Source organism: Gordonia sp. BP-119, from assembly GCF_016924115.1.
In the GTDB taxonomy this organism is placed as follows: domain Bacteria; phylum Actinomycetota; class Actinomycetes; order Mycobacteriales; family Mycobacteriaceae; genus Gordonia; species Gordonia hongkongensis.
The window spans coordinates 1-57,671 of the sequence record NZ_JAFFZF010000003.1 but is presented as its reverse complement, the minus strand read 5'-3'; the positions used below and the strand labels follow the sequence as shown (position 1 = coordinate 57,671).

Here is a 57,671-nt window from a genome sequence, read left to right as displayed (position 1 = left end):
GTTGCGGCACGGTGGACATTACGATCGACGCGATCCGTTCGGGTTCGGCGTCCCGTGTCGACGCGATGTGGCTCAACGACTCCCGCCTGATCCTCAACACCGCGAGCATCGGCGCGCACCCCGACTTCGTCCGGGTCCGCCGACGCCTGCAGCGGCGGATCAGCCGGCCGCTCGCGACCGCGGCGGCCGTATTGCACGTCCTCCGCAAAGATCCGCACGTCCGAATCGAGGTCGAGGGCCGTGTACTCGACGCGTCCCTGTTCCTCGTCGGCAACTCGATCTACCAGCCCACCGGATTCCTGCCGTCGCGACGCGTCCGGCTCGACGACGGCCTTCTCGACGTACGGATCCTCGAGACGAGCCATCGCTGGGCGACCCTGCGCCTCCTGGGTTCACTGGCGCTCGGTCGTCTCGAACGCTCTCACCTGTACCACGAGATGCAGGTCCCCGAGTTCCGCTTCACCGCGGTCGACGGCCCCGTCGCGGTGTCACACGACGGCGAGGTCGAGGAGTCGTTCTCGCAGGCCGACTTCCGCGTGGACTACCGCGTCCTGAAGGTCTTCCGGCCGGTCGGCCGGGAGCGTCCCTGACCGCTCACCGAGGGTCGCTCGGCGACGACACGAGAGCGCCCCACCGGAGATCCGGTGGGGCGCTCTCGTGGTGCGTGCGCGGCGCCGTGCGGCGTCGGCGTCAGTGCCTGTCGCTCAGTGCTTCTCGGGGCCGACGTGGTACTCGAAGACCAGTCCCGCCGCGGTGCCCATGATGACGACGGCCGCGAAGATCGCCAGCCAGAAGTTGCCGGTCGCGAAACCGACCGCGAACGTCGAGGCGCCGAGCGCGATCAGGATGGGCCACCAGGAGTGCGGGCTGAAGAAGCCCAGCTCCCCGGCGCCGTCCTCGACCTCGGCGTCCTCGTAGTCCTCGGGACGGATCTCGACGCGCCGGGCGACGAACCGGAAGAACGTGCCCGCGATGAGCGTCAGGCCGGCCGCGAAGAACAGGCCGACGACGCCGACCCACTCGATGCCCTTGCTGGTGAACGCGGTGAAGAGGGTGTATGCGACGCCCGTCAGAAAGAAGAAGGCGGTCAGCATCTCGAAGAGGCGTGCCTCGATCTTCATCGTCAGCTCACTTCCTTGGTGCAGTTGGCGAGGGTCGGGTTGTCGGGATCACCGGTGGCACCGACGGAGCCGTCGGTCGCGCGGCGGGTGTCGAACGGCACCGTGGTCACCGCTTCGGGTGCCTGGCAGATCGACGCGAGCGCTTCCGCATTGGTGGCGCTGGGGTTCGCCTCGCGGAACCGGATGTAGCTGTCGAAGTCCTCCGGCGAGACGGCGCGGACCTCGAAGTTCATCATCGAGTGGTACGTACCGCACATCTCGGCACAGCGGCCGACGAAGGCGCCGGTCCGGTCGATCGACTTGATCTGGAAGATCGGGTCGGTCGCGTTCTGCTCGGGGAACGGGAAGACGTCGCGCTTGTAGAGGAACTCCGGCACCCAGAACGAGTGGATGACGTCGGCCGAGGCGATGTTGAACTCGATGCGCTTGCCGGTCGGCAGCACCAGGACCGGGATCTCCGACGACGAGCCGACCGTCTCGATCCGGTCGAACTTCAGGTAGTCGCGGATGTCGTCGTCACGACCGCCGGCCGGACCGGGCAGCTCACCGTGCTCGCCGCCCTCGTCGCTGCCGGCGTGCTCGGTCTCGGCGCCGCTGCCGGTCTGGGCCTGGACCTCGAACGGGTTTCCGTTCTGCTCGAAGCCGTTGTAGGTGGTGCCGTCGGAGAACTCGACCTGGTTGTAGCCGAACTTCCAGTTCCACTGGAACGCGGTGACGTCGACGACGACCTTGGAGTCGTTGTTCTTGCCCTCGACGTTGTTCTGCACGATGACCGTGAAGTAGAAGAGCACGGCGATGATGACGAACGGGATCGCCGTGTAGGTGAGCTCCAGCGGCACGTTGTATGCCGTCTGGCGCGGGAACACGCCCTTCTTGGCGTCGTTCGCGCGGTGGAACGTGATCGTCCAGAAGATCAGCGCCCAGACCAGGACACCCATGACCAGCGCCGCGATGACCGACCAGGTCCACAGATCGACCATCTCTTTGCCGTCGGGCGTGACGCCCTCGGGCCAACCGAAACGCATCGCCTCACTGGCGCTGCAACCCGACATCAGCAGTGCGCCGAGGCCGAGAGCGGCGACGAATCCGAGTCGCTTCATCGTCCGCGACGCTGATGAGACACGCCTCGCTCGGGGCCGTCCACCGTGTGCCAATTTCACGCCTTCCTGCTCGCTCACCGGCGCCCTCGCGCCGAGGTGAGTGCATGCCACATGACCTGCACGGGGCAAGGTCTTGCCGTGGACACACAGCAATTCTTGCACCTAGTACTACGCAGCGTAGACCAACCCGCGGAAGCTGTCGGAATCGGGGCGCGATCGGCGTCGTGTCCCCCTCCCTCGGCCCCGCACCGGCGCCCACGGGTCGCGCGCGACAGTCGCGTTCGCTCGCACGGCCCACCGCGCCACATAGGAACTCCGCCCGCCGCTTCAGGCATACTCGGACGCGATCCGGCCCGGCGTCGGAATCGTGCGTGGACTGGCAACTGAACGGAGAGAACGAGACGTGTGTGGTCTGCTCGGCCTGCTGACATCCGACGGAACGGCCGCCGACGTCGTCGAACCGGTGGCGGTGGCCTCGCACTGCATGCGGCATCGTGGACCCGACGAGCCCGGCACGTGGCACGACGACGACATCGTGTTCGGGTTCAACCGCCTCTCGATCATCGACATCGAGCATTCGCATCAGCCGCTGCGCTGGGGCCCGCCCGAGAATCCCGACCGTTACGCGCTGGTGTTCAACGGCGAGATCTACAACTACCTGGAGATCCGCGCCGAGCTGGCGAAGGACGAGGGGGTGCTGTTCCGGACCGAGGGTGACAGCGAGGCGATCGTCGCAGCGTTCCACCACTGGGGCCCCGACGCGGTCAAACGGCTTCGCGGCATGTTCGCCTTCGCGATCTGGGACACCGAGAACCGCTCGCTCTTCCTCGCCCGCGACCCGTTCGGCATCAAGCCGCTGTTCGTCGCGTCGGGCCCCGGCGGGCTGATCTTCGGCAGCGAGAAGAAGAGCCTGCTCGAGCTGATCGAACGCGTCGGGCTGTCGACCGAGCTCGATCCCCGCGCGATCGAGCACTACACCGTGCTGCAGTACGTCCCGGAGCCCGAGACGATCCACGCGTCGATCCGGCGGCTCGAGTCGGGCTGCCACGCGACCGCCACGCCGGGCAGTCCCCTGTCGATCCGGCGGTACTTCACCCCGCAGTTCGGTGTTCGCCCGGTCACCGAGGCCACCCGGCAGAAGCGGTACGACGAGATCGCCGACGTCCTCGCCGATTCGGTCGCCAAGCACATGCGCGCCGACGTCACGGTCGGGTCGTTCCTGTCCGGCGGCATCGATTCGACGGCCATCGCGGCGCTCGCGATCCGGCACAACCCCGACCTCATCACCTTCACCACCGGCTTCGAGCGCGAGGGCTACTCGGAGGTCGACGTCGCCGCCGAGTCCGCGGAGGCGATCGGCGCTCGGCATGTCGTGAAGGTCGTCGGGCCGTCGGAGTTCATCGAGTCGATCCCGTCGATCGTCTGGTACCTCGACGATCCGGTCGCCGACCCGGCACTCGTCCCGCTGTACTTCGTGGCCGCCGAGGCGCGCAAGCACGTCAAGGTGGTCCTGTCCGGCGAGGGCGCCGACGAGTTGTTCGGCGGCTACACGATCTACAAGGAACCGCTGTCCCTCGCCGCGTTCGACCGGCTGCCCCGTGCGCTGCGTCGTGCGGCGGGCAAGGTGTCCGAGCGGATTCCGGAGGGGACCCGCGGCAAGAGCCTGCTGCACCGCGGGTCGCTCACGCTCGAGGAGCGCTACTACGGCAACGCCCGCAGCTTCGACGACGCGCGGCTCCGCGCGGTGCTGCGCGACTACCGTCCCGAATGGACCCACACCGACGTCACCGCACCGATCTACGCGATGAGCCAGGGCTGGGACCCGGTGGCCCGCATGCAACATCTGGACCTCTTCACCTGGCTGCGCGGGGACATCCTGGTCAAGGCCGACAAGATCACCATGGCCAACTCCCTCGAGCTGCGGGTGCCGTTCCTCGACCCGGAGGTCTTCGCGATCGCCGAAGGTCTCCCCCACGACGAGAAGATCGCGCACGGCACAACGAAATACGCGTTGCGCAAGGCGCTGGAGCAGATCGTCCCGGCGCACGTCCTGCATCGCAAGAAGCTCGGCTTCCCGGTCCCCATCCGCCACTGGCTGGCCGGCACCGAGATGTTCGACTGGGCGCACGACACGATCATGCATTCGCAGACCGATCACATCTTCGCCAAAGACGCGGTTGTCGCGATGCTCAACGAGCACCGAGAAGGCGTGGTGGACAACAGCCGTCGTCTCTGGACGGTCCTGATGTTCATGGTCTGGCACGGCATCTTCGTCGAGGGCACAATCGTCCCGGAGATCATCGACCACACCTACCCCGTGCGGGTCTGATTCCCCGACAACCGAAGCCGCCCACGAATCCGGGGCGGCTTCGGTGGCGACGGCGTCAGTGCGCGAGCTTGAGACCGATGACCCCGCCGACGATCATCACCAGGAACAGCGCCTTGAGCAGCGAAACCGGTTCCTCACCGGTGGCCATCGCATAGACGACGGTCAGCACCGCGCCGATACCGACCCACACCGCATAGGCGGTCCCGACCGGCAGATCGCGCATCGCATACGCCAGTCCGACCATGCTGGCGACCAGCGCGACCCCGAACACGGCCGTCGGACCCAGCTTGCTGAAACCCTCCGACTTGCCCAGCGCGGTTGCCCACACGGCTTCCAGGACACCGGACACGATCAGAACGATCCACGACATGACGCTCCCTCCGGGCCGTCTTGTCGCACACCGGGTACAGCACCCCTCGTCCGGGAGTCCTCGATCGGGACTCCGTTCCAACGTCTCACGCCGGGGCGGGGGTGGCAACGTCAGACGCGTCACCACCCCGGAGAACCGGACTCAGCCGGCGAACGCCGCCTTGATCTCCGCGGCCGCCTCGGCGCCGTAGGCGCCCTCGATCCGAGCCAGGGCCGAGTCCGGGTCCCAGGCCCAGTCCTGTGTCGAGACGGTCTCCAGCACGAGCACCGCGACCATCGAGCCGACCTGTGCGGCCCGCTCGAAGTCGAGCCCGCGCGCCAGCGCGGACAGGAACCCGGCGCGGAACCCGTCGCCGACACCGGTGGGGTCGACCTTCTCCGTCTCCGGCACGACGGGGACGTGGATGCGCGTGCCGTCGCGGTCGACGATCTCGACGCCGTCCTTGCCGAGCGTCGTGACGCGCACGCCGACCATCTCCGCGACCTGCGCCTCGGACAATCCGGCCTTCTGGCGCAGCAGTCCCCACTCGTACTCGTTGGTGAACAGGTAGGCGGCGCCGTCGATGAGCGTGCGGGTCTGCTCCCCGTCGAGGCGGGCCAGCTGCTGCGACGGGTCCGCCGCGAACGGGATACCGGCGGCCCGGCACTCTTCGGTGTGGCGGATCATCCCGGCCGGATCGTCGGCCCCGATGAGGACGAGGTCGGGCGTCCCGACCTCGGCGATGACCTCGGACAGCACGATCTCGCGGCTCTCGCTCATCGCGCCGGCGTAGAACGTGGCGAGCTGGGCCATCGTCTCGTCGGTGGTGCACATGAACCGGGCGGTGTGGTGGGTCTCCGAGACCCGCACGCCCCGGCAGTCGACCCCGTTGGCTTCGAGCCACTGGCGGTAGTCGTGGAAGTCGGACCCGACCGCGCCGACCAGAACGGGCGCACCGCCGAGCTGACCCATCGCGTAGCAGATGTTGCCGCCGACACCGCCGCGCCGCACGACGAGATCCTCCACGAGGAAGCTGAGGGAGATGTGTTCGAGGTGGTCTCCGAGCAGCTGCTCGGAGAACTTGCCCGGGAACTTCATCAGATGGTCGGTTGCGATGGACCCACACACAACGATTGCCACTGGAGATCTCGACCCTTCGATTGGTTGCCCGACGGATGTACCCAGCAGGTGGTCACCTCACCCGGACAGGTGATGACACAGACAGGTGTCCACGCTACTCACTCATCGGCAAACGACACCGGCCGCACCCCAAGTGGGATGCGGCCGGTACCGGAAAATTGCTGACGTGTACGGCGTCAGTTGAACGAATCGCCGCAGGCGCAACTGCCGGTGGCGTTCGGGTTGTCGATGGTGAAGCCCTGCTTCTCGATGGTGTCGACGAAGTCGATGGTGGCTCCCTGCACGTAGGGGGCGCTCATGCGGTCGACGGCGAGGGTGACGCCACCGAAATCGGTGGTGATGTCGCCGTCGAGAGTGCGGTCGTCGAAGAAGAGCTGGTATCGCAGGCCCGCGCAACCACCCGGCTGTACGGCGATACGCAGCGCGAGGTCGTCGCGGCCCTCCTGGTCGAGCAGCGCCTTGGCCTTCGACGCGGCTGCGTCGCTGAGGATGACGCCGGTGCTCGTGGCTGTGCCCGTTTCGTTCTGCACGGTCATGGATGCTCCTGTAAGTGGTGTGGTCCCGGTGCATCGTGGCCCGATGCCGTGGTTGGGGTGTGCCCTCACGGTCGTTCGGGATTCACCCGCTCGCCGGGAGGTCGACCGGTGTGCCCGTGCGTACAACCGTACTCCTCCCCGTGGTATTCCCGTCCAGTCGGACGGGCGTTTCCGGGAGGTCGGCACCCGATTCGGCGGCACGGCGCGACGCCGAGGTCAGCCCGGACCGTCCGCCGCCCGGAAGTCGGATGCGACCGACGTCGCGAGCGCGACGAGCTGGTTCTCCGCATCGTTCATCGCGACCTCGACCGATCCGGCGATGTCGACGATCGCATACGCGGCCGCGACACCGGCCGCTCGGATCTCGTCGGGGCCCAGTGCGACCTGCCCCGCGAGGACGATCGTCGGCGCACCCGCGCCCCGGGCGCCGATCGTCGAGGCCGCCTCGTGAAGTGCGGCGACCACCTTGCCCCGGAGCGTCTGGGCGTCGAACTTCCCCTCTCCGGTGACCACGACATCGGCCGCGGCCACCTCGGCCGCCAGCCCGGTCGCCTCCGTGACGACGGTGGCACCGGACACCCGGGTACCGCCGAGCGCGAGCAGCGCCGCACCCAGCCCGCCCGCGGCGCCGGCGCCGGGCTCATCGGCGACATCCCGGCCGGCGAGCGCACTCAACACCTGCGCCCGGTCGGCGAGGCGGGTCTCGAGCAGTTCGACCGTCTCCGGGTCGGCGCCCTTCTGCGGACCGAAGACCGCGGCCGCTCCCGACGGCCCGAGCAGCGGGTTCTCCACATCGGACGCCACCACCAGATCCACACCCCGGAGTCGCTCCCGGGCGCGGTCGCCGCCACCGAGGGCTTCCACGAGGCCGGCGCCGCCATCGGTCGTCGCACTGCCGCCGAGGCCGATCACGATCCGCTCGGCCCCGCGCGCCAGCGCCGCCGCGACGAGTTCGCCGACCCCGCGGGTATCGGCTGCCGTCGCCGTCCGCGGCGTCGGCGTCCCGCCCAGCTGGTGCAGACCGCACGCCTGGGCGCACTCGATGTATGCGGTCGACGACGCGTCGTCGAGAAGCCATCGCGCGATGACCCCCGCCCCGAGCGGACCGGACACCGGTTCGGCGATCACGGTCCCGAACCGCGAGGCGAGCACGTCGACGAAGCCGGGTCCGCCATCCGACTGCGGAGCCACGACAAGCTCGTCCCCATGCCGTGCCGCACGCCACCCTCGGGCGATCGCCCGCGCCGCGACCACTGCGGACATGGTGTCACCGAACGAATCCGGCGCGATCAGGATCCGCACCGGGATCCCGCCGTCGGCCCCGTGGGTGCTCCACCGCGCTGCGCGCCGTTCCCGGTCATGAGCACGGAGTGTAAGTGGCCGAACCCGACCCGGCAGCGCGACATCGACGCGGGACGGATCCGCGATACACCGCGCGAAGCCGCAGATGCCGAGTCCGCCGGGGTGACCACCCGAAAGCGACGACCACGCGTTTGTCTCGCAACATCGATCACCTAGGCTCTACAGCGTGAAGCTGCCATGGAAGAAGGACGACACCCAGGCGGATTCCGGCGACAGCTCGGTCTCCACCTACACCGCCGACGACGAGTCCGGCACCGACGTCGCGCCCTCCACCAAGGGCAGCAAGTACACCCCGGGCAAGGGTCGTCCGACGCCGTCTCGCCGACAGGCCGAGAACAAGCGACGCGGTCCCGTCGCACCGCCCCCGACGAACCGCGCCGAGGCGCGCGCCCGCAAGAAGGAACTGAAGTCCACGCTCTCCAAAGAGGAGAAGCGCGCACTCTCCGCCGAGCGCCGCGAGAAGCGGCTCCAGCAGCGCGAACGGATGATGGCCGGCGACGAGGCCTACCTGATGCCGCGCGACAAGGGCGCCTCGCGGCGCTACACCCGCGACATCGTCGACGCCCGACGCAACTTCGCCGGGCTGTTCATGCCGTTCGCGATCCTGCTGATCGTGTTGATGTTCCTGGTCCCGCAGGCAGCGGCGCTGACCAACCTGATCCTGGTCGCCTTCGTCGTGCTGATGGCGGCCGACGGTGTGATCCTGGGCCGCATGGTCAATCGGCGGGTCGCCGAACGTTTCCCCGAGTCCAGCGACGGCGGTTTCAAGCTGGGCTGGTACGCGTTCACGCGCGCGATGCAGCTGCGCAAGATGCGCGCCCCCAAGCCGATGGTCTCGCCGGGCGACGAAGTCTGATCGATGACCGATCGCGCAGCGCGCACCCTCGTCCTCGGCGGCGTGCGCTCGGGTAAGTCCGCGCACGGAGAGTCGTTGCTCGACGGCCACCGTCAGATCCGCTACCTGGCCACGGGCCCGCTGACGTCCTCCGACGGGGAGTGGATGGACCGGGTCCGGCTCCATCGCGAACGCCGCGACGACCGGTACACGACGATCGAGACGACCGATCTCGGCCAGGCCCTGCGCGCCGCGCCCGACATCCCGGCCCTCGTCGACGACCTGGGCAACTGGCTCACCGCGCAGATCGACGCCGTCCACGGTTGGACCTCGGGTTCGGAGATCGACCTCGACGGCCGGATCGACGACCTGTGCGATGCCCTGCGCGCGATGTCGGCCGACTTCGTGATCATCAGCCCGGAAGCCGGCCTCTCGCTCGTACCGCCCACCCCCGCCGGCCGGGTGTTCCAAGACCTGCTCGGGACCCTCAACGTCCGGGTCGCCGAGGTGTGCGAGCGTGTCGATCTCGTCGTCGCCGGCCGGGTCCTGCACCTCCCCGCCGGAGCTCCCGCCGACGAGTCCGGAATCCCGCATGCAACAGCCGGCGCGGACCCGGCCGGCAACGCGGACCCGGCGTCGGACGCCCCGGTTTCGGCCACCCCGGCATCGGACACCCCGACGACGACTCCGTCCGCCTCCGACGACCCGACCGCGACGCCGCCGAGCACAGCAGCGGCGGCCGCGGTGGCAACCACTTTCGGCGCAGCACCCGAACCTGTTGCGGGCGTGGGTGTCTCGGAACGGCCCCGGCCCGACCCCACGGACGCCGAGGTGTTCGCACCGATCGCGCCGCCGGACGAGGCGGTCGCGCAGGATGCGCGGAAACGGCAGGCGGTACTCACCAAGCCGCCGGGGTCGCTGGGCCGCGTCGAGGAGATCGGCGTCTGGATCGCCGCATGCCAGGGGCAGTGTCCGCCCGCGCCACTCATCTCCCCCACCGTCGTCGTCTTCGCCGGCGATCACGGTGTCGCACGCGGCGGCGTGTCGGCGTTCCCACCCGAGGTGACCGCGCAGATGGTCGCCAACATCGCCGCGGGGGGTGCCGCAGTGAACGTGATGGCGGGCCGTGTCGGCGCCGCGGTGAAGGTCGTCGACATGTCCGTCGACGCCGACACCCCGCCGGAACTGTCGCGGTACAAGGTCCGTCGCAGCAGCGAAGACCTCCGCACCACCGACACCATCAGCCTCGCCGAGGCACGTGAGGCGCTGGCCGCCGGACGCGCCATCGCCGACGACCTCGTCGACTCGGGCACCGACCTGCTCATCGCCGGCGAGATGGGCATCGGCAACACCACCCCGGCGACCGTCCTCATCGGCGCGCTGACCCGGCGCGAGCCGGTCGAGATCGTCGGCCGCGGCACCGGCGTCGACGACGCCGGATGGATGCGGAAGACGGCCGCGATCCGAGACGGAATGCGTCGCGCGCGCAAGGTCATCCACGACCCCCTCGCGCTGCTCGCCGCCGTCGGCGGCGCCGATCTCGCCGCCACCGTCGGCTTCCTCGCCCAAGCGGCGCTGCGTCGGACGCCGGTCATTCTCGACGGCGTGGTGATCACCGCCGCGGCGATGGTCGCCAACGAACTCGCACCGGGGGCGATGCGCTGGTGGATCGCCGGACACCGGTCGGTCGAACCCGCCCATCAGATCGCGCTGGACCACCTCGATCTCGTTCCGGTACTCGACCTCTCGATGCGCCTGGGCGAAGGCAGCGGTGCCGTCCTGGCACTGCCGATCGTGCAATCCGCCGCCGACCTGCTCGGCTCGATGGCCACCTTCGACGAGGCGGGGGTGTCCGACCGGGAGGCCGAACACGCCACCGTCCAGACGACCTGACGCCGAACCGATCCGAGATGATCTCGCCGATCCGGGCGCTGCGCACCGCGTTCAGCTGGCTCACGGTGGTACCCGTCGGTGGTCACGCAGGCGCTTCCGCACCCGACCGGGAGCTGGGAGCGGCGGTCATGGCGTCGGTCCCGGCGATCGGCGCCGCCCTGGGCGCGGCGTCGGCAGGACTGGCTTTCGGGCTCGCGCAGACCGACCTCCCGGCGGTCACGGCGGGCGTGCTGATCGTCGTGCTGCTCGGCGTCGCCACCCGGGGCATGCACCTCGACGGGCTCGCCGACACCGCGGACGGACTCGGGTGCTACGGGCCGCCCGATCGTGTCACCGAGGTCATGCGCAGCGGCACCGTCGGACCGTTCGGCGTCGCGACGCTTGTCCTCACACTCGCCGTGCAGTCGACCGGGTTCGCCGCGCTCGCGAACGGGTCTCGTTGGTACGACCTCGTTTTCGCGATCGCCCTCGGGCGGTTCGGCGCAGTCGTCGGCACCCGGCGGTCCCTGGAACCGGCCCACCACAACGGTTTCGGCGCCCTGGTCGCGGGGACCCAGCGCTCCTCGGTCGCCGCGTGGTTCGTGGTGGCCCTGCTCGCAACCGTGCCGCTCGGACTGTCCGCCAACGGATTCGACGGCGGCCACGTCGAGGTGGCCGCCGTCGTCCAGGGGTGTGCGATCGTGCTGGCCGTGACCGCCTTCGCGTGGTGGTTCACGAGGCACTGCGCTCGCCGGATGGGTGGGATGACCGGCGACGTGCTGGGCGCGACCATCGAACTCGGGGTCGCGATCGGTGTCGTCGGCCTCCTGCTCTGAGGCGTCGTGGCGCCGCTCAGCGGCGGTAGAGCTCCGTCATCCACCCGTGGGTGTCGGCGAAGGTGCCGCGCTGGATGCCGGTCAGGGTGTCACGCAACGCCTGCGTCACCTCACCGGTCTCACCGTTGTTGATGGTGTAGTCCTCGCCCTCACCCTTGACCCGGCCGACCGGGGTGATGACCGCGGCGGTGCCACAGGCGAACACCTCGGTGATGTCGCCCGACGCCACGCCCTTGCGCAGCTCCTCGGTGGTGATCTTGCGTTCCTCGACCTCGAAGCCGGCATCGGTGGCCAGCGTCAGCAACGACGAACGGGTGATGCCGGGCAGCAGTGAGCCCGACAACTCGGGGGTCACCAGCCGGGCGTCGGCGCCTGAGCCGAACACGAAGAACAGATTCATGCCGCCCATCTCCTCGATGAAGCGGCGTTCGATCGCGTCGAGCCACACGACCTGGTCGCACCCCTGCTCGGTGGCCTGCCGCTGGGCGAGGAACGCGGCGGCATAGTTGCCACCGCACTTGGCGAATCCGGTGCCGCCCGGTGCCGCGCGGACATACTCGGTGGACAGCCAGACACTCACCGGCTTGATCCCACCGGCGAAGTAGGCGCCCGCCGGCGAGGCGATGACCGAGTAGATGTAGCTGGAGGACGGGGCGTTGACGCCGAGGCTGGCCTGCGACGCGAACATGAACGGCCGGAGGTAGAGCGCCTCTTCGCCACCAGCGGCGGGCACCCACTCGTTGTCGGCCTCGAGCAGGGCCTTGAGCGAGGCGATGAAATCCTCGACCGGCAGCGCGGGCATCGCGAGCCGCTCCGCGCTGCGCTGGAGACGCGCGGCGTTCGCCTCGGGGCGGAACGCGGCGATCGAACCGTCCGGCTGCCGATAGGCCTTGAGCCCCTCGAACACCTCTTGGCCGTAGTGCAGAACCGTGGCCGCGGGGTCGAGGGCGATCGGACCGTACGGCTTCACCGTGGCGTTGTGCCAACCCACCCCTGCGTCGTAATCGATCATCACCATGTTGTCGGTGAAGTGGCGCCCGAATCCGGGGGCGGACAGGATCTCCGCGCGCCGGCCCTCAGACACCGGGTGCGGATGCTCGGTACGGTTGAACTCCAAGGTCATCACGCCATCGTACCGCCGGGCACAAAAGCATTTCCCGGCCCGGTCGGCTGACCCCCGGGGCTGCGTGGGACGTCGCGCGAGGGCCCGCAGGTCACACGTGCGACGGCACGAACGGCGGGATCACGACCTCGCACGCCAGGTCCCGCCCGCGGACGTCGACGACGACCTCGTCGCCTTTGCGCACCCCGGACGCCGTATCGAGCAGCGCCAGTGCGATGCCCTGTTTGAGGGTGGGCGAGAACGTCCCCGACGTACAGGTGCCGATCTGCTGGTCCTTCCCCGCCAGGCGGACCACGCACCCCGCACGCGGCACCCCGCGGCCGGTCGCCCGCAACCCGTACAGACGACGCGTCGGTCCGGCCTCCTTCTCGGCGAGTAGGGCGTCGCGTCCGAAGAACGACGGCTTGTCCCAGCCGACCGCCCAACTCGACCGCGCCTGCACCGGCGAGATGTCGGGCCCCAGCTCGTGGCCGTGCAGCGCATATCCCATCTCGGTGCGCAGGGTGTCCCGCGCGCCCAGGCCCGCAGGCAACCCGCCGGCCGCCGCGATCGCTTCCAGTAGGACGTCGAACACCGCACCCGCATCGTCCCACCGCGGCACGATCTCGTACCCGCGTTCACCGGTGTATCCGGTGCGGCACACGCGGACCGGTGCCACGCCGTCGGCGGTCGTCAGGTCGGCGTCGGCGAACGCCATGTACTCCATGTCGGCGGGCAGTCCGAGCCCGGCAAGGATCTCGGGCGACTTCGGCCCCTGCACCGCGAGCACGGCGAGGTCGCGGTGCTGGTCGGTGATCGAGATCCCTTCCGGCGCAACCGCTTGCAGCTGGTCGACCACGGACGCGGTGTTCGCCGCATTGGGCACCAGGAAGACCTCGTCCTCGCCGACGAGGTAGGCGATCAGGTCGTCGACGACACCACCGGAGTCGTTGCAGCACAACGTGTATTGCGCCTTGCCCGGCACGATCTTGCCGAGGTCGTTGGTGAGCGTCGAGTTGACGAAGGCGGCCGCACCTTCGCCGGACACCAGTGCCTTGCCGAGGTGGCTGACGTCGAAGATGCCCACGCTCTCCCGCACCGCGGCGTGCTCGGCGACCGTGCCGGAGTACGACACCGGCATGTTCCAGCCGCCGAACTCGGCGAAGGTGGCCCCCAGTGCGGCATGACGGTCGGCGATCGGCCCGGCGAGGAGTTCACTCATGCCGTCCACGCTATCGGGCGACCCCGCCGGCCGGGCACGGACGCGGCGTTCGTCTGCACGTCTTCCCGCTGGGACTCGGCGCCGCCGGAGCTGTGGCAGAGTTGACCGGGTGAGCAAGAACGACACCGTCGACCGCACGCGCGGCCCCGAACTCGAACTGTCCACCTCGATCGGCAAGGACGACTCCGCCCTGGTCATCGGCCTGATCAGCGCCTCGTCCCCCGACGACGCCGAGAATGCCGACCCCACAGCCGAACCGACCCTCGCCATCGGCGACGGCATCCTCGACGACGCCCAGGCCGCCGCCATCACCGCCGCTCTCACCGCCCTCGGCGCGACCGGGTCCCACGGCGAGGTCACCCGGACCGCGGCCCCGGAGTCGCTGCCCGTCGACATCGTCGTCGCCGTCGGCCTGGGCGATGCCGACAACCTCGACGACGCCGACCAGGTCCGGCAGGCCGCCGGCGTCGTCGCCCGTGAACTCGACGGTCACGAGTCGGTCGCCACCACGCTCTCGGCCGTCGACCTGGCTGCCGCCGCCGAGGGACTGTTCCTCGGCGCCTACCGGTTCGACGAGTTCCGTTCGGACAAGTCGAAGCCCAAGAAGACTCCGCCGCAACGCATCACGCTGCTGGTCGAATCGAAGTCCAAGGAGGCCAAGGCCGCTGTGGAGCGCGCGGTCGCCGTGGCCGACTCGGTGGCGATCGCCCGCGACTTCGTCAACACCCCGCCGAGCCACCTGTATCCCGAGGAGTTCGCCGCCCGCGCCCGCACCCTCGGCAGCAAGGCCGGGCTCAAGGTCGAGATCCTCGACGACAAGCAGCTGGAGGCGCAGGGTTACGGCGGGATCATCGGCGTCGGCAAGGGTTCGTCCCGGCTGCCGCGCCTCGTCCGGCTGACCCACACCGCGAAGAAGTCGCCGAAGAAGGTCGCGCTCGTCGGCAAGGGCATCACCTTCGACACCGGCGGTATCTCGATCAAACCCGCCGCCAACATGGACGCGATGACCTCGGACATGGGCGGCGCGGCCGCGGTCATCGCGGCGACGATCCTGGCCGCCCGACTCGATGTCGACGTGACGGTGATCGCCACCGTCCCCATGGCCGAGAACATGCCGTCGTCGACTGCGCAGCGCCCGGGCGACGTACTCACCCAGTACGGCGGCCGCACGGTCGAGGTCCTCAACACCGACGCCGAGGGACGGCTGATCCTCGCCGATGCCATCGTGCGGGCCTGCGAGGACGATCCCGACTATCTCATCGACACCGCGACCCTGACCGGCGCCCAGATGGTGGCACTCGGCACCCGGACACCGGGCGTCATGGGCACCGACGGGTTCCGCGACCGGGTCGCGGCCCGGTCGGCCGATGTAGGTGAGAACGCCTGGGCGATGCCGCTCCCGGCCGAGCTGCGCGCAGACCTGAAGTCCCGCGTCGCGGACCTGGCGAACGTGACCCCCCACCGCTGGGGCGGGATGCTCGCCGCGGGCATCTTCCTGAAGGAGTTCGTGCCCGAGGACGTGCAGTGGGCCCACATCGACATCGCCGGGCCCGCCTTCAACACCGGCGGCCCCTGGGGTTACACGACGAAGGGCGGTACGGGCGTCCCCGTCCGGACCATCGCGGCCGTGCTCGAGGACATCGCCGCGAACGGCTGAGAACACCTCCGGCGAGCCGCGGCCGAGACCGGTGCCGCGGCCGCCGGAGAATCGTTACCGACGAGTACGAGCCGAACCGAGTCGGCGGCTCACCGTACGGGTAGGGTTGGCCGCGGGGATGAGCGGCTGATCCGCCACTCATCTGCGCGGTCTTCCACCGCCTCCCGACCCCCGTGCCCACGGCGCACACACCACTGGGCATCACCTACAGACCACCACGTCGAGTTCAGGAGTTCACAACGATGGCCTTCTCCGTCCAGATGCCCGCCCTTGGTGAAAGTGTCACCGAGGGGACAGTCACCCGGTGGCTGAAGGAGGAGGGCGACACCGTCGAGGCCGACGAGCCGTTGCTCGAGGTGTCGACCGACAAGGTGGACACCGAGATCCCCGCCCCCACTTCGGGTGTGCTGACCAAGATCATCGCGCAGGAGGACGACGTCGTCGAGGTCGGCGGCGATCTCGCCCTGATCGGTGACGCCGACGAGGCCGGTTCCGACGACTCCGGTTCGGACGATTCCGATTCCGACGCCGCCGGCGGCGACGAGCCGACCGAGGCCGCCCCCGAACCCGAGCCCGAGCAGGCCGCCGAGGAGCCCTCCGTCGACGAGGACGCGCCCGCCGAGAAGCCCACCGCCGACACCGGCTCGGGCTCGGCCGAGGGCACCGACGTGCTCATGCCCGAACTCGGCGAGTCGGTCACCGAGGGGACGGTCACCAACTGGCTGAAGGCCGTCGGCGACGAGGTCGCCGCCGACGAACCCCTGCTCGAGGTCTCCACCGACAAGGTCGACACCGAGATCCCCTCGCCGGTCGCCGGCACCCTGCTCGAGATCCTCGCGCAGGAGGACGACGTGATCGAGGTCGGCGGCAAGCTCGCCGTCATCGGTGATGCCTCGGCGGCTCCCTCGAAGAAGAAGCCCGAACCGGAACCCGAACCCGAGCCCGAGCCCGAACCCGAGCCCGAGCAGGAGTCCGCGCCGGAGCCGGAGCCCGAGCAGGCGCCTGCCCCCGAGGAAGAGCAGAAGCCGCAGCCGAAGGCCCAGGAGTCCAAGGCCCCCGAGCCCAAGGCACAGGCCGCGGAGAAGTCCGACCCGCCGACCGTCGAGTCGACCCCGTACGTGACGCCGCTGGTGCGCAAGCTCGCCGCGGAGAACAACATCGACCTGAACGCCATCAAGGGCACCGGTGTCGGTGGCCGCATCCGCAAGCAGGACGTGCTCGCCGCGGCCGAGGAGGCCAAGGCCCCGGCGCAGGAGTCCGCCCCGGCCGCCAAGCCCGCGGCATCGTCGGCGCCGGCCGCGTCGTCGGGCTCGCCGGAGATCCGGCCCGAGCTCGCCGAGCTGCGCGGGACGACGCAGAAGATCAACCGCATCCGTCAGATCACCGCGAAGAAGACCCGCGAGTCGCTGCAGCAGAGCGCACAGCTCACCCAGGTCTTCGAGGTCGACATGACCCGCATCGCCGGACTCCGCAAGGCGGCGAAGGAGAGCTTCAAGGCGTCCGAGGGCGTCAACCTGACGTACCTGCCGTTCATCGCGAAGGCCGTCGTGGAGGCGCTGAAGGCGCATCCCAACGTCAACGCCTCGATCGACGAGGACAAGAAGGAGATCACCTACTACGACAAGGTGCATCTCGGCATCGCCGTCGACACCCCGCAGGGGCTGCTGTCGCCGGTCATCCACAACGCCGACGACCTGTCGATCGCCGGTCTGGCCCGCGCCATCGCCGACATCGCGTCCCGGGCGCGCTCCAACGGCCTCAAGCCCGACGAGCTCGCCGGCGGCACGTTCACCATCACCAACATCGGAAGTCAGGGCGCGCTGTTCGACACCCCGATCCTGGTGCCGCCGCAGGCGGCGATGCTGGGCACCGGCGCGATCGTCAAGCGCCCGGTCGTCATCACCGGTGAGGACGGTTCGGAATCAATCGCGGTGCGGTCGATGTCCTACCTGCCGCTGACCTACGATCACCGTCTGATCGACGGCGCCGACGCGGGCCGCTTCCTCACCACGGTGAAGAAGCGTCTCGAAGAGGCCGCCTTCGCCGCGGACCTGGGCCTCTAGCCCAGATCTCCTTCGGACGGCACACCGAGGACACAGAATGCGCATCGCCGTCGCCGGATCATCGGGACTCATCGGCAACGCCCTGGTCAACTCGCTGCGCGCGGCGGGCCACACGGTCACACGTCTGGTCCGCCGCGAGGCACGCGCCGATGACGAGTTCAGCTGGGATCCCGAGACGATCGGCGTCCCGCCGGAGAGTCTCGACGGCGTCGAGGCGGTGGTCTCGCTGGGCGGCGTGGGAGTCGGCGACGGTCGCTGGACCGGCCGGTTCAAACAGGAACTCCGGGACTCGCGGATCACCCCCACCGAACTGCTCGCCGAGGCCGTCCGCGATCTCGGCATCCCGACGTTCGTGAGTGCCAGCGCCACGGGCTATTACGGGAACACCGGTGGCCACGCCGCGGTCGAGACCGACGGCCCCGGCGAGGGATTCCTCGCCGACCTGGTCGTCGACTGGGAGCGCGCCGCCACCGCCGGCGTCGGCGCGGACACGCGTCTGGTCCTGCTCCGTACGGCGCCGGTCCTCAGCACCCAGGGCGGCCTGCTGGGCAAACTCCGGCCGTTGTTCAAGCTCGGGCTCGGCGGACCGATCGGCGACGGCAAGCAGTACTTCTCGTGGATCAGCCTGATCGACGAGATCCGCGCCATCGAGTTCCTCCTCGACTCCGACCTGTCCGGACCGGTGAACCTGAGTTCGCCGGGCGCCGTCCCGTTCGGTGAGTTCACCTCGGCTCTGGGCCGGGCCGTGCACCGCCCGACGATCCTGCAGGTACCCGCCTTCGCGGCGCGCCGGGTCGGCGGCGAGATGGCCGAGGAAATGATTCTGTTCAGTCAGCGCGTTACACCCAAGGTGCTGACCGATCACGGATTCACCTTCACCCATCCCGGTGTCGACGAGGCCCTCGCCTACGCCACCGGTTCCACCAGTCATGACTGAGCGGCCGATCCGCGGGAGTGCCGAACCGGTCGAGGTCCGCCATCTCGGCGTCGTCGACTACCAGACGGCCTACGACCTGCAGCACGGCCTGGCGACCGACCGCGCCGACGGCGTCCTGGATCACGACGTGCTGCTCCTGCTTGAGCATCCGTCCATTTACACGGCGGGCAAGCGCACGGAGGACGCCGACCGGCCCACCAACGGCGCGCCGGTCGTCGACGTCGACCGCGGCGGCCGGATCACCTGGCACGGACCGGGACAACTCGTCGGCTATCCGATCGTGAAGCTCGCCGAGCCGCTCGACGTCGTCGAGTACGTGCGTCGTCTCGAGGCGGCCCTCATCTCGGTCTGCGCCGGTCTCGGCGTGACCACCTGCCGCGTCGACGGACGTTCCGGCGTGTGGATCACCGACGACGCCGGGGAACGCAAACTCGGACAGATCGGTATCCGCGTGGCACGCGGCGTGGCCCTGCACGGATTCGCACTCAACATCGACCCCGACATGTCGGCGTTCGAGGCGATCGTCCCCTGCGGGATCGCCGACGCCGGGGTCACGTCCCTGGCCCGCGAACTGGGGCGGCCGTTGTCGGTGGCCTCTCTGCTCGACGTCACCGCCGATGCCGTGCTCACCGCGCTCGACGCCACTGCGAGCCCGGTCGCGTCGGCACAGTCCTCTCCATCCACTTCTGCGAGCGTAGGATCGATCCAGTGACCGCGTCCCCCATCACCCCCGGACCCGGTGCCCCCGAAGCCACACCCTCGGCCTCGGCATCCGCACCACAGACCCCGACCCCGGCCCCTGAGGGCCGCAAGCTGCTCCGGCTCGAGGTGCGCAACGCGCAGACCCCCATCGAGCGCAAGCCGGAGTGGATCCGCACCCGCGCGACGATGGGCCCGGAGTTCACCGAACTCAAGGGCCTGGTCAAGCGCGAGGGTCTGCACACCGTCTGCGAAGAGGCCGGCTGCCCCAACATCTACGAATGCTGGGAAGACCGCGAGGCGACGTTCCTCATCGGCGGCGAGCAGTGCACCCGACGCTGCGACTTCTGCCAGATCGACACCGGCAAGCCCGCCGAACTCGACCGCGACGAACCGCGTCGTGTCGCCGAGAGCGTCCAGGCGATGGGCCTGCGCTACTCGACGATCACCGGCGTCGCCCGCGACGACCTGCCCGACGAGGGTGCCTGGCTCTACGCCGAGACCGTCCGCGCGATCCACCGCCTCAACCCCGGTACCGGTGTGGAAAACCTCATCCCGGACTTCCACGCCAAGCCCGACCTGCTGGCCGAGGTCTTCGACGCCCGGCCCGAGGTACTTGCGCACAACCTCGAGACCGTGCCGCGCATCTTCAAGCGCATCCGCCCGGCCTTCCGCTACGAGCGGTCCCTCGAAGTCCTCACCGCCGCACGTGATTTCGGCCTGGTGACGAAGTCGAACCTCATCCTCGGGATGGGCGAGACCCCGCAGGAGGTGCAGTCGGCGATCGTGGATCTGCACGAGGCGGGCTGCGACATCCTGACCATCACGCAGTACCTGCGTCCCTCGCCGCGGCATCATCCGGTCGAGCGGTGGGTCAAGCCCGAGGAGTTCGTCGACCACTCCGAGTTCGCCGAAGAGGTCGGATTCGCCGGCGTCATGGCGGGTCCGCTGGTGCGGTCGTCGTACCGGGCGGGCCGCCTGTACGCGCAGGCGATGGCCCATCACGGCCGCGAGATCTCACCGGCTCTCGCGCACCTGGCAGCCGAGGGATCGGCCAGCCAGGAGGCCTCCAGCCTGATGGCACGCCTCGCCCGCTGACGCCGCGCGCGTCCGCTGACTTTTCGGACGGTCACCCGATGCCCCGATCGCTCGATCCACGGACGTAAACTGGCCTCATGGCAAAGGCGCAGGTGAGCAAAGAGGTCAAGGCCGAGAAGAAGAAGGCCCGTAAGGCCGCATCGAAGGAACGGCGCCAGCAGCTCTGGCAGGCCTTCCAGATGCAGCGCAAGGAAGACAAACGACTCATCCCCTACATGGTGGGTGTCATCGTCCTGTCGATCGCGGTCTTCACCGCTCTCGGATTCGTCCTCGGTTCGCCGTGGCTGCTGATCCCGCTCGGCGTGGTGCTGGGCATCCTCGGCGCCTTCATCCTGTTCGGCCGCCGCGTCCAGAAGAACGTGTACACCAAGGCCGAGGGACAGCCCGGCGCCGCCGGATGGGCACTGGGCAACATGCGCGGGCAGTGGCGGGTCAAGCAGGCCGTGGCCGGCACCTCCCAGCTCGACGCCGTGCACCGTGTCATCGGCAAGCCGGGCATCATCCTGGTCGCCGAGGGCTCCCCGACCCGCATCAAGTCGCTCCTCGGCCAGGAGAAGAAGAAGGTCGCGCGGGTCGTCGGCGACACCCCGATCTACGAGATCATGGTCGGCAACGACGACGGCCAGGTCCCGCTGTCGAAGCTCGAGCGGCACCTCAACAAGCTGCCCAGCAACATCGACCGCAAGCGGATGGAGACCCTGGAAGGCCGACTGTCCGCCCTCGGCAGCAAGGCCCCCGGCCCCGGCATGCCAAAGGGTCCCCTGCCCGCGAACGCCAAGATGCGCAGCATGCAGCGCACGGCGCGCCGCCGCGGCTGACGCTCCCGCCCCATCCCGTCGACCGTGCACCCGATCCCGTTGACGGTGCATCGATTTACGTTGACTGTGAACCGGGTTCGCCGGGCCACGACCTACGACAAAACCCACCACCAATGACGATTCGGTGGTGGGTTTCGTCGATGAGTGGCTTGTGCGCCGGATCGGCCGCTGCTCAGCGGGTCCGGACGAGCGCGGTGCCGGTTGCGCGGTCGTGCAGGGCGCGTCCGTTGTAGTCGTTGATCAGGGCCGGGACGAGGAAGATCATCAGCAGCTGGCGGAAGAAGGCCCGGACGATCCCGACCGCCGCCGGGCTCTGCTCGCCGGTCGCTTCGGCGGTGTTGCGCTCGACGCCGTAATCCACACGCGCCACGCGCATCCCGATGACGAGCTGGCCCGGGGTGAACCCGAACAGCGTCACCGCGAAGATGCCCATGACGAACCACACGCCCATCTGCGCGGTGCCCAGATGCGGCGAGTTGAAGCCACCGAAGAACGCCATCGCGAGCCCACCGGCGATCAGCCAGTCGACGAGCAGGCCGGCCACCCGCGGCCAGCCGGTGGCCAGCGACCCGGGACCGCTCTCCGGCAGGCCGAGATCCTGTCCCCGGTACTCGTTGTCCACGCCGTTCTCGGGACCGATCTGCGGTCCCGACAGCCAGGAACCCGTGACTCGTCCCATCGGTGATGACTCCTCTCACGCGACCGCGCAACCCCCTCGGTCCGCGTCGTCGCCGCACTGGGAACCATCGTAGTCGCTGGTTGTCGTGACCCGTCCCGCCCGTTGGCCCCTGCCGCTAGGGTTGGGATGCGCCGAGTGCGACGGCCCCCGATCACGCTGTGTAGCCAACACCACTGCGCGTGTAACACGGGGGAAACACGGACTTGACGCATGGGCAACTTCGCCTCCATACGGTTGCCGCTGAGATCCGCTGCTGTTTCTCAGTGGCGGATGTGGCGTGTCCCCATACACGGACCACCGATCACGAAGGAGTCACCGCACGGTGTACAGCAGTAAAGAAGAACTACTCGAGGGCATCAAGAAGGAAGGTGTCGAGTACGTCGACATCCGTTTCTGCGACCTGCCCGGTGTCATGCAGCACTTCTCGATCCCCGCGTCGGCCTTCGACGAGGACGTCTTCGAGGACGGGCTGGCGTTCGACGGATCGTCGGTGCGTGGCTTCCAGTCGATCAACGAGTCGGACATGATGCTGCTGCCCGACCCGGCCACCGCGCGGATCGATCCGTTCCGCAAGGCCAAGACGATGAACCTCAGCTTCTTCGTCCACGACCCGTTCACCCGCGAGGCCTACAGCCGCGACCCGCGCAACGTCGCCCGCAAGGCCGAGGACTACCTCGCCTCCACCGGCGTCGCCGACACCTGCTTCTTCGGTGCCGAGGCCGAGTTCTACATCTTCGACTCGGTGTCCTTCGGTTCCGAGATGAACGGCACCTTCTACGAGGTCGAGTCCGAGTCCGGCTGGTGGAACACCGCGTCGCCGACCGATCCCGACGGCAGCCCCAACCTCGGCTACAAGGTCCGCCCGAAGGGTGGGTACTTCCCCGTCGCACCGTACGACCACTACGTCGACCTGCGTGACGAGATGTCCACCAACCTGCAGAACTCGGGCTTCGAGCTCGAGCGCGGCCACCACGAGGTCGGCACCGCGGGCCAGGCGGAGATCAACTACAAGTTCAACACTCTGCTCCACGCAGCCGATGACGTGCAGCTGTTCAAGTACATCATCAAGAACACCGCATGGCAGAACGGCAAGTCGGTCACCTTCATGCCGAAGCCGCTCTTCGGCGACAACGGTTCGGGCATGCACGCCCACCAGTCGCTGTGGAAGGACGGCAAGCCGCTGTTCCACGACGAGGCCGGCTACGCGGGCCTGTCGGACCTGGCGCGCTACTACATCGGTGGCATCCTGCACCACGCACCGTCGCTGCTGGCGTTCACCAACCCGACCGTGAACTCCTACAAGCGTCTGGTGCCGGGCTACGAGGCCCCGATCAACCTGGTCTACAGCCAGCGCAACCGGTCGGCCTGTGTGCGTATCCCGATCACCGGCAACAACCCGAAGGCCAAGCGCCTCGAGTTCCGTTGCCCGGACAGCTCGGGCAACCCGTACCTGGCGTTCGCCGCGATGATGATGGCCGGCCTGGACGGCATCAAGAACAAGATCGAGCCGCACGAGCCCGTCGACAAGGACCTCTACGAGCTCCCGCCGGAAGAGGCCAAGAGCATCCCGCAGGCCCCGACCTCGCTGGCCGCGGTCATCGACCGTCTCGAAGAGGATCACGAATACCTCACCGCCGGTGGCGTGTTCACCGAGGACCTCATCGAGACCTGGATCGCGCTCAAGCGTGAGAACGAGATCGAGCCGGTGCAGATCCGTCCGCACCCGTACGAGTTCTCGCTGTACTACGACTGCTGAGCCCAGGCTCCGACGTCGACTCGGCCCGCTCCGCGATCGCTCTCCGATCGCCGAGCGGGCCGTTTCGTTGTCGGCCGGTTCGATCCATCAATCCGCGCGAGCAGCCGTGTCCGACCGTCCCGCCGTGCGACGATGAGCCGCATGGGCACACTGCTGACGTCCGACGAGTTCGAGATCCGCCTGCTGTTCGCGGAGTCGGTCCCGGAGGTGATGCAGTTCGTCCGCGACGTGGTCCGGCAGCGCGAACCGATCGCCCTCGAGCTCGAGGGGTCGGCGCACATCGTGAATCTCGCCAACGTCCGGCACTTCTCGTTGGTCGACGAGACCGACGACGTCGTAGCGGATTCCGACGAGCGGACCACGGTCGTTCTCTCCATCGCCGAGGCCAAGGAGTGACGACCCGAGCCAGCGCCGCCGGACCAGGCCGGACCGTCAGTCGCCGGCGGCGATGATCACCTTGAGCGCGTGCTCGTCGGCAGCGTTCGCGAACGTGTCGTACGCCTCGTCGAACTGATCGAACGTGAACCGGTGGGTGATGAACTTCTCCGGGGAGATGTCCCCGCGTTCGATGCTCTCCAGGAGTTCGGGTGCGGTCGTGGCGTTGACCAATCCGGTGGTGATCGTGAGGTTGTTGATCCAGTCCCGCTCGATCGGGAAGGTGACGCTCTCCCCGTGCACGCCGACGTTGGCGACATGACCGCCGGGACGGACGGAATCGAGCGCGACGCCGAACGTCGCGGGCACCCCGACCGCCTCGATCGCCACGTCCACCCCGAGCCCGCCTCGGCTGAGTTCCTTGAGTTGCGCGACCACGTCCCCGCCTGCGTTGACGTCGATCGTGTCGGTCGCACCGAAGTCGCGCGACTGCTCGAGCCGGAACTTGTTGCCGTCCACGGCGATCACCTTCGACGCGCCGGCCGCCGACGCCGTCATCACCGACGCCAGCCCGACCGGCCCGACCCCGACGACGGCGACGACGTCGCCCTCTGCGACGGCGCCGTAGAGCACCCCGATCTCGTAGCCGGTCGGCAGGATGTCGCTGAGCATCGTGCCCTGCTCGGGAGTCACCTTCTCGGGAAGCGCGATCAGACCGTTGTCCGCGAACGGAACCCGGACGTACTCGGCCTGGGTGCCGTCGATGAGGTGACCGAAGATCCAGCCGATGCCGCCCACCGTCTGGCAGTGCGACGTCAGGCCGGCCTTGCAGAACTCGCATGTTCCACACTTGCTCACGCACGACACGATCACGCGGTCCCCGACCTTGACCCGTTCGCAGCCGGGACCGACCTCGGTGACCACTCCGACGCCCTCGTGCCCGAGGATCCGACCCGGCGTGACCGCCGGTACGTCGCCCTTGAGGATGTGCAGATCTGTTCCGCAGATGGTGGTCACCTCCATCTTGACGATGGCGTCCGTCGGTTCCAGCAGGACCGGATTCGGAACGTCCTCCCAGGCCTTCTGACCTGGACCGTGATACACGAGAGCTTTCATGGCCGACTCCTTGTGGTTGCGGGTCCTCGCGCGAAGAGTAGGCATGGGTGCGCTCGCAGAACGTCTCACCTTGAGACGACTGCCCGGCCGGGAAGAAGTCTCACTTGATGGCGACAGGGTTGACAGGAGAACCGGTGGCCTCGTTGATCTTCAGCGGCGCGGCCACGTAGAAGAACGTGTAGACCCCGTCGTCGGCGCAATCGGCGGCGAGCTTCTCGAGGTCGCAGATCTCGGTGAACGCCACGCCGAGGTTGCGCATGAGCGCGTTGTGCAGCACCAGAGCGGCGCCGTTGTTCGGGTCCACGGTCACCTCGTTCGCGATGGTGTCGGTCACGAGATTCGGTATCTCCATCTCCTGGAACCAGGACACGAGTTCGCGGGAGTAGACGAGGCCGGATTCGCAGAAGTCGCTGTAAAACTCGACGGCGTTCTCGAAGAACAGTTGCAGGTGATTGGTTCGGATCACCACGATGTCGCGCGGCTGGATCTCCGTGCCCTGGTACTCGGCACACGCGATCAGATCCTCGTGGTCGAACGTCTCGTACGGCTCCAGGTAGGCCTTACCCCGGTGACGTGCGATGTCGAGGAGCACGGCGCGACCGACCACTCCACGCTCGGCGATCGGCGCGACGCTGGCCCTCGACAAGCCCCCGATCGTGGTCCTCGAGTCGTACCCGTTCCAGATCTGGCCGTCGTACCAGACGTGGCCGAGCGCGTCGTACTGCGTGGAACCCTGGAGCGATGCGGTGAGCTTGTCGTCGGCGCAGTGCATGCCTCCGGGGAAAGCAGGCCCTTTGCCGTCATCCCAGTGCGATTCGTCAAGGGTCATCTCGCGAGTGGCAGGGCTACGACCCGGCCACACGGGGTCACCGTGGGGATCACCGATCAGGCGCTGAAGCGTGAACACCGCGCCCCGCCTGATCTGCGCCGCGCCCGCCAAGACCTGTGCGGCCGTCAGATGGTTCAGGCTGCCCACCTCGTCATCGGGTCCCCATCTGCCCCAATTGGTGGGCGAGTCGGCGAGGATCTCGCTGAGATCGGGCACGGCGGCATCTGCCATCGATTCACCTTCCGCAGGGTGTCAGCGCGCGACGCGCGCTGGATGTGCAATCGGGTGCCGAACGGCAACGCTGACGTGCGTCGAAACAGCACCCGCAATACGGCATGTGATCCGTACCACTTTTGGGACTTGTTACCCTGCCGACTCACCGAATACGACCGTAGTTTGGACGAATGACCCGTGATGTATACGTCGAAGACCTCGTACCCGGTGACCGCATCCGCCTGGAGGGCACCCCGCGAGTGGTTCGGACCACCAGTCGTCTCGACGACAACCAGTTGCGCATCGAACTCGTGAAGGGCCACGACGACCTGAGCGAGGTCGTCCTGGACCGCACCGTCAAGCTGCAGGTCAACTGACGCCTGATTCGACGATCCCGTCGTTCGGGCGGACCTATGGGTCAGGCCGCCCGGGCGCCGTCGAGATCGCCGAACACCGCCTGATTGTGGTCGAAAGCGGCGATGGCCTCGTCGACGAGCCGGTCGATCCCTGTGGCGTCGAGCGGTAGCGCGTCGAGCCGCGCCCGGTAGGCGTCCTTGTAGCGCTTGAGCTTGTCGATCTCGTCGAACGAGTAGAAACTCAGCGCCGCGTCCTCGACCCCGTAATGCTCTCGCATGCGGTGGGCCACCACCTGGCCACCGCTGAGGTCGCCGAGATAGCGCGTGTAGTGATGAGCCACGTAGCGCGCCGGGTCGGTGCGGGTTGATTCGATCGCCGCTACATACCGCGCCACTGCCGGCAGCGGCGACGCCGTCGACGGGTCGATGCCGAAGGAGGCGAGGTCGGCGCCGAGGCGTTGCAGGCGAAGCAGTTTCGGGTCCAGCACGGCGTCGGCCACCGGGTCCCCCGCCAGGTCGGCACCGACACGCTCGAGCGCCTCGTAGACGAAGTACAACTGGACCGCCAGGCGCTGATACTCGCCGGAGTCCAACCGGCCCGACATCAGATCGTCGATGAACGGCGCATGCTCGGCGCGTTCGTGCGCCACCGCGGTGGCCGAACGCAGACGTTCGGAGATACTCGGGCGGTCGTGTGGTCCGACGTTCTGGGGATCGGGCGTCATGATGCCACCAGTGTTACCACCAGAGTCCGGTGATCGGAACCCGGCAGGTAGTGGGTGTCCATCGACGTGGCCACGAAACCGCGCAGGATGACCCGGTCGATGGCGACCAGCGGCCGGTTGCCGAGCTGCTTGTCGGTGGGATAGCTCGGCAGGAACCCGGCACCGGCCATGTCGGTGCCGTCGACGAGCCCGTTGGTCAGCAGGCTGCGATACTTCGCGTGATTCCAGGTGGAGTTGTAGTCCCCGATCGCGATCACCCGGCCGGGTGGGAGCTCGGCGAAATGTGTGGCGAGCGTGTCCATGTCGTCGTGCCAGTCCCAGTTGCGACCCCACAGCGGCGCCGCCGGGTGGATGGCCAGGACCTGGGTCCCGGCGGCGCCCGGCAGGTCGGTGCGGGCCTGCAGGTTGTGCAGCACCGTCCCCGGGATGTTGTATCGCTCGTCCAGCGGGCGCTTGCTGAACATCGCGGTGCCGGCCGCGTAGGTGTACGGGATCGCGAACTCGTGCGGCAGGGTCCGGCCGATCTCACTGCGCCGCAGACGTTCCAGCGCCTCGGGGGTGACCTCTTGGAGGGACACGAGGTCCGGATCGGCGTCGGCGACGATCTTCTCGAGCGCACCCAGGTCGCCCCCGCCAAAGAGCAGGTTGGCCGACACGACGGTGAACCGCTCGCCGGACGGCGCCGCGTTGGCGATGACCAGCGGCACCTGGGTGTAGGCCAGACCGCCGACGGCCACGATCGCAATCGCCAGCATGAACCAGCGCCGCAGGACCGCGAAGACGACGATGGCGATCACTCCGGGGATCAACGCGAACTGCACGGCGCTCGTGAGGTACAGCGCGACGTCACCGCGGGACGGGTAAAAGTGCAGGAACACGCCCAGCACCACGCCGGCGAGCATCGCCCACCCCAGGACGTACGCGGCCGCCCACAGAAATCTCGTCATCGCTCCCCCATGTGATCCGGTGTTCCCCCGCCGGAGTCAGCTGCGCCCTTCCGCGCCCGTCCGCATCTCTCCGCGCTCAGGCCCCGAAGACCTTGAGCACCACGGCCTTGGCCCGGCGCGTCACCCGGAGATAATTCTCCAGGAACTCGTTGGCCTGGTCCTCCGGCCACCCCGCGGCAAACGCGATCTGGCGCAGTTGTGCACCCGGCCCAGGTAGTTGATCGATCGGCTTGCCACGCACCAGGACCAGCGCGTTGCGCGCCTTCGTCGCGGTCGTCCAGGCGTCCTTCAACAGCGCGACGTCGTTCTCCGACAACAACTCCGCCGCGCCGATGGCATCCAGTGAGTCCAGCGTCGACGTGTTGTGCAGGCTCCGATAGCGGTGCGCATACTTCAGCTGCAGGAGCTGCACCGTCCACTCGATGTCGGCGAGGCCACCGCGGCCGAGCTTGGTGTGGGTGGCCGGGTCGGCGCCGCGCGGCAGACGTTCGGCGTCCACGCGGGCCTTGATCCGGCGGATCTCCCGAACGGCGTCGTTGCTGACACCGCCGGCCGGATACCGCACGTGGTCGATCATGTGCAGGAAGTCGATGCCGAGGGCCTCGTCGCCCGCTACCTGATGCGCCCGGAGCAGCGCCTGGACCTCCCACGGTTGCGCCCACTGCGCGTAGTAGGCGGCGTAGGACGCGAGGGTCCGCACGATCGGACCGTTCCGGCCTTCGGGTCGCAGCCCTGTGTCGACCTCGAGGGGTGGATCCGCGCTCGGGCTCCCCAGCATCGACCGCACGTTCTCGGCGATCGTCTGCGCCCACTTGAGCGCCTCGGACTCCTCGGCGTCCCGATCGGGCTGACACACGAACATCACGTCGGCGTCGGATCCGTAACCCAGCTCGCCACCGCCGAGCCGGCCCATCCCGATCACCGCGATGCGCGCCGGCGCCCGGCTCCCCCGTTCTCGCTCGGAGATGTTGATCGCGACGGTGAGCGCTGCGTTCAGGACCGCCGCCCACACACTGGACAGCGCCTTGCAGACGGCCGGTACGTCCAGCAGTCCCAGCACGTCGGCAGAGGCGATGCGGACCAGCTCGGCCCGACGGTGCGAACGGGCCACGGCCACTGCGCGTTTCATGTCCTGCTGGCGGACCGTCGAGGCGACGAGGCCCTTGGCGACGTCCTCGGGGCGCACGTTGCACAGCTTGGGCCCGTCCGGCCCGTCGGAGTACTGGTGGATCACCTCGGGCGAACGCATCAGCATGTTCGCGATGTACTCCGACGTCCCGAGCACCTTCATCAGCCGCGCCGCCACCACGCCGTCGTCGCGCAGCAGTCGCAGGAACCAGTCGGTGTCCTCCATCACGTCGCACAGCCGGCGGTAGTTCAGCAGGCCGGCATCGGGATCCGGTGTATCCCCGATGTGTTCGAGCAACTGCGGCAGGATGAGCAGCTGGATCTGACCGCGGCGTCCCGGCGCGTTCGACAGCGCGCGGATATGACTCAGTGCCCGATCGGGTTTCGCGTAACCCAGTGCGGCCAGCCGCCTCTCGGCGGAGGTGTCGGTCAGGGTCAGCTCGTCGGTCTTGAAGCGCGTGACCGCCTCGAGCAGCGGGCGGTAGAACAGCTTCTGGTGCAGCCGCCGGACCCGCAGGCTCTGGTGGCGGATCTGTTCGCGCAGCACCCCCGTCGCGTCGAGTTCGCCCTCTCGCCGGATGTGTGCGGCGCGGGCGAGCCAGCGCAGCGCCTCGTGGTCGTCGGGCTGCGGCAGCAGATGCGTCCGGGACATGCGCTGAAGCTGCAGCCGGTGTTCGAGGAGACGCAAGAACTGGTACGACGCACTGAGATTCGCGGCGTCGTCGCGTCCGACGTAACCGCCCGCGGTGAGCGCGGCCAGCGCGTCGACGGTCGGCATCACGCGCAGGTTCTCGTCCACCCGGCCGTGCACCATCTGCAGGAGCTGGACCGCGAACTCGACGTCGCGCAGACTGCCGCGCCCGAGTTTGAGGTTGCGCTCGCGCTCGTCCTCGGGGAGCAGGGATTCGACGCGGCGTCGCATCTTCTGCACCTCGGGCACGAAGTCGGGCCGCTCGGCCGCCTTCCACACCATCGGTTTGACCGCGGCGATGTAATCGTCGGCGAGATGCATGTCGCCGGTCATCGCCCGGGCCTTGAGCAGCGCTTGGAACTCCCAGGTCTTGGCCCACCGTTCGTAGTAGGCCACATGCGATTCCAGGGTTCGGGTCAGCGCTCCGGACTTCCCCTCGGGCCGTAGCGCGGCATCGACCTCGAAGAACGCGAGCGAACCGATGCGCATCATCTCGCCCGCGATCCGCGCCGCGGTACCGTCGGCCGGGTCACTGACGAAGATGACGTCGACGTCGCTGACGTAGTTCAGTTCGCGCGCACCGCATTTGCCCATCGCGACCACGGCGAGCCGGACCGGGATGGGATCGTCCCCGCAGACCTCGGCGAAGGCGACGGCGAGGGCGGCGGTCATGGCGGCGTCGGCGCAGTCGGACAGGTAGGCACCCACCTCGGGCAACCACATCACCGGTTCGTCCTCGACGGTCGAGGCGACGTCGTGGGCCGCGAGTTGCAGGATCAGGTTGCGGTAGGCCAGGCGGAGTGCGATGACGGCCTTCGGGCCGGTGAGCGCCGACCGGTACACCCGGTTGCCCTTCTCGACCTCGCCCGGAACGGGCTCGGCACCGACGGAGGCGAGCATCAGACGGTCGACCTCGGCACGGTCGGGCAACTCGTCGGCGAGCAGGAGCCGCCAGCTCGACGGTTCGGCGACCAGGTGATCGGCGAGCGCGTCCGACGAACCGATGACCGCGAACAGGCGCCCACGGAATGCGCGCTCCGCGCGCACCAGGCCGTCGATCTCGGACCACTCGTCGCCGACGGCGCTGCGCAACCGCACGAGCGTACGGAGGGCCAGGTCGGCGTCGGGAGACCGCGACAGGGCCCACAACACGTCGACCGATTCTGGCGTGTTCCACCCGAGATCGGCGAGGTTCCGGGGTGCGGAGTCGTCGAGCAGACCCAGCCGGCCCGCGCTGGGGACGGTGCTGCGTCCGGCTCGCCCCGGGGGGCCCGATCGTGTTGTCACATCACAAAAGTAGCGACCGGATCCGATCGGCACGACATCGCGGTCCCGGACCGGGCAAGGCCGCCCTTACAGCGGCAGGTAGTTCTGCAGCTCGAACGGGGTCACGAGGCTGCGGTAATTCGTCCATTCCGTCCACTTGTTTCGCAGGAAGTAGTCGAACACGTGCTCGCCGAGGGCCTCGGCGACCAGCTCCGAGTTCTCCATCTCCTTCAGCGCGTCGGCCAGGCTGCCGGGGAGTTCCTTGTAGCCCATCGCCCGACGCTCGGCCGAGGTGAGCGCCCAGACGTCGTCCTCGGCCTCGTCGGGCAGCTCGTAGTCCTCGTTGATGCCCTTGAGCCCGGCGGCCAGCAGCACCGCGAAGGTCAGGTACGGATTGCAGGCGGAGTCGGGGCTGCGGACCTCGATGCGGCGCGACGACGCCTTGTTCGGCGTGTAGAGCGGGAGTCGGATCAGCGCCGAGCGGTTGGCGCCGCCCCAGGTGGCCGCGGTCGGCGCCTCACCACCGTGGATGAGCCGCTTGTAGCTGTTCACCCACTGGTTGGTGACCGCACTGATCTCCGAGGCGTGATGCAGGATGCCGGCGATGAACTTCTTTCCGGTGGCCGAGAGCTGCATCGGGTCGTCGGGGTTGTGGAAGGCGTTGAGGTCGCCCTCGAACAGGCTGAGGTGGGTGTGCATCGCCGACCCGGGATGCTCACTGAACGGCTTGGGCATGAACGTCGCCCAGACGCCCTCGTTGATCGCGACCTCCTTGATGAGGTAGCGGAACGTCATGACGTTGTCGGCCATCGACAGCGCGTCGGCGTAGCGCAGGTCAATCTCCTGCTGACCGGGCGCACCCTCGTGGTGGGAGAACTCGACCGAGATGCCCATCGACTCCAGGGCCTCGATGGCATGCCGCCGGAAGTTGGGCGCGGCGTCGTGGACGGCCTGGTCGAAGTACCCCCCGGAGTCCGCGGGAGTCGGCACCGACCCGTCCAGGGGCGCCTCTTTGAGCAGGAAGAACTCGATCTCGGGGTGGACGTAGCAGCTGAAGCCGAGGTCGGCGGCCTTGTTGAGCTGCCGGCGCAGCACATGCCGTGAGTCGGCCCAACTGGGAGTGCCGTCGGGCATCGCGATGTCGCAGAACATGCGTGCGGAATGGTGCCGACCGGCCGAGGTTGTCCACGGCAGCACCTGGAAGGTCGACGGATCAGGCTTGGCCACGGTGTCGGCTTCCGAGACCCGGGAGAATCCCTCGATGGACGAGCCGTCGAAGCCGATACCCTCGGCGAACGCGCCCTCGAGTTCGGCCGGGGCGATCGCCACGGACTTCAGATAACCGAGGACGTCGGTGAACCACAGTCGGACGAAGCGGATGTCGCGCTCCTCGAGGGTCCGCAGCACGAATTCCTTTTGGCGATCCATGGTCGCCGACATTAGAAGTACGCTGTTAAATCCGTGTTACACGCGCAATTCCAACTCGATGTGCTGCAGTTTTACGGACTCAATCCCACATCGTGAGACGTCCGACCAGTAGCTGGGACGCGGGGCCGGGCACGAAATCCCAAGTGAACTGCCGACAGAGTCGCACACGGCGCTCTCGACCCCGTCCGCGCGTGTGACCAATCGCATAAACATGGCAGGTCACAACAGGTCGTCCTAGTGAAACAATGGCCTACGTCCGTGTTCAACCCGGGTACCCGCCGCGCCTCTCCGGCCAGTCGGGACTCGAGGCAGAAAAGAGACAACGATGTCCGATTCCTCGGTTTACGGCGCGTCCGCCCCCGCCCAGTCCGCCAAGCGACGCGTGACCCGCATCCACCATCTCGCGCAGATGAAGGCCGAGGGCGAGAAGTGGTCGATGCTCACCGCATACGACTACTCCTCCGCCCGCATCTTCGACGCCGCCGAGATCCCCGTCCTGCTCGTCGGCGACTCCGCCGCCAACGTCGTCCTGGGCTACGACACCACCATCCCGGTCACCGTCGACGAGATGGTCCCGCTCATCCGCGCCGTCGTACGCGGCGCACCGCATGCACTCGTCGTAGCCGACATGCCGTTCGGCAGCTACGAGATCGGCCCGCAGCACGCCCTCGAGAACGCATTCCGGATCTTCAAGGAGACCGGTGCGCACGCGGTGAAACTCGAAGGCGGTGAACGCGTCGCCCCGCAGATCGCGGCGCTGACCGCGGCCGGCATCCCGGTCATGGCCCACATCGGGTTCACCCCGCAGAGCGTCAACGGGCTCGGCGGCTTCCGTGTCCAGGGCCGCGGGGACGGCGCCGATCAGCTCGTCGCCGACGCCATCGCCGTCCAGGAGGCGGGCGCCTTCGCCGTGGTGATGGAGATGGTGCCGGCCGATCTCGCCGGTCAGATCGCCCGCAAGCTGACCATCCCGACCGTCGGCATCGGCGCGGGCAACGAGACCGACGCGCAGGTCCTCGTGTGGCAGGACATGGCCGGACTCTCCCACGGCAAGACCGCGAAGTTCGTCAAGCGCTTCGCCGATGTCGGAGGCGAATTACGCTCGGCCGCCGAGCAATACGCCGACGAGGTGCGCCGCGGAGTGTTCCCCGGCCCCGAACACAGCTACTGAGAGCCCGGACGTCAGCACTACGCTGACGTCCATGCGGAACTTCTACCCGGAGATCGAGCCCTACGCCTCCGGCCATCTCGACGGCGGCGACGGCCAGCAGATCTACTGGGAGACCTCCGGCAACCCGGACGGCAAACCCGCCGTGTTCGTGCACGGCGGGCCCGGGGGCGGGACGTCCCCGGCGCAGCGCCGGTTCTTCGACCCGGCGAAGTACCGGATCGTCCTGTTCGACCAGCGCGGCTGCGGACAGTCCCGGCCCCACATCGCCGACGGCGCGAACCTCACCGTCAACACGACACCGCACCTCATCGCCGACATGGAGCGCCTCCGTACTCATCTCGGGATCGACCGCTGGCAGGTCTTCGGCGGTTCCTGGGGTTCGACACTCGGTCTCGCCTACGCGCAAGCCCATCCCGACCGCGTCACCGAACTCGTGCTGCGCGGCATCTTCCTGCTGCGGCGCAGCGAGATCGACTGGTACTACAACGGCGGGGCCGCCCACATCTACCCCGACCTGTGGGAGAGCTACCTCGAGCCCATCCCCGTCGACGAACGCGACGGCGACCTCGTCGCCGCCTATCACCGCCTGCTCACCTCCGGGGACGCCGCGACGGCCCGCGCCGCCGCCCGCGCCTGGACGGGTTGGGAGCAGGCGACCAGCTATCTCCTCCCCCGCCCCGACGAGGAGTCGGACGGTTCCTCGGCGGACGACCCCCAGAAGAAGGACACCGACCGCTTCGACCTCGCCTTCGCATCGATCGAGAACCACTACTTCGTCAATCACGGATTCCTGCGCGACGGTCAGCTCCTCGACGAGATCGACACGATCGCCTCCATCCCCGGCGTGATCGTGCAGGGCCGCTACGACGTCGTGTGCCCGATGCGCAGCGCCTGGGACCTGCACCGCGCCTGGCCGGCTGCCGATCTCCGCATCGTCGCCGACGCCGGGCACGCATCGTACGAGCCGGGTATCAGACACCACCTGATCGAGGCCACGGACCGGTTCGCGCGGTAGCCGACGCCAGTACTCCGCACGCACCACTAAGCTCGACGGACAGCCGTCGAGAAACCAGGAGGAACAGGTGGCCGCATCCGAGCAGGTCGAGGTGGAGCTGAAGTTCGACGTGGACGCCGGACACGTGGCCCCCGACCTGCGGGTGCTGCCCGGTGTCGTGTCGGCGACGACCCCGGAGACGTTCTCACTCGACGCCACCTATTTCGACACCGAGAACCTCGACCTCGCCGGCAACAAGATCACCATGCGTCGGCGTACCGGCGGAAGCGACCAGGGCTGGCACCTCAAGCGCCCCACGGGCATTCCGGGAACCCGGCGAGAGCTGCACGTGGGCTTCGACGAGGCGCCCGCGGACGGCGACGTCCCCGACGCGCTGTCGACACCGGTCCTGGCCCACATCCGCGAACGCACCCTGATGCCGGTCGCCGTCATCTCCACGACGCGCACCGTGACCCGGTTGCTCGGCGCCGACGACGAGCCGCTCGCCGAACTCGCCGAGGACCTCGTCACCGCCCAGTCGCTCCTGCCCGGCGGTCACAGCCAGCAGTGGGCGGAGTGGGAGTTCGAGCTCCTCGCCGGTGGCACGCCGAAGCTCCTGAAGGCCGCCGACAAAGCGCTGCGTGCCGGGGGCGGCCGCGAGGCGTCGAGCGCGTCGAAACTCGCCCGTGCGATCGGCGCCACCCCGACCGTGCACGAACCGCGCCTGTCCAAGCGACCCACCGCACTCGAACTCGTCGTCACCGACATTGCGCTGCACCGCAATTCGCTGGTCGCCTACGATCCCCTGGTGCGCGTCGACGCCCCCGACGCGGTGCACCAGATGCGCGTGGCGTGCCGCCGCCTGCGCAGCGTGTTGTCGGGCTTCCCCACCGTCCTCGACGCCGAGCGCACCGCCCACATCGGCGCCGAGCTGAAGCTGCTCGCCCAGATCCTCGGCGACGCACGCGATTCAGAGGTGCAGCTCGAGTTGAGCGAATCACTGCTGCGTGGCGAGAACGCCTCGCCGGAGCTGCTCGCCGAGCTCGCCGGCACCGAGGTCACCGCCCACGATCGCGCCCTGCGCGCGGCACACGCCGCGATGTCGTCGAAGCGGTACTTCGCCCTGCTCGACAGCATCGACGGCCTGATCGCGTCGCCCCCACCGGGCCCCGACGCCGACATCCCGGCGACCACGGTCGTCGACAAGGCGATCGCCCGCAGCCGCAAGCACATCCACCGCGCACAGGCTCGTCTCGCCGGCTTCGCCGAGGGTTCCGACGAGTGGGAGGAGCAGCTGCACACCATCCGCAAGCGCGCCAAGCGGCTGCGCTACAGCATCGACGCGACCGAACCGCTCGGGAAGAAGAAGTATCGCGAGGTCGGCGTGGCGGCCAAGAAGATCCAGTCCGCGCTGGGCGATTTCAACGACACCCGGATCAACCGGACGCGACTCGCACAGATCGCCTCGGCCGGCACCCTCGGCGGCCCCGACATGTTCGTACTCGGCCGGATCGACGCCCGGCTCGAGGCCGACGGGCACCGCGCGATCGCCGCGTACCGCCGAGTCGCCAAGGAACTCTGACCGAACACCTCACACCTTGCGGAACTCCACCGTCCGGGTCACTTCGTCGGCTTTGGTGAGTTCGACGACCACGCGGTCGCCGGGGCGTAGATCACCCGCGCAGCGCGCGACCACCGGCGGATCGGACAGGAAGATCTGCGCCTGCCTGCGCTCGGTCGCGCCCGACATCACCAGCGCGTCGAACCGCTCACCCACCCGTTCCCGCAGAATCACCGCTTCGGCGAGGTCGATGCTCGCGCGATCCGCGGTGGCGCCGAGCGTGTCGGCCGACCGCAGGATCTTGGGCAGCGTCGGCAACGCGCGGTGCACCCAGTCCGGTACCGGCGTACCGGATGCGATCGCCAGACACACCTCGGTGGCGAACCGGTCCCCGAGCCGCCGCAGCGGTGCGGTGACATGGGCATAGAGCCCACCGATCGCCGAATGCCGCATCAGCGCGTCATCGACGGGCTCGTCGGGTCCGGTGAGGGCGAGGTAGTTGGCACCCCGCATGAGCCCGGCCGCGGCCGATTGCAGGGCGAGCGTGCTCGGTTCGCCACCCGGTAGCCCCGCCAGGAACCGGCCCACCGGCAAGCCGGCCGGCCACTGCACCCCGAGGGCCCGGGCAGCGGCGCGCAGATCCTCGATCGCGTCCTCCTCGGCCGGCGGCAGGGTGCGCAGCAGCCCGACACCGGCCTCGACCATGATCGTGCCCGCGCACATCCCGGCCAGCAGCGACACCTGCGAGTTCCACATGTCGGCGGGTGTGTGTGCCTCGAGATCAAGACGCCACCCGTCGGCCGTGCGGACGACCGTCTGGTCGGGCAGGTCGAGTTCGACCGCGCCCCGCGCCAGCGCGACCTCGCGTCGCAGTTCGCCGAATGCGGGCAGGGCGGCGATGGCGGGATGCAGCCGGCCGGCGGCGGCATCGGCCGAGACCCCGGCGTAGTCGAGGCGCGCAACCGAGGCGATGCGGGACCGCCGCACCCGGACATCGGTCACCGATCCGTCGCCGGCCACCCGGATGGTCCACAGCACACACAGTCTGACCTGCTCCGGCAGAAGGGAACCCGCGCCCTCGGACAGTGCGCGAGGGTGCAACGGGACCGACCCGTCCGGGAAGTACACGGTCGCGCCGCGTCGCCGGCTCTCCTGGTCGAGAGCACCTTCGGGGGTGATGAGTGCCGCGACATCGGCGATCGCGTAGTCGACGACGAACCCGTCGCCGTCGGCGGTGAGGTGCACCGCCTGGTCGAGATCTCGGGAGGTCGGCGGGTCGATCGTGACGAAGGGGACGCCGGTGTGGTCCTCGCGGACGTCGGCGTACCGGTCGGCACCCGGAGCGCCGGAGTCGATCATCTGCGCGGTGGCCCGGGCTTCGGCGAGGGCATCGTCGCCGTACTCCTCGTCGACGCCCAGTTCGGTGCGTATACTGGCGAAGTCGATGTCGGGGGCGGAGAGGATGCGCTTCACTCCCCCAACCCTAGAGAAGAGTGAGGCGAACGAGTCGGCACGTAAGCCGGATCCTGTTCCCGCACGGTCGTGAGACCGCGTGGGCGGCGACCATCCATCTGGGCACACCGTCGCCGGGTACCTCGAGCGGCCCACCCGCGGGCTGGGGCGAGCAGCCCTCGTGACGCCCGCGCACACGCACCGCGAGGTGCGTGCTTCGGCCTTGCTCCGGGTGGGGTTTACCGAGCCGGCACGGTCACCCGTGCCGCTGGTGCGCTCTTACCGCACCGTTTCACCCTTACCGACCTCGCGGCCGGCGGTCTGTTCTCTGTGGCACTGTCCCGCGGGTCACCCCGGGTTGCCGTTGACAACCACCCTGCTCTGCGGAGTCCGGACTTTCCTCGATGCGCGGCGTGACGGGAGACCGCCCGTTCCGCGCACCGCGGCCGCCCGGCCGACTCGTTCGCGCACCCAGGATACGGCAGGCGTCGGGCGGACCCTCGACGGCGGCGTCAGACGCGCCAGTGCGCGGCGTCGTTGACGAGCCGCACGACGGAGCCGCCGTCGTCGAAGTACTCGGCGATCGACACCGACGCGAGGTCGAGGTGCAGCCGGAACAGCAGTTCGGGTCCGACGCCGAGCGCGTCCTGCAGCAGCGTCTTGATGGGCGTGACATGCGAGACCAGCACCACGGTCTGACCCGGATACCTCTCCAGCAGTTCGGCTTTCGTCCGCGAAATGCGTTCGGCGACCTGCGCGAAGCTCTCCCCGCCGGGCGCGGGCACGGTGATGTCGGACAGCCACGCGCGGTGCAGATCCGGGTCACGCTGCGACGCCTCGGTGAACGTCAGACCCTCCCAGTCACCGAAGTCGTTCTCGATCAGCCCGGGATGTTCGACGACGTCGATCCCGGTCAGGGCGGCGACCTCCTCGGCCGTCGACCGTGCACGCCGCAGCGGCGAGGTCACGATCGCGGCGATCCCCTCCTCGCGCACCACGCGCGCGGCGGCGGCGCGGGCCTGGCGTCGGCCCTCGTCGGTGAGGTCCGGGTTGCCCCGCCCGGAGTAGCGCCGCTCCACCGACAGCGGCGTCTGGCCGTGCCGGAGCAGGATCAACCGGGTCGGATCGCTGCGCCGACCCTGCCACGACGGCGCCTTGGTCGCCGAATCATGCTCGGGGACTGACTCTTCGGCGGTCGCGGTCACGAATCTAGATCCCGGACTCGGCGGTGCGCACGAGGATCGCGCCGCACTCTTCGCACCGGATCACCTCGTCGGACTGTGCCGCGGCGATGGTGGCGATGGTCCCGCGGTCGAGTTCCATCCGGCATGCACCGCATCGGCGTGCACGCAGCAGGCCGGCGCCGATGCGGCCGCCGGCGCGTTGCTTGTCGTACATCGCGAGCAGCGGCGCATCGATCTCGGCTTCGAGGGTCTCGCGGCGCTCCCGCGCGCGCGACAGGTCCTCGTCGATGGTCTCGAGGGACTTGTCGCGCCGGACCTGTGCTTCGGCGACCTTCTCCTCGAGGTGGCTGATGGTCGCCGCGGCGCGGGTGCGTTCGGATTCGACGGCCTCCTGCTGCTCCATCAGCGACAGCATCTCGTCTTCGAGCACCGCTCGCCGGCGACCCAGGCCCGCGAGTTCGTGTTGCAACTCCGACAACGCTTTCGGCGCCAGGCCACCGGCGGTCAACAGGGCCGAGTCCTTGGCCTCACGGTTGGCCATACCGGTCACCTCGGAGTCGATCCGGCGGTACTCGCGTCCGAGGTCCTCGGCGGCGATCTCCGCGCGCACCAGATCGTCACGGGCGGCATCGATCGCGGAGTTGTGTTCGGCGATCTCGGCGTCCTCCGGCAGGGTCTTGCGGCGATGGACGAGACGATTGATCTCGGCATCGGAGTCCGCGAGATCGAGCAGCAGTCGCTGCACGGCGGCGTCGACTTTCATTGCGGTCTCCTCTTCGGCGAAAGTCCCCCCACCGTACGCGGGGGGCGCGCGAGTGCCGGCGGCGGCTCGGTTTCTCCCGAGTCAGCCCGCACTGTGCAGCGCGAACGGATCGGTCGGCGCCTCGAAGACACTCACCGGCGTGCCCAATTCGGCCTCGAGCAGCGCATCGACCTGCGCACACCACGGGAACTCGGTCGCCCAGTGTCCGGCGTCGACCAGGGCCGGCCCGCCGTCGCGCAGACTCTCGTCGACCGGATGATGACGGAGATCACCGGTCAGGTAGACGTCGACGCCGAGACCGCGGACACGTCCGAGCAAGGAGTCCCCGGCTCCGCCGCACACCGCGACGGTCCGTACCAGCGCGTCCGGGTCTCCCGCGGCGCGGACACCCGCCGGGGTGCGCAACACCCGGGCGGCCTCGGCGACGAAATCGCGCAACGTCATCGGCTCGGTGAGCGACCCGACGCGGCCCAGCCCGACATCGCTGCCCAGGTCGGCCAGTTCGAACACGTCGAAGGCCGGCTCCTCGTACGGGTGCGCGTCGCGCAGAGCGCGCAGGACGCCGGCCCGCAGTCCGCGCGAGGCGACCATCTCGACCCGGGCCTCGTCGACGTGGGTGCGCATCCCGATCTCGCCGATGGTCGGTGAGGCGTCCTCGCCGGCCTCGAATTGCCCGGTTCCGACGACCGTCCACGAGCAGTCCCGGTAGTCGCCGATCGCCCCCGCACCCGCGGCGAACATCGCCTCGCTGACCTGCTCGACGTTGCCCTCCGGCACCATCACGACCCACTTGTCCATTGCCGCAACCGGTTTCGGGTCGATGGGGACGGTGCCGCGCAGCCCGAGCCGGTCGGCCAGCGCGTCGGAGACGCCGGGCCGCGCACTGTCGGCGTTGGTGTGTGCGCACAACAGCGCGATCCCGTTGCGGATCAGCCGATGGACGATCCGGCCCTTGGGGGTGTCGGCGGCCACGGTGGTGACACCGCGCAGGAGGAGCGGGTGATGGGCGACGATGATCCCTGCGCCGGCCGCGACCGCGGCGTCGACCACCGCATCGGTGACGTCCACGCACACCAGCACGCCGCGCGCCGGGTCGGCCCGGTCGCCACACACCAGACCGACCGCATCCCACGATTCGGCGAGGGCGGGCGGATAAGCCCGCTCCACGACGTCGACCACGTCGCCCACCGTCACAGTCGCGTCAGACGCGTTCGCCGGTTCCACTGTCGATCTCCTCTCGTACCAACTCGATCGCCCGCGTGAGCGCGCGGACCTGCGGAAGTGCCCGGACGGCAAGACGAAGATGCGAGTCGCCGAGGCCGACGAAATTGGCGCAGCTGCGCACCGCGAATCCGTGGCGGATCAGCCGCTGCTTCACCTCGGTGGCGTGGGCCATCTCGACGAGCAGGAAGGGCGCCGCGGGCTCGGCCGCCACTCGGAGCCCGATCCGCGTCAGCTCGGCGACCATCTCGCTGCGCTCGTCGGCGACCCGCCGCGCGACCGCGGCGCAGTATCGCTGCCCCTGTTGCTCGACACAGGCGGTCAGCGCGGCCAGCGCGGGGGTCGACACGGCCCACGGTCGTCGGCCGGCACGGAGTCGATCGAGCAGGTCGACCGGCCCGAGCAGATAACCCGCGCGGAGTCCAGCGAGACCGAAAGTCTTTGTCACACTGCGGATCACGAGAAGGTCGGGCCAGTCGACCGAGGCGAGGGACTGGGGTTCGAGTGACCCGTCGGCGCCCAGGGTGAGGTCGGCGAAGGCCTCGTCGACGACGAGGATCCGTCCCGGCCTGCGCAATGCGGCGATGGCCTCGACCGGGTGCAGCACCGACGTCGGGTTCGTGGGATTGCCCAGGATGACGAGATCGGCGTCGTCCGGCACGGCGGTCCCGCTGTCTCCCGGACCGGGCAGCTCCCAGGGTGCGGCCAGCGCGACCTGCGTGATCGGGATGCCCGCGGCGCGGAGCACGACCTCCGGCTCGGTGAACGACGGTTGGATCAGGGCCGCGTGACGAACCCCCAGCCGCGGGAGCATCTCGAACCCGTCGGCGGCTCCGGAGAGCAGCAGCACTTCCTCGGGGCGACGGCCGTGTGCCGCGGCGATCGCGTCGACGGCTCGTCGCTCCTGCGCTCCGGTCGGATATCGCGCAAGATCGTCGAGTCCCGACCGGATGGCGTCGAGGACGAACGCCGGAGGTGTACCGCGGACGTTCACGGCGAAGTCGACGAGCCCCGGCGTGGCGTCCTGGTCGCCGTGACGTTCCGGGTCGGTCAGATCGGCGCGCGGCGGCGGTGTCCCGGCCGGGCCGGTCTCGACGTCGAGCGCGTCGTACCCAACTGTCATGTGTTCAGACCTTACGTGCACGATGGAGAGGTGACGACGACGCCGGATCCCCGCCATCCCGAGACCGTCCTACTCGTCGACCTCGACGGCACGGTCACCGACAGTTTCGCAGGTATCGAGAACAGCTTTCGGCATGCTCTCGCCGTGGTCGGGGCGCCCGAGCCCGACCCGCGCATCGTGGCCGGCATCGCCGGGCCGCCGATGATCGACACGCTGAATGCCCTGGGCCTCTCCCCCGAGACGGCCGACAAGGCGATGCGCGCGTACCGAGAGCGATACACCGAGGTGGGCTGGCTGGAGAACTCGGTGTTCGACGGGATGGCCGAGCTGCTCGCCGATCTGGCCGCCGGCGGCCGGACCCTGGCGATCGCGACGTCGAAGAACCAGACCACCGCGCGTCGGATCCTCGAGCACTTCGATCTGGCCGGACACTTCCGCTACATCGCCGGGGCCAGCGACGACGGTACCCGCCGCGAGAAAGCCGACGTGATCACCTCCGCCCTCGCCGAACTCGGACTGCCCACCGACCCGCAGACCGGGCACGTGACCACTCCGGTCGTGATGATCGGCGACCGCAGCCATGACGTGCTGGGCGCGGCCGAATTCGGCATCTCAGCGATTCTCGTGCGGTGGGGTTACGCTCTGGGCGGGGAGGACCAGGGTGCGACCTGGGTGGTCGAGTCCGTGGCCGAACTCCGCGACGTCCTGGGTGCGTGACCTCGTACCCGACGACCGGCTGAGGCGCACATCGACTTGTTGAGGTAGCAGTGTCTGACGAACTTCACATCTGCTTCGTGTGTACGGGCAACATCTGCCGGTCACCGATGGCGCAGAACATCTTCCGAACGGCACTCGACGACGCCGGACTCGGCGGCAAGGTGCGTGTGTCCAGTTGCGGGACGAGCGGCTATCACATCGGTGAGCCGGCCGACAATCGCGCGCGAACCGAATTGGTCGCGCACGGCTACTCCGACGCACATGTCGCCGCGTTGATCGGACCTGAACATTTCGAGGCCGACCTTCTGCTCGCGATGGACGAGGGCCACGTGCGCGAACTCGAACGCAAACGTCTCGGCGACCGCACACGACTGCTGCGCTCGTTCGATCCGTCCGCGCCCGCCGACGACCTCGATCTCGCCGACCCGTACTACGGCACCCCCGACGACTTCGTGGTGACACGCGAACAGATCGAGGGTTCGATGCCGGGCCTGATCGACTGGGTGCGGGCCGAAATAGGGGTGTCCTGATCCGAAAGAACCACAAAACCGCCGGTCTGTCCTCTGCTCCCTGAGGAGCGCTCGGAGCTTGCGGAGGGCGCGTCACGAAGGGTCTGCCGACCGAGGTTGCGAAGACCCTCGTGACGCTCGCAAGTGTCTCGCGTACCTGCGCCGATTTGTGACCGACAGACTTCAACTCGACCCCTGGACCTCGATCGAAGTCTAGGAGTCGAGTTGAAGTCTGCCGGTCGCCGGCAACGCCCTCTCCTCAGCGGCCAAGCAGTGCGGGTGCCGGGAGCCCAGATCTCAAGCCGCCGGCGCGATGAGATTGTGCACGAAGCGGATCTTGGTCAGAACCGTCTCGGGCAGCACGAATGGGTAGAGGTCGGGATGGCCCATCGACCGGTTGATCTGGTTGAGCGCCCACGTCAGCGGTAGCCACTCGTCGATGACCCGGTCGAATCCCACGTCCCCGGGCGGCACCCCGTCGAAGGTCGTGCCCGCGGGCGCCATGGCGAACGCCGCTGCGGTGTCGAGCGTGTCGCGGATGTGCAGGTAGTGCGCGAACGTCTCCGCGAAATCCTCCGCCGGGTGCATCGTCGCGTATGAGGACACGAAGTCCTGCCGCCAGCCCTCGGGAGCGCCCTCGCTGTAGTGGCGGTCGAGAGCCGCCTGATAGTCGTCGTCGGGGTTTCCGAACAGCTCCTCGAAGCCCGCTCGTCGCTCGTCGGTGATGAGGACGAGTTGGTAGTAGTGGCCGATCTCATGCCGGAAGTGCCCGAGGACGGTCCGGTACGGTTCGGCGAGTTCGACGCGCATCTGTTCGCGGTGGACGTCGTCCCCCTCGGCGAGGTCGAGGGTGATGACGCCGTTCGCATGACCGGTGATGACCGACTGCTTCGCACTGGAGAGCAGGTCGAAGGCCAGCCCGGACTCCGGGTTCTCCTCCCGGGTCTCGATGGGGAGCCCGAGTTCGTCGAGTTCCAGGATGAGGCGACGCTTGGCGGTCTCGGTCTGGCCGAAGATGACCAGCGCCTCGGGATCGTCGTCGCCGGGACGGGTACGGGTGAGGCGGCACGACTCACACATGGTCGGCTTGCCGCTCCACTTCACCAGCCAATTGCATTGCGCGACCTTGGTATTGGCACAGCGTTCGAGCAGCACGCCGTCCACCTCCACGCGCGCCTGGTCGTCGAGGACGTGGATGGTCCTGGTCTTCAGCCAGAAGCCGAGCGGGCTCCGGCAGTTCAGACACAGACTGTTCTCGAAGGAGAGACGCTGACCGCACTTCAAGCAGAGGAAGTCTCGCATTTCGATCAGGCTACCCCCGCTCGGTAGCCTGGGCGGTGTGCACGTACTGCGAACGATCCTCCGGCCCGGGTGGATTGCCCTCGGTCTCGTGGTCGCGGCGTTCGCGGTGGCCTGCTTCACCCTGCTCGCGCCCTGGCAGCTGGGCAAGAACTCCGACACCGAACGCCGCAACGACCTGATCCGCACTGCCACGTCGATCGAGACGGCACCGTTGGCGGAGGTGGCGCCGTCGTCGACCTTCGTGCCGTCCTCGGAGTGGCGTTCGGTCGCGGTGACCGGGCGGTACCTGACGGACCGGCAGGCTCTCGTCCGGCTCCGCAACGTCGATCAGCGCCCCGCGGTGGAGGTGCTCACCCCGTTCGCGGTCAGCGGGTCCGACCGGGTCATCCTCGTCAACCGCGGTTTCGTCCGCCCGGTCGAGGGAGCGGTCCCCGACATCCCGGCCCCGCCCGTCGGCGAGCAAACCGTCGACGGCCGCATCCGGGCCGCCGAGAGCGTGAGCACCGACCGCGGCACACGCGTCGAGAACGGCGCACTGACCGTCGCGACCATCAACCCGGGGCTGGTGTCCGCGGCGACGTCCACCCCGATGGACGACTTCTACCTGCAGCTCTCCCCCGACCAGCCGGGCTCGCTCGGCGAGATCCCGCTGCCCCAGCTCGACACCGGCCCCTACCTGTCGTACGGCCTGCAGTGGCTCGCCTTCGGCGTGATGGCCCCCCTCGGCGTCGGCTACTTCCTCTACTCCGAGATCCGCGCCCGTCGCCGGGCTGCCGCTGCGGCCACCGAGACATCGGCGACCGCGGCCGCCGGCACCGCCGTCGACCAGCCGTCCGACCCGGTCGCCGCTGCCACCACGACCGTCGAGTCCCGCTCCCAGCGCCGGCAGCACCGTCGAGAGGAATTGCGGGCCGCCGCCGGGACGACGGTGACCCAGCAGGTCGGCGACATCGGCCATGGCCCGCGCGCCGGTGACGAATCCGGCGACGTCCGCGACAAGCTCACCCGGCGATACGGCGGCTGAGCCGCCTCGCCGCGGCTCCGACGCCCGGTCGTACCACGGCGACGACCGCGCAGGTGAGCACCGTCGCGCGTTGCACGCGCCGCGACAAGGCGACCGCGGCTCGGAGATCGGCCGGCCCCGGCGCCGGTCCGGAACCGAGCGTCGGACGCATCTCGACGCCGTACGGGTAGACGGTCCGACCGCCCAGCTGCACCCCCAGCGCCCCGGCGAACCCGGCTTCGACGACCCCCGCGTTCGGACTCGGGTGGGCACTGCTGTCCCGGCGCCACGCCGCGATCGTCCGCCGCGGGGCGCCGCCGATCACCACCAGCAGCGAACCCGCCAGCCGCGCGGGCAGCAGGTTCACGAGATCGTCGAGGCGCGCGGCCGCCCAGCCGAAGTTCCGGTAGCGCTCACTCCGATAGCCGACCATCGCATCGAGCGTGTTGACCGCCCGATACCCCAGCACTCCGGGGACACCCGCCAGTGCACCCCACACCAGCGGACCGACGGTCGCATCGGAGGTGTTCTCGGCGATCGACTCGAGAGCTGCACGGCAGAGCCCCGCCTCGTCGAGTGACTCCGGGTCCCGGCCGCACAGGCTGGGAATGAGCGCTCGCGCACCCTCGAGGTCCTCGGCCTCCAACGCTTGCGCGACCGCATCGCCGACCCGACACAGCGACGTGCCGCCCAGCGCCACCCACGTCGACGCCGCGGTCACCGCGACGTCGACAACGCCTGCAGATCGCCGACCGGGCAACGCCGCGAGCGCCACCGTCGAACCGACCATCACCCCGACCAGCCCGACGCCCGCCGCCCGCGAGTCCCGGTACATACGCCGCTCGACCGCACCCGTCAGCCGTCCGAATCCGGCCACCGGGTGACCGCGCGACGGATCACCGAACAGCTCGTCGAGCACGAACCCGGCCACCAACCCCGCCGCGGTGACGTCACCACGACGGCGATCGGGGTGCGGACTACGGAAACGCGACGGTCTGGGCACCGCGCGATGGTATCCACCCGGGCTCGTGTGCCTCCGGCCCGCTCGCTTCGCTCCCGGCGCCGGCACCCATTCGGCCCGCTCGCTTCGCTCCCGGCGCCGGGCCCGTGCCACACTTGGCCCCCGTGGCCCGGACAACCGCACACCCGACACCCGGTCGGTACGACATCGACACCGGCGTCGCCGAGTTGAGCCCCGACACCATCGCGGGCGGGTGGCTGCTGACCATCAACGGGGCGCACAGCTCGCACATCCACCCCGACGACCCGACCGCGCTCGACTTCGACTACCTGCGGCAGATGGCGGCCGTCATCGACGAACGGCACCCGACGACCGATCGACTCCGGGTCCTGCATCTCGGTGGGGCGGCCTGCGCATTGGCGCGCCACCTCGACCACCGCTACCCGGACGCCCGCCAGGTGGCCGTCGAGATCGACGCCGAACTCGCACGCCTCGTACGGGAGTGGTTCGACCTCCCTCGTGCGCCGAAACTCCGGATCCGGGTCGGCGATGCGCGGCAAGTCGTCGAGTCGCTGCAGCCGGGCACCCGCGAGGTCGTCGTACGGGACGCGTTCGCCGGCGATCGCACCCCACGGCACCTCACGACGCGCGAATTCACCGAACGCGTCCGCGACGTTCTCGTCCCCGGCGGCCTGTATCTCGCCAACTGCGGCGACAGCCGGGACCTCGCCGGCGCCCGCGCCGAAGCCGCGACCGTCGGATCGGTGTTCGACCATCTCGCGCTCATCGCCGACGCCGCGATGTTCAAAGGTCGACGCACCGGCAACATCGTGATCGCGGGTAGCGACACCCCGCTCGATCCGTCGGCCTCCCTCGTCCGCACCCTGCTCAGCGATCCGCTACCGGCGCAAATCCTCTCCGGTGACCGGGCCCGCGAGTTCGCCCGCGGCGAGGCCCTGACCGACGAGCCGTGAAGCACCGGGGTGGTCGCGCGGCCGCCCGCCGGACGCGGTGTCGTGACCCGGCTGCCGGCACACGCTGCACACCCGTTGTCGCCAATGGATAGGGTTGGGTTCGATCCCGACGCCGAGGAACCGAGGATGACGTGAGCGATCCATCGTCGCGTGCGGGTACGACGCTGGGTCCGTACCGCATCGACAGACTCCTGGGTCGTGGCGGGATGGGTGAGGTCTACGAGGCCTACGACGCCGTCCGGGAACGCCGCGTCGCCCTGAAACTCCTGCCCCCACACTTGGTGCACGACAAGGACTTCCGCGAGCGCTTCGAGCGGGAGTCGAAGACCGCGGCGAAGCTCTCCGACCCGCACGTCATCCCGATCCACGACTGGGGCGAGAAGGACGGCGTCCTCTTCATCGACATGCGGCTCGTCGACGGGCAGGACCTGCGCAAGCTGCTCGCCGCCGGTCCGCTGCCCGCCGCCCGGGCGGTTGCGATCCTCGGCCAGGTGGCGTCGGCTCTCGACGCCGCGCACCGCAACGGCCTCGTCCACCGAGACATCAAGCCGGACAACATCCTCGTCGACGCCGACGACTTCGCCTACCTCGTCGACTTCGGCATCGCGCAGGGCGCGAGCGACAGCCGCCTCACCCAGATCGGGACCGCGCTCGGGACACTCGCCTACATGGCGCCGGAGCGGTTCGGCGACGACCCCGCCGGGCCGAGTTCGGACAACTACGCGTTGGCCTGCGTGTTGTACGAAAGTGTCACCGGTCAGACCCCGTATCCGGTGAAAACCGACCAGGGTCTGATGGCCGCGCACATCACCAAGGAACCGCCGACGATGGGCGGTCCGCTCGACCCGGTCATCGCGCGCGGACTCGCCAAGGATCCGGCGCAGCGCTATCCGACGGCGCGCGAACTGATCCGGGCCGCGGCGTCGGCGCTGACCGAACCGCCCGCGTCGTCGGCACCGCCGACGGTGACACCGCGCATCGTGACACCGCCCCCGATGGCCCCGCCCACCTACGCGCCCGGAGGGGCCGGCGCCGACGCGTTTCGCAAGCCCGGGAGTCCGGTCCCCTCGGATCGCACGGTCATCTCGCCCGGCACACCCGCGCCCGGACAGCCCGGCAGCGCCCCCGGGTTCGGGCCACCGCCGGGACAGTCCGGCCCGCAACGACATTCGGGTCCCCAGTCCTATTCGGGCCCCCAGTCGCATTCGGGCGCGCCGTCCTACCCGGGTCCCCAACGCTCGGGTCCCCAGTCCTATTCGGCTCCCCAGCGCTCCGGCCCGCAACAGTTCTCCGGCCCGCAACAGTTCGCGGGCCCGGGCCAGTGGGGCACCCCGACCGCCCCGCCGCGGAAATCGAACACCGGACGGAATGTGGCCATCGCGGTGGGTGCCGGGCTGGTCGTGATCGCGCTGGCGGTCACCGGCATCATCGTGGTCCTGGCCGGTTCGGGCGGCGGCGACCCGGCCCCGCCGAGCACGTCGACCAGCGCGATCCCGGCGGGCACCGTTGCGTGCGACTACCCGACACGAACCGCGGTCGGCGGCATCACCCAGCCCGCTCCCGCCCCGAGCCAGCCGAACACCGGAACGGTCGACGCGCAGATCCCCATTGCCGGCCAGGGCACGATCGACCTGACGCTCGACCGTGCCGAGGCGCCCTGCAACGTGGGGGCGATGGTGTCGTTGATCGAGTCCGGTTTCTACGACAACAGCAAGTGTCACCGCGCGTCGCGGCAGTACCTCATCTGCGGCTCGTCCGGCGGCCGGGAGGGCACCAACCCGGGCTGGACCAGCCCGGACGAGCTGCCCGAGAACCTGCCGTCGGCGGGCACCGACGACGACGGCGTACCGCAGGTCACCTATCCGCGCGGCACCGTCGGCATCCTCGATCTGCCAGACGACGAAGGCGCGACCGGCTCGACGACGTTCTTCCTGCTCGCCGACGACACCGACCTCCCGCTGACCTACTCGACCGTCGGCACCATCGACCCGTCCGGACTCGCCGTCCTCGACAAGGTCCTGGCAGGCGGTTTCACCCCGAATGCCCCGGGTGCGGCGTCGGGCCCGCCGAAGCAGAACCTGCTGATCCAAAAAGCGACCGTCGGCGGGTGACCCGCGGAGTCCATGTGGATCCAGTTGCGGTTTGTCCCGGCAACCGGGACAAACCGCAACCGGAATTCTGGGCCATCACCGATCGGCGCGCGCACAGGCACGGATCGCGGTGCTCTCCGTGAGCTCGACGCCGCGTTGGGTGGGGTTGCCGCCGCTTGGTGGTTGGGCCTCCACCCGAAAGAGCCCCGAAAACACCTCGTGGCCACCGGTTCTCACAGAGCGCATACGCGCTCGTCAGCGACTGCGGTGGTCCGGCACCGCCGCTTGACCGACGCCGACGTCACCACGCACGCCGACCTCAGGGTCACCGCAGCGGCGCTCACCGTCCTCGACGCCTCCGCCGAACTCGGAATCGCTGTCCTCGATTCGGCTCTTCTCTCCGGCGCGGTGAAACTCACCGACCTGCAGGCCGCACACTCGCGCTACCCCGGGCGGCATGGTTCTCCGGCCATCACTCAGTACTTGCGACTCCTCGGCGACGGCGCGCGATCGGAGGCGGAGCGAATCGTGGCCACGTTGTTTCGCGAGTCGGGCATAGTGAGCTGGACACCGAACGTGGGCGCCGAGGGATATGTCGTCGACGTGGCCTTCACCCGGGAGAAGCTGGCTGTCGAAATCGACGGATTCGCCTACCACCGCGATGTCACGACGTTTCAGCGAGATCGGACAAAGCGCAATGCGCTCATCGCCGCGGGCTGGACCGTCCTGAACTTCACCTGGGCCGACATCGTCGAACGCGGCGATCAGGTGGTGACCACGGTGAGAAATGCCTTGAGCCGTTCGGCCGCCTGATCCGGTTGCGACTTGTCCCGCAAAGCGATACAAACCGCAACCAAATCAGGACTAGCCGCCGAGGTCCACCCGACTAGATCACGTAGTTCATCCGGCTCAGGATCGCTTGTCCGAGAACCTGGTCGCCGTGCAACTCCACCGCAGACGAATCGGCATCCCGTCGGCCGCCGGCGTACCGCGCAAGATTCGTCGCATCCAGCCGGATACGCACGTCGGCGGCGTCGTCGCCGCCGTCGAACTCGTCGACGACACCCGCCCGGTCCCCGACGGCGATTCGCACGGTTCGCGGAGACACCCCGGTGATGTCGAAGAGGACGGTGCTGCCCTTCGGTGCATCGGCTCGCTTCCCGACGACGAAGGGCAACGACGCGCCGATCTCGTCGAGTGCGAACGACGCCGGGCCCGGCTCGGCCACGGCGGAACGATCGGTGCCGTCACGCAGGTCGATCTCGTGCACCCAACAGTCGAAGATCCGAATCCGCATGAAGCGCCCGTACGTATCCGGCCCGGCGGGCGTCATCGACTCGGCGTCGAAGTCGTTCTGCGACATGGCTTTCAGCGCCTCGGTCCGGACGCCGATGATCTCGTCGAGGGCGGCGACCACCTCGGCACGCGGCTTCGGGCGGTAATGGTCGACCCACTTCTCGTTGAGTTCGCCGATCGGGTTACGGACGTGGTCGAGGGCGCTGACCGTACGGGTGGCCTCGACGTCGCGGCCGTCGAGCATGCTTTCGGTCCCGACGATGTGGGCGACGATGTCGGCATTGGTCCAGCCGGGCAGAACCGACGGCGCCGACCACGCATCGTCGTCGAGCGCGCGGGCCAGTTCGCCGATCACGCCCCACTGCGCGATCAGAGCCTCGGTCACCTCGTCGATCGGCAGGATCGTCGTCGCCATCGTTTCTCCTCGGGTCTGGATCGGCGATCAGGGTCGCCGGCGGGTCACTCGGTTCAACCGTATCGGGGACCGATCTGCGGATCCCGGGACCCGCCGAACGGAGGACAATGCGTGGTGTCGGCCCCGGCGAACGACCCGGACACCCTACGCTTGTCCGCGTGTCTGCATCCGTGCGCGCCGGCGACCGGCTCGGTCCGTACCTCATCGACGGGTTGATCGGCCGGGGCGGAATGGGCGAGGTGTACCGCGCGACCGACACCCGCAAGGACCGGGTCGTCGCCCTGAAGCTGCTCAGCCCTCAGGTCGCCGACGACCCGGCTTTCCGTGACCGGTTCCACCGCGAGTCGCGCGTTGCCGCCCGCCTCAACGATCCACACGTCATCCCGATCCACGACTGGGGAGAGATCGAGGGGCGCCTGTTCATCGACATGCGCCTGGTCGACGGCCGCGACCTACGCACCCTGCTCCTGCAGGACGGACCCCTGCCGGCTGAACGCGCGCTGCGGATCGTCGGTCAGATCGGTGACGCCCTCGATGCTGCGCATCGATCCGGCCTCGTCCACCGCGACGTCAAACCCGACAACATTCTCGTCGACGATCGCGACTTCGCGTACCTCGTGGATTTCGGTCTCGCACAGGCGGACACCGACACACGGTTCACGAGCACCGGCACCGCAGTCGGTTCCTTCGGCTACATGGCGCCGGAGCGGTTCGGCGACGATGCCGTGGGGCCGCCCGCCGACATCTACGCGCTGGCGTGCGTGCTGTTCGAATGTCTCGCCGGAGTGCACCCGTTCGCCTCGGCGACCACCATCGAGCGGTTGATCGCCGCCCACCTCACCGCCCCGCCGCCGCGCCTCGGTGCCGCGATCGATCACGTCATCGCCCGCGGGATGGCGAAAGATCCGTCGCAGCGCCAGCTCTCGGCGGCGGCGCTGGTCGCCGACGCCGGCGGTGCCCTGCGGTCGGAGCCTCTCTGTGGCGCGCCGACGATCGTCCCGGCCGGAACCCCCACCGTCGTGCCCGCCACCCCGTCGGCATCGACACCCGCCGCTCCAGCCGGGCCGTGGGACGCCACCCGGGCCGCGGTCTGGACCACACCGCCCCGCCGCCGGTCACCTCTCGTTCCCATCGTCGTGGCGACGTCCGTCGTGCTGCTGATCTGCGCCGGCGTCGTCGCCTGGGCGATCGTCACGACCGAGCGGGACAACCCGGCGACCACAGCCGCCGACGCATCCGCAGTGTCCACGACCACCGAGGCGGCGCCCCAGCCAACGACGCCGACGCCGGCCGAACCGACGCCCCTTCCCGGACCGACTTTGCAACCGGGCCCCGCGTCGCAGCCGGGTCCGGCACCCCGGCCGTCGGCGAGTCCTCAACCCGCAATCGTCCCCGGCGATCTCGGTCTCACCGTGCCGATGACCCGGCCGGCGTGCGACGGCACGGGGATCGTCGTGGTCGCCAACGCGACCGCACCCGGGAACTACCCCGGCGAGGTGCAGTCCTATTTGAACCAGTACCCGGGTGCGAGCTACTTGCGCACAGATCAGTCGTGTCCGTCGCTGAAGCAGGTGAGCGATGACGGCACTCCGATCTATGCGGTCTACTACGTCGCGGGCCGCACTCTCGAGGACATCTGCACGATGCGCAACCAGATCGGCGGCCTTGCATACGGCCGCTGGCTCGACTACACCACCGACCCGGAATCGCAGATCACCTGCTGACCGCGCCCCTACAGGGACGACGCGACGAACAAGGACCGGACCTGTCCGCATCGTCGGGCAGGATGGGCACATGTTGGAAACCTCCGCGCGGTTGCTCGCGTTGCTGTCGCTACTGCAGACACGACGCGAGTGGTCGGGCCCCGAACTCGCCGAGCGCCTCGACATCACCACCCGCACCGTGCGGCGCGACATCGACAAACTGCGCGAGCTGGGCTACCCGGTGGACGCCAACGTCGGCTCGCGCGGTGGCTATCGGCTGGGTGCCGGCGCGGAGATGCCGCCGCTGCTGCTCGACGACCAGGAGGTCCTCGCGGTCGCTCTGGGGCTCGACGCGGTGACGACCGGTGCGGTCGCCGACATGGCGGAGGCCTCGGCGGGCGCGCTCGCGAAGCTGCGTCAGGTCATGCCGTCGAGGCTGCGCCACCGACTCGACGCCCTGCGGATCGAGGCCGTGCCCCGTACCGCGCCGGCGAGCGCGGTGTCCGCCGACCGGCTCACCGAGATCGCGACCGCATGCCATCGGAACGAGCGGCTGCGGTTCGACTATCGGCGCAACGACGGGGAGGAGAGCCGACGCGAGATCGAACCCTATCGACTCGTCCGCAACGGGAACCGTTGGTATCTGGTCGGTTTCGACATCCAACGCGGCGCCTGGCGGTCGTACCGGGTCGACCGGATGGAACCGAAGGTGCCGACCGGACCGCGTTTCACCCCGCGCGAACCACCCGAGGGCGGCGCGGCGGCGTTCGTACTGCGCGGTCTCGGGTCCGTCTACCGACGCGTCACGGCGCGGGTGCGTATCCACGCCTCGCTCGACGCGGTGTCGGCGATGGTCCACGAATCGTGGGGTGCACTCGAGTCCGGCGACGAGCACAGTTGCGAGATCACGCTGTACAGCACGTCGCTCGCGGAGATCGCTCGCTGGCTGTACGCCTTCGGCGCGGATTTCACCGTGATCGAACCGGTTGAACTCCGGGCCGAGTTGGTGGCCGCCGCGGAGTACCACGACCGGGTCGCCGAACGGTACCGACGGGCAGTCGTCGCGCAACCGTGACCGTCACCGACGCCGTTACCCGACCGTGACATCGGCACCGTGTCTGTCACATGGACGCTCCCGAGCCGACCGACTCCGCCGATTTTCTCTACCGTCGGTGTCATGCGACTTCTCATCACTGGCGCCACGGGGTACGTCGGTTCCCGCTTGGTGTGCGCACTGCTCAAGCAGGGACACGACGTGGTCGTCACGTCACGGGACACCCGGAAGCTGGCCAAGTTCGGTTGGTCGGACCAAGTCAGCATGGTGACCATGGACGCCGACGACCCGGCGTCGGTCAGGAGCGCGATGTCGGACGCCGGGCAGATCGACGCGATCTACTACCTCGTCCACGCCATCGGCCAGGCCGACTTCGCGAACGGCGACCGCGACGCCGCACGCAACGTCGCCGAAGCCGCGCGTGACGCCGGAGTGGGACGGATCATCTATCTCGGCGGTTTCGTGCCGTCGGACGACAAACTGTCCACCCATCTGCAGAGCCGCGCCGACGTCGCCGACGGACTGGTGGTCGACGGCGGGCCCGAACTGGTGTGGCTGCGCGCCGCAGTGGTCATCGGCGCGGGTTCGACGTCGTTCGAGATCATTCGCTACATGGCCGACCGACTGTCGGTGATCCCCGAACCCGAATGGATCACCAACGAGATGGATCCCATCTCCATCCGCGACGCGGTCCACTATCTGGCCGCGGCGTGCGACTCCTCCGTCTTGCCCGCCGGGAACTACGACATCTCCGGACCCGACAGCGCGCGCTACATCTCGATCCTGCACGAGTACGTGTCGGCGATCCGGATGCCGAGGCTGCGGCTACCGGTCTTCGGGATCTCGACCCGGCTCGCGGGCCGGGTCGGCGGCATGCTCGTGCCGGTCCCGGCGTCGCTCACCGAGGAGCTCGTCACCTCGCTCGACCATCCGATGACGGCGTCCGAGCACCGCATCCGCGATCTCGTCCCGCCGCCGGCGGGCGGACTGACACCGATGCGCGAGGCCGTCCACGCATCCGTGCGGTCGCCGTATCCCCGCTCGGTGTGCGACCTCGACGACCTCCACCACCTCGCCGACACCGACCCGGCCTGGGCCGGCGGCGACTGGTTGCGGGTCAAGCGCAGCGTCGTCGAGACGATCGGCACGTCCCTCGGGGTGGCCACCAAGGTCGTCGGAGTCCTCCGACCCAGTCGCGCCGATGTAGCGTCGTGAGCGGTGACCGTTAGTCGACCGACTCCCTGACCGATCGAACTAGGTGGTGATGTGCTGGTGACCTCACTGGCGCGCGACCTGTACGACTCCGTCGCCGCGGACCGCGACCCCGATCCCGGCGCCCACTACATCCGACGACGCTGGCTGGTCGGCGTCTTTCTCGTCATCGGTGCGGTGGTTCTCGGCATCTCCCTGCGCGTGGAGCCGGGTGACGCCGCGTTCTACCCGCTGACCATCGGCCTGGCGGCGGTGTGGATCGTCGGTGCGTTCGTCTCCGGACCGCTGCGGCTCGGCGCCTTCAGCCCCACCCCCTCCCGCCCGCCCGACCGGATCGGAGCGATCGGACTCGGCGTCGTCGTCGGCCTGGCCGTGGGCGGCGCGTTCGTGGTCGGCGGCCTGGCGGCACGGATGATCCCCGGCGTCAGCGACCTCGCCAACCAGGTGCTGGCCTTCGCCGACTTCGGCAGCCTCGCCGTGGTCACCGCGATCACCATGCTCAACGGCCTCGCCGAAGAGTTGTTCTTCCGCGGCTCGGTCTACTCGGCGGCCCGCCCGCACAATCCGATCCTCGTGTCGACGGTCATCTACGTGCTGGTCACCATGGCCAGCGGCAACGTGATGCTCGGCTTCGCCGGCGCGGTCCTCGGCACCGTCTGCGCCATCCTGCGGCGCAGTACCGCCGGCGTCCTGGCCCCCGCGATCACCCACGTCATCTGGGGCGCGGTGATGGTCCTGGCCCTTCCGCCCGTCTTCGCCTGACCCTCCGCTCCCCGATCCGCGAGAAGCGACCGCCATTGCTCCCTGAGGTGCGAGGAGCGAAAGCGACGAGCCTCGAAGGGCTGGCGACCCGACCACCCAGACCCGGTTTGAGCGACAGGCATCGGAGCGACTAAATTCGTGTGCGCAGCGCCACGTTCGTCAGCGCGGCACGCGCGTATAGCTCAGCGGTAGAGCTCTGGTCTTACACACCAGCGGTCGTAGGTTCAAATCCTACTGCGCGCACTCTAAAACCGCAGGTAGATACCCTTCTAGGGTATGCGGCTCGTCGAGTGGGACCGCAGTGGGACCGCAGGACCTTAGAGGGGTCGGGTCGATGTCTGCGGTCTCTGCGGTCTCATTGCCAAGGCCTGAGTCTCTTCGTGCGTGAGTGTGAGGGCTGTTGGCCTGTGTGTACCGGCTGCCCTAGCTCTGGGCTCTGTAGGCGCGTGAGGGCTGTACTGGGCTGTGGGTGGTGGGGCTGGTGGTGCGTGGGTGCGCTTGTGTGCGTGGTGGTGCGTAAGCGTGTGGTGGTGCGCTGGGGTTGGGGGTACTGGGCCTAGTACTGGGCCGGTACTGAGTGCCCCTATACGCGAGGGTAGGTGGGGGTTGGCGCTGGGGTGGTGTCGAATCGGGGCGCCTCCTCTACCTCTAGGCCGCGTTCCTGCCGGTACTCGTTGAGTTCGATGAGAAAAAGCGCTGACCGGCGGATATGCGCCCACATAGACCGGATCTCGTATTCGGTTGCGCTGGCCGGATGGACAAGTCGCGGTGAGATGAACGGCGTTGCGCTGGCCGAGGGGCTGTGGTCGATGGCCAAACCGACGAGGTGGTCGGCACGGTCGAGAATCGCGGGCAACCAATCGACGCTCCGCTCGGGCGGTTCGCTGATCTCGCATGCGCGGGCGGCAGAGCCGATGTCGAGGTGAAGCGCCGAGGTGGTCGCGCGGAGTAGGCGGGCATCGTTGCTGACCAGCAGAGATGAGTACACAAAGCGGGTGGTCGTCATGCCGGGGTCTCCTCGGTCGGTTGTGCTGGCGCTGGCCGTTGTCGTGAGAGGACCCGTTGACGGATGTCGTCGAGGTTCGGCGCGTCGAGGCGGCGCAGCTCTTCTACAACCTCGGCGACACCTTTGGCCGCTGGCGCAACAACGATGCGCTGGTCGTACGCGGACGGTCGCGCGGAGGGCGTCCCGATTGCCCATGAGGACCGTGTCGACTCGCTCGGGCGCCACCTGATCGGGCCGTAGAGCGCTTCGGCCTGCTCTTTGGCGCTGGCCATGGTCGGGAACACTTCGGCGCTGGTCGTCGAGGCGACGAGGGCTCCGGCGGTGCCGAGGGTGAGGGTTGTGACTCTGACGGTGGTGGCCATAGTGCTCCTCGTCGGCGCTGGTGGAGGGTTCGGTGCCGGGTTGTGTTGTGCGGCAGCGTATTCCACTAATTGACTAATTGTTTGCGCTGGTAGGCGCGTTTTTCGCAGTATGCCATGACTCCGAGGGGGTGCGTGTTGGCGTCGCGGCGGGTGTCCTCGGGCGGGTCGAGGGGGCGGCGCTGGCCCGGATGACGGTGGCGCTGGCGCTGGCCCTCGGGGTCGGCGAGGTGGTCGTGCTGAGCGGTGCGGTC

The 57,671-nt window shown here is 68.9% G+C and carries 51 protein-coding genes, 1 tRNA gene, 1 other RNA gene, 1 pseudogene and 1 riboswitch (1 of these 55 running past the window's edge); of the genes and pseudogenes, 28 read left to right on the top strand and 26 right to left on the bottom strand.

All coding sequences use genetic code 11. The features are described 5' to 3' along the window. Positions 1-590, top strand: the 3' end of a protein-coding gene (locus tag JW364_RS02905) for a bifunctional phosphatase PAP2/diacylglycerol kinase family protein (RefSeq protein ID WP_137808472.1). 859 nt of this gene lie to the left of the window's left edge; 590 of the gene's 1,449 nt are visible here — the last part of the coding sequence; the start codon falls outside the window, past its left edge; the stop codon is at positions 588-590. A gap of 114 nt (positions 591-704) precedes the next feature. On the opposite strand, the gene JW364_RS02900 is transcribed toward JW364_RS02905, so the two are convergent. Together JW364_RS02900 and JW364_RS02895 are read right to left on the bottom strand one after the other, a co-directional pair. Continuing rightward, a complete protein-coding gene (locus JW364_RS02900; protein WP_058253080.1) occupies positions 705-1,121 on the bottom strand; it encodes a cytochrome c oxidase subunit 4 in 417 nt (138 codons plus the stop codon). Between the two features lie 2 nt (positions 1,122-1,123). Further along, complete coding sequence (locus tag JW364_RS02895; protein WP_078112804.1) at positions 1,124-2,221, bottom strand: cytochrome c oxidase subunit II; 1,098 nt, start codon at positions 2,219-2,221, stop codon at positions 1,124-1,126. A 403-nt stretch (positions 2,222-2,624) separates the two neighbouring features. Here JW364_RS02895 and asnB point away from each other — a divergent pair, with 403 nt between their 5' ends. Continuing rightward, complete coding sequence (gene asnB / locus JW364_RS02890; RefSeq protein WP_065630051.1) at positions 2,625-4,550, top strand: asparagine synthase (glutamine-hydrolyzing); 1,926 nt, start codon at positions 2,625-2,627, stop codon at positions 4,548-4,550. A 55-nt stretch (positions 4,551-4,605) separates the two neighbouring features. Here asnB and JW364_RS02885 read toward each other — a convergent pair whose 3' ends face one another. The 4 genes from JW364_RS02885 to JW364_RS02870 all read right to left on the bottom strand — a co-directional run bounded on the left by JW364_RS02885 (position 4,606) and on the right by JW364_RS02870 (position 7,877). Then, positions 4,606-4,920, bottom strand: coding sequence for a multidrug efflux SMR transporter (locus JW364_RS02885; protein ID WP_068972093.1), 315 nt, complete (start codon positions 4,918-4,920; stop codon positions 4,606-4,608). Between the two features lie 9 nt (positions 4,921-4,929). Beyond that, a riboswitch (guanidine-III (ykkC-III) riboswitch) is annotated at positions 4,930-4,996 on the bottom strand. Positions 4,997-5,061: 65 nt separating this feature from the next. Continuing rightward, positions 5,062-6,039, bottom strand: a complete 978-nt coding sequence (locus JW364_RS02880) for a carbohydrate kinase family protein (protein WP_189340143.1) — start codon at positions 6,037-6,039, stop codon at positions 5,062-5,064. Between the two features lie 176 nt (positions 6,040-6,215). After that, the gene (locus JW364_RS02875; RefSeq protein ID WP_058253100.1) at positions 6,216-6,575 is read right to left on the bottom strand and encodes an iron-sulfur cluster assembly accessory protein; all 360 of its coding nucleotides are present in this window, start codon (positions 6,573-6,575) and stop codon (positions 6,216-6,218) included. Positions 6,576-6,791: 216 nt separating this feature from the next. After that, positions 6,792-7,877: a glycerate kinase gene (locus JW364_RS02870; protein WP_137808471.1), complete on the bottom strand. Its 1,086-nt coding sequence runs from the start codon at positions 7,875-7,877 to the stop codon at positions 6,792-6,794. A 226-nt stretch (positions 7,878-8,103) separates the two neighbouring features. Between JW364_RS02870 and JW364_RS02865 the strand changes: the two genes are divergently transcribed. From JW364_RS02865 to JW364_RS02855, 3 genes are read left to right on the top strand one after another with little or no spacing between them, the layout of a single operon-like run. Beyond that, the gene (locus JW364_RS02865; RefSeq protein ID WP_058253102.1) at positions 8,104-8,793 is read left to right on the top strand and encodes a DUF3043 domain-containing protein; all 690 of its coding nucleotides are present in this window, start codon (positions 8,104-8,106) and stop codon (positions 8,791-8,793) included. A gap of 3 nt (positions 8,794-8,796) precedes the next feature. After that, positions 8,797-10,665 carry a nicotinate-nucleotide--dimethylbenzimidazole phosphoribosyltransferase gene (gene cobT, locus JW364_RS02860; RefSeq protein ID WP_137808470.1) on the top strand — a complete coding sequence of 623 codons (1,869 nt, stop codon included), beginning with the start codon at positions 8,797-8,799 and terminating at the stop codon, positions 10,663-10,665. A gap of 17 nt (positions 10,666-10,682) precedes the next feature. Further along, on the top strand, positions 10,683-11,480 hold the full coding sequence (locus JW364_RS02855; protein WP_137808469.1) for an adenosylcobinamide-GDP ribazoletransferase: 798 nt from the start codon (positions 10,683-10,685) through the stop codon (positions 11,478-11,480). A 16-nt stretch (positions 11,481-11,496) separates the two neighbouring features. On the opposite strand, the gene JW364_RS02850 is transcribed toward JW364_RS02855, so the two are convergent. Both JW364_RS02850 and gcvT read right to left on the bottom strand, forming a co-directional pair. Further along, positions 11,497-12,603 (bottom strand): branched-chain amino acid aminotransferase, encoded by a 1,107-nt coding sequence (locus tag JW364_RS02850; protein ID WP_058253105.1) that lies wholly within the window; start codon positions 12,601-12,603, stop codon positions 11,497-11,499. A 91-nt stretch (positions 12,604-12,694) separates the two neighbouring features. Beyond that, positions 12,695-13,804: a glycine cleavage system aminomethyltransferase GcvT gene (gene gcvT / locus JW364_RS02845; RefSeq protein WP_068972102.1), complete on the bottom strand. Its 1,110-nt coding sequence runs from the start codon at positions 13,802-13,804 to the stop codon at positions 12,695-12,697. A gap of 109 nt (positions 13,805-13,913) precedes the next feature. Between gcvT and JW364_RS02840 the strand changes: the two genes are divergently transcribed. From JW364_RS02840 to JW364_RS02815, 6 genes are all read left to right on the top strand, one after another. Beyond that, positions 13,914-15,461, top strand: coding sequence for a leucyl aminopeptidase (locus JW364_RS02840; protein ID WP_068972096.1), 1,548 nt, complete (start codon positions 13,914-13,916; stop codon positions 15,459-15,461). 242 nt (positions 15,462-15,703) lie between these two features. Then, positions 15,704-17,524 (top strand): 2-oxoglutarate dehydrogenase, E2 component, dihydrolipoamide succinyltransferase, encoded by a 1,821-nt coding sequence (sucB, locus tag JW364_RS02835; protein ID WP_137808468.1) that lies wholly within the window; start codon positions 15,704-15,706, stop codon positions 17,522-17,524. A gap of 37 nt (positions 17,525-17,561) precedes the next feature. Continuing rightward, positions 17,562-18,461, top strand: coding sequence for a TIGR01777 family oxidoreductase (locus JW364_RS02830; protein WP_058253108.1), 900 nt, complete (start codon positions 17,562-17,564; stop codon positions 18,459-18,461). Then, positions 18,454-19,173, top strand: a complete 720-nt coding sequence (gene lipB / locus JW364_RS02825; protein WP_068971688.1) for a lipoyl(octanoyl) transferase LipB — start codon at positions 18,454-18,456, stop codon at positions 19,171-19,173. Before JW364_RS02830 ends, lipB begins: the two co-directional genes overlap by 8 nt. Then, the gene (lipA, locus tag JW364_RS02820; RefSeq protein WP_068971687.1) at positions 19,170-20,258 is read left to right on the top strand and encodes a lipoyl synthase; all 1,089 of its coding nucleotides are present in this window, start codon (positions 19,170-19,172) and stop codon (positions 20,256-20,258) included. Before lipB ends, lipA begins: the two co-directional genes overlap by 4 nt. Positions 20,259-20,335: 77 nt before the next feature. Then, on the top strand, positions 20,336-21,076 hold the full coding sequence (locus JW364_RS02815; protein ID WP_058253111.1) for a DUF4191 domain-containing protein: 741 nt from the start codon (positions 20,336-20,338) through the stop codon (positions 21,074-21,076). Between the two features lie 172 nt (positions 21,077-21,248). On the opposite strand, the gene JW364_RS02810 is transcribed toward JW364_RS02815, so the two are convergent. Next, positions 21,249-21,755, bottom strand: coding sequence for an RDD family protein (locus JW364_RS02810; RefSeq protein ID WP_058253112.1), 507 nt, complete (start codon positions 21,753-21,755; stop codon positions 21,249-21,251). Positions 21,756-22,077: 322 nt separating this feature from the next. Here JW364_RS02810 and glnA (JW364_RS02805) point away from each other — a divergent pair, with 322 nt between their 5' ends. Continuing rightward, a complete protein-coding gene (gene glnA, locus JW364_RS02805) occupies positions 22,078-23,511 on the top strand; it encodes a type I glutamate--ammonia ligase (RefSeq protein ID WP_010841141.1) in 1,434 nt (477 codons plus the stop codon). A 141-nt stretch (positions 23,512-23,652) separates the two neighbouring features. Continuing rightward, entirely contained in the window at positions 23,653-23,907 is a 255-nt protein-coding gene (locus JW364_RS02800) for a hypothetical protein (RefSeq protein WP_068971686.1), read from the top strand. 36 nt (positions 23,908-23,943) lie between these two features. Here JW364_RS02800 and JW364_RS02795 read toward each other — a convergent pair whose 3' ends face one another. Together JW364_RS02795 and JW364_RS02790 are read right to left on the bottom strand one after the other, a co-directional pair. After that, positions 23,944-25,002, bottom strand: coding sequence for a zinc-binding dehydrogenase (locus JW364_RS02795; protein WP_068971685.1), 1,059 nt, complete (start codon positions 25,000-25,002; stop codon positions 23,944-23,946). Positions 25,003-25,102: 100 nt separating this feature from the next. Then, positions 25,103-26,062 carry a cyclase family protein gene (locus JW364_RS02790; protein ID WP_068971684.1) on the bottom strand — a complete coding sequence of 320 codons (960 nt, stop codon included), beginning with the start codon at positions 26,060-26,062 and terminating at the stop codon, positions 25,103-25,105. A 173-nt stretch (positions 26,063-26,235) separates the two neighbouring features. Between JW364_RS02790 and JW364_RS02785 the strand changes: the two genes are divergently transcribed. After that, positions 26,236-26,421 (top strand): hypothetical protein, encoded by a 186-nt coding sequence (locus tag JW364_RS02785; protein ID WP_065630063.1) that lies wholly within the window; start codon positions 26,236-26,238, stop codon positions 26,419-26,421. Positions 26,422-26,462: 41 nt separating this feature from the next. On the opposite strand, the gene JW364_RS02780 is transcribed toward JW364_RS02785, so the two are convergent. From JW364_RS02780 to glnA (JW364_RS02765), 4 genes are all read right to left on the bottom strand, one after another. Beyond that, a complete protein-coding gene (locus JW364_RS02780; RefSeq protein ID WP_068971683.1) occupies positions 26,463-27,125 on the bottom strand; it encodes a heme oxygenase (biliverdin-producing) in 663 nt (220 codons plus the stop codon). Further along, positions 27,122-28,072: an endonuclease/exonuclease/phosphatase family protein gene (locus tag JW364_RS02775; RefSeq protein ID WP_068971682.1), complete on the bottom strand. Its 951-nt coding sequence runs from the start codon at positions 28,070-28,072 to the stop codon at positions 27,122-27,124. Before JW364_RS02775 ends, JW364_RS02780 begins: the two co-directional genes overlap by 4 nt. A gap of 76 nt (positions 28,073-28,148) precedes the next feature. Continuing rightward, positions 28,149-31,178, bottom strand: coding sequence for a bifunctional [glutamine synthetase] adenylyltransferase/[glutamine synthetase]-adenylyl-L-tyrosine phosphorylase (locus tag JW364_RS02770; protein ID WP_137808467.1), 3,030 nt, complete (start codon positions 31,176-31,178; stop codon positions 28,149-28,151). A 66-nt stretch (positions 31,179-31,244) separates the two neighbouring features. Continuing rightward, positions 31,245-32,585, bottom strand: a complete 1,341-nt coding sequence (glnA, locus tag JW364_RS02765) for a type I glutamate--ammonia ligase (RefSeq protein ID WP_065630066.1) — start codon at positions 32,583-32,585, stop codon at positions 31,245-31,247. A gap of 325 nt (positions 32,586-32,910) precedes the next feature. On the opposite strand from glnA (JW364_RS02765), the gene panB reads away from it, so the two are divergent. From panB to JW364_RS02750, 3 genes are all read left to right on the top strand, one after another. Further along, positions 32,911-33,756 carry a 3-methyl-2-oxobutanoate hydroxymethyltransferase gene (panB, locus tag JW364_RS02760; RefSeq protein ID WP_068971681.1) on the top strand — a complete coding sequence of 282 codons (846 nt, stop codon included), beginning with the start codon at positions 32,911-32,913 and terminating at the stop codon, positions 33,754-33,756. A gap of 31 nt (positions 33,757-33,787) precedes the next feature. Then, positions 33,788-34,771 carry a prolyl aminopeptidase gene (pip, locus tag JW364_RS02755; protein ID WP_068971680.1) on the top strand — a complete coding sequence of 328 codons (984 nt, stop codon included), beginning with the start codon at positions 33,788-33,790 and terminating at the stop codon, positions 34,769-34,771. Between the two features lie 67 nt (positions 34,772-34,838). After that, positions 34,839-36,332: a CYTH and CHAD domain-containing protein gene (locus JW364_RS02750; RefSeq protein ID WP_068971679.1), complete on the top strand. Its 1,494-nt coding sequence runs from the start codon at positions 34,839-34,841 to the stop codon at positions 36,330-36,332. Between the two features lie 9 nt (positions 36,333-36,341). Here JW364_RS02750 and JW364_RS02745 read toward each other — a convergent pair whose 3' ends face one another. The 6 genes from JW364_RS02745 to cobC form a co-directional block, all read right to left on the bottom strand. Further along, a complete protein-coding gene (locus JW364_RS02745; protein WP_205333017.1) occupies positions 36,342-37,784 on the bottom strand; it encodes an RNB domain-containing ribonuclease in 1,443 nt (480 codons plus the stop codon). 26 nt (positions 37,785-37,810) lie between these two features. Beyond that, positions 37,811-38,225: RNase P RNA component class A (gene rnpB / locus JW364_RS02740), an RNA gene on the bottom strand. A gap of 50 nt (positions 38,226-38,275) precedes the next feature. Beyond that, on the bottom strand, positions 38,276-38,968 hold the full coding sequence (locus JW364_RS02735; protein WP_068971677.1) for a histidine phosphatase family protein: 693 nt from the start codon (positions 38,966-38,968) through the stop codon (positions 38,276-38,278). 4 nt (positions 38,969-38,972) lie between these two features. After that, positions 38,973-39,710: a zinc ribbon domain-containing protein gene (locus JW364_RS02730; protein WP_058253125.1), complete on the bottom strand. Its 738-nt coding sequence runs from the start codon at positions 39,708-39,710 to the stop codon at positions 38,973-38,975. Between the two features lie 81 nt (positions 39,711-39,791). Then, positions 39,792-40,904 (bottom strand): Nif3-like dinuclear metal center hexameric protein, encoded by a 1,113-nt coding sequence (locus JW364_RS02725; RefSeq protein WP_137808542.1) that lies wholly within the window; start codon positions 40,902-40,904, stop codon positions 39,792-39,794. Positions 40,905-40,911: 7 nt separating this feature from the next. Beyond that, a complete protein-coding gene (cobC, locus tag JW364_RS02720; protein WP_068971675.1) occupies positions 40,912-42,054 on the bottom strand; it encodes an Rv2231c family pyridoxal phosphate-dependent protein CobC in 1,143 nt (380 codons plus the stop codon). Between the two features lie 30 nt (positions 42,055-42,084). On the opposite strand from cobC, the gene JW364_RS02715 reads away from it, so the two are divergent. Beyond that, positions 42,085-42,771 (top strand): HAD hydrolase-like protein, encoded by a 687-nt coding sequence (locus tag JW364_RS02715; protein WP_068971690.1) that lies wholly within the window; start codon positions 42,085-42,087, stop codon positions 42,769-42,771. Positions 42,772-42,821: 50 nt separating this feature from the next. Beyond that, positions 42,822-43,301: a low molecular weight protein-tyrosine-phosphatase gene (locus JW364_RS02710; RefSeq protein ID WP_068971674.1), complete on the top strand. Its 480-nt coding sequence runs from the start codon at positions 42,822-42,824 to the stop codon at positions 43,299-43,301. 276 nt (positions 43,302-43,577) lie between these two features. On the opposite strand, the gene JW364_RS02705 is transcribed toward JW364_RS02710, so the two are convergent. After that, positions 43,578-44,582 carry a putative zinc-binding metallopeptidase gene (locus JW364_RS02705; RefSeq protein WP_058253129.1) on the bottom strand — a complete coding sequence of 335 codons (1,005 nt, stop codon included), beginning with the start codon at positions 44,580-44,582 and terminating at the stop codon, positions 43,578-43,580. A 37-nt stretch (positions 44,583-44,619) separates the two neighbouring features. On the opposite strand from JW364_RS02705, the gene JW364_RS02700 reads away from it, so the two are divergent. Then, positions 44,620-45,606: an SURF1 family protein gene (locus tag JW364_RS02700; RefSeq protein WP_171011517.1), complete on the top strand. Its 987-nt coding sequence runs from the start codon at positions 44,620-44,622 to the stop codon at positions 45,604-45,606. Here the strand turns inward: JW364_RS02700 and JW364_RS02695 are convergent. Beyond that, positions 45,584-46,588 carry a cobalamin biosynthesis protein gene (locus JW364_RS02695; protein WP_137808466.1) on the bottom strand — a complete coding sequence of 335 codons (1,005 nt, stop codon included), beginning with the start codon at positions 46,586-46,588 and terminating at the stop codon, positions 45,584-45,586. The two genes, JW364_RS02700 and JW364_RS02695, sit on opposite strands and share 23 nt — an antisense overlap. Positions 46,589-46,710: 122 nt before the next feature. Here JW364_RS02695 and JW364_RS02690 point away from each other — a divergent pair, with 122 nt between their 5' ends. The 3 genes and pseudogenes from JW364_RS02690 to JW364_RS02680 all read left to right on the top strand — a co-directional run. Continuing rightward, entirely contained in the window at positions 46,711-47,520 is an 810-nt protein-coding gene (locus JW364_RS02690; RefSeq protein ID WP_058253131.1) for a spermidine synthase, read from the top strand. A gap of 131 nt (positions 47,521-47,651) precedes the next feature. Beyond that, complete coding sequence (locus tag JW364_RS02685) at positions 47,652-49,631, top strand: protein kinase (RefSeq protein WP_068971558.1); 1,980 nt, start codon at positions 47,652-47,654, stop codon at positions 49,629-49,631. A 64-nt stretch (positions 49,632-49,695) separates the two neighbouring features. Beyond that, a pseudogene (locus JW364_RS02680) lies at positions 49,696-50,423 on the top strand (endonuclease domain-containing protein); the annotation flags it as partial. Positions 50,424-50,496: 73 nt separating this feature from the next. On the opposite strand, the gene JW364_RS02675 reads toward JW364_RS02680, so the two are convergent. Then, a complete protein-coding gene (locus tag JW364_RS02675; RefSeq protein ID WP_058253133.1) occupies positions 50,497-51,321 on the bottom strand; it encodes a maleylpyruvate isomerase family mycothiol-dependent enzyme in 825 nt (274 codons plus the stop codon). Between the two features lie 158 nt (positions 51,322-51,479). Here JW364_RS02675 and JW364_RS02670 point away from each other — a divergent pair, with 158 nt between their 5' ends. The 5 genes from JW364_RS02670 (at position 51,480) to JW364_RS02650 (ending at position 56,295) form a co-directional block, all read left to right on the top strand. Beyond that, positions 51,480-53,045: a serine/threonine-protein kinase gene (locus JW364_RS02670; protein ID WP_068971557.1), complete on the top strand. Its 1,566-nt coding sequence runs from the start codon at positions 51,480-51,482 to the stop codon at positions 53,043-53,045. A 70-nt stretch (positions 53,046-53,115) separates the two neighbouring features. Further along, positions 53,116-54,099: a YafY family protein gene (locus JW364_RS02665; RefSeq protein WP_068971556.1), complete on the top strand. Its 984-nt coding sequence runs from the start codon at positions 53,116-53,118 to the stop codon at positions 54,097-54,099. A 102-nt stretch (positions 54,100-54,201) separates the two neighbouring features. Next, positions 54,202-55,293 (top strand): NAD(P)H-binding protein, encoded by a 1,092-nt coding sequence (locus tag JW364_RS02660; RefSeq protein WP_068971555.1) that lies wholly within the window; start codon positions 54,202-54,204, stop codon positions 55,291-55,293. A 51-nt stretch (positions 55,294-55,344) separates the two neighbouring features. Next, positions 55,345-56,052, top strand: coding sequence for a type II CAAX endopeptidase family protein (locus JW364_RS02655; protein ID WP_068971554.1), 708 nt, complete (start codon positions 55,345-55,347; stop codon positions 56,050-56,052). 171 nt (positions 56,053-56,223) lie between these two features. Next, positions 56,224-56,295 (top strand) — tRNA-Val (locus tag JW364_RS02650). Between the two features lie 340 nt (positions 56,296-56,635). Here the strand turns inward: JW364_RS02650 and JW364_RS02645 are convergent. Both JW364_RS02645 and JW364_RS02640 read right to left on the bottom strand, forming a co-directional pair. Continuing rightward, positions 56,636-57,058 (bottom strand): hypothetical protein, encoded by a 423-nt coding sequence (locus JW364_RS02645; protein WP_068971553.1) that lies wholly within the window; start codon positions 57,056-57,058, stop codon positions 56,636-56,638. Next, a complete protein-coding gene (locus tag JW364_RS02640) occupies positions 57,055-57,420 on the bottom strand; it encodes a hypothetical protein (protein WP_068971552.1) in 366 nt (121 codons plus the stop codon). The genes JW364_RS02645 and JW364_RS02640 overlap by 4 nt, the downstream gene beginning before the upstream one ends. Positions 57,421-57,671 lie beyond the last annotated feature (251 nt).

What these genes read in the sequence shown, in the direction of transcription:
- JW364_RS02900 (WP_058253080.1), bottom strand. Translation starts at nt 1,121, where the DNA reads ATGAAGATCGAGGCACGCCTCTTCGAGATGCTGACCGCCTTCTTCTTT.
- JW364_RS02895 (WP_078112804.1), bottom strand. Translation starts at nt 2,221, where the DNA reads ATGAAGCGACTCGGATTCGTCGCCGCTCTCGGCCTCGGCGCACTGCTG.
- JW364_RS02885 (WP_068972093.1), bottom strand. Translation starts at nt 4,920, where the DNA reads ATGTCGTGGATCGTTCTGATCGTGTCCGGTGTCCTGGAAGCCGTGTGG.
- JW364_RS02875 (WP_058253100.1), bottom strand. Translation starts at nt 6,575, where the DNA reads ATGACCGTGCAGAACGAAACGGGCACAGCCACGAGCACCGGCGTCATC.
- cobT (WP_137808470.1), top strand. Translation starts at nt 8,797, where the DNA reads ATGACCGATCGCGCAGCGCGCACCCTCGTCCTCGGCGGCGTGCGCTCG.
- JW364_RS02855 (WP_137808469.1), top strand. Translation starts at nt 10,683, where the DNA reads ATGATCTCGCCGATCCGGGCGCTGCGCACCGCGTTCAGCTGGCTCACG.
- JW364_RS02850 (WP_058253105.1), bottom strand. Translation starts at nt 12,603, where the DNA reads ATGACCTTGGAGTTCAACCGTACCGAGCATCCGCACCCGGTGTCTGAG.
- gcvT (WP_068972102.1), bottom strand. Translation starts at nt 13,804, where the DNA reads ATGAGTGAACTCCTCGCCGGGCCGATCGCCGACCGTCATGCCGCACTG.
- sucB (WP_137808468.1), top strand. Translation starts at nt 15,704, where the DNA reads ATGGCCTTCTCCGTCCAGATGCCCGCCCTTGGTGAAAGTGTCACCGAG.
- JW364_RS02830 (WP_058253108.1), top strand. Translation starts at nt 17,562, where the DNA reads ATGCGCATCGCCGTCGCCGGATCATCGGGACTCATCGGCAACGCCCTG.
- lipB (WP_068971688.1), top strand. Translation starts at nt 18,454, where the DNA reads ATGACTGAGCGGCCGATCCGCGGGAGTGCCGAACCGGTCGAGGTCCGC.
- JW364_RS02815 (WP_058253111.1), top strand. Translation starts at nt 20,336, where the DNA reads ATGGCAAAGGCGCAGGTGAGCAAAGAGGTCAAGGCCGAGAAGAAGAAG.
- JW364_RS02810 (WP_058253112.1), bottom strand. Translation starts at nt 21,755, where the DNA reads ATGGGACGAGTCACGGGTTCCTGGCTGTCGGGACCGCAGATCGGTCCC.
- JW364_RS02800 (WP_068971686.1), top strand. Translation starts at nt 23,653, where the DNA reads ATGGGCACACTGCTGACGTCCGACGAGTTCGAGATCCGCCTGCTGTTC.
- JW364_RS02795 (WP_068971685.1), bottom strand. Translation starts at nt 25,002, where the DNA reads ATGAAAGCTCTCGTGTATCACGGTCCAGGTCAGAAGGCCTGGGAGGAC.
- JW364_RS02790 (WP_068971684.1), bottom strand. Translation starts at nt 26,062, where the DNA reads ATGGCAGATGCCGCCGTGCCCGATCTCAGCGAGATCCTCGCCGACTCG.
- JW364_RS02785 (WP_065630063.1), top strand. Translation starts at nt 26,236, where the DNA reads ATGACCCGTGATGTATACGTCGAAGACCTCGTACCCGGTGACCGCATC.
- JW364_RS02780 (WP_068971683.1), bottom strand. Translation starts at nt 27,125, where the DNA reads ATGACGCCCGATCCCCAGAACGTCGGACCACACGACCGCCCGAGTATC.
- JW364_RS02775 (WP_068971682.1), bottom strand. Translation starts at nt 28,072, where the DNA reads ATGACGAGATTTCTGTGGGCGGCCGCGTACGTCCTGGGGTGGGCGATG.
- glnA (WP_065630066.1), bottom strand. Translation starts at nt 32,585, where the DNA reads ATGGATCGCCAAAAGGAATTCGTGCTGCGGACCCTCGAGGAGCGCGAC.
- panB (WP_068971681.1), top strand. Translation starts at nt 32,911, where the DNA reads ATGTCCGATTCCTCGGTTTACGGCGCGTCCGCCCCCGCCCAGTCCGCC.
- pip (WP_068971680.1), top strand. Translation starts at nt 33,788, where the DNA reads ATGCGGAACTTCTACCCGGAGATCGAGCCCTACGCCTCCGGCCATCTC.
- JW364_RS02730 (WP_058253125.1), bottom strand. Translation starts at nt 39,710, where the DNA reads ATGAAAGTCGACGCCGCCGTGCAGCGACTGCTGCTCGATCTCGCGGAC.
- cobC (WP_068971675.1), bottom strand. Translation starts at nt 42,054, where the DNA reads ATGACAGTTGGGTACGACGCGCTCGACGTCGAGACCGGCCCGGCCGGG.
- JW364_RS02705 (WP_058253129.1), bottom strand. Translation starts at nt 44,582, where the DNA reads ATGCGAGACTTCCTCTGCTTGAAGTGCGGTCAGCGTCTCTCCTTCGAG.
- JW364_RS02675 (WP_058253133.1), bottom strand. Translation starts at nt 51,321, where the DNA reads ATGGCGACGACGATCCTGCCGATCGACGAGGTGACCGAGGCTCTGATC.
- JW364_RS02665 (WP_068971556.1), top strand. Translation starts at nt 53,116, where the DNA reads ATGTTGGAAACCTCCGCGCGGTTGCTCGCGTTGCTGTCGCTACTGCAG.
- JW364_RS02660 (WP_068971555.1), top strand. Translation starts at nt 54,202, where the DNA reads ATGCGACTTCTCATCACTGGCGCCACGGGGTACGTCGGTTCCCGCTTG.
- JW364_RS02645 (WP_068971553.1), bottom strand. Translation starts at nt 57,058, where the DNA reads ATGACGACCACCCGCTTTGTGTACTCATCTCTGCTGGTCAGCAACGAT.
- JW364_RS02640 (WP_068971552.1), bottom strand. Translation starts at nt 57,420, where the DNA reads ATGGCCACCACCGTCAGAGTCACAACCCTCACCCTCGGCACCGCCGGA.